Origin of the sequence: Stenotrophomonas chelatiphaga (assembly GCF_001431535.1) — a bacterium.
GTDB classification, from domain to species: Bacteria; Pseudomonadota; Gammaproteobacteria; order Xanthomonadales; family Xanthomonadaceae; genus Stenotrophomonas; species Stenotrophomonas chelatiphaga.
Map to the genome: position 1 here is coordinate 1 of NZ_LDJK01000096.1, position 41,429 is coordinate 41,429.

General features: G+C 64.5%; 43 protein-coding genes and 2 pseudogenes. 15 read left to right on the forward strand and 30 right to left on the reverse strand.

The window, feature by feature from the left end; genetic code table 11:
- A pseudogene (locus ABB28_RS17820) lies at nt 1–143 on the reverse strand (mechanosensitive ion channel domain-containing protein); the annotation flags it as partial.
- A gap of 7 nt (nt 144–150) precedes the next feature.
- Here ABB28_RS17820 and ABB28_RS16405 point away from each other — a divergent pair.
- A pseudogene (locus ABB28_RS16405) lies at nt 151–798 on the forward strand (mechanosensitive ion channel family protein); the annotation flags it as partial.
- Between the two features lie 74 nt (nt 799–872).
- On the opposite strand, the gene ABB28_RS16410 reads toward ABB28_RS16405, so the two are convergent.
- The 6 genes from ABB28_RS16410 to ABB28_RS16435 all read right to left on the reverse strand — a co-directional run bounded on the left by ABB28_RS16410 (nt 873) and on the right by ABB28_RS16435 (nt 6,090).
- Nucleotides 873–1,985: an alkene reductase gene (locus ABB28_RS16410; protein WP_057687440.1), complete on the reverse strand. Its 1,113-nt coding sequence runs from the start codon at nt 1,983–1,985 to the stop codon at nt 873–875.
- A gap of 132 nt (nt 1,986–2,117) precedes the next feature.
- Nucleotides 2,118–2,966, reverse strand: a complete 849-nt coding sequence (locus ABB28_RS16415) for an EcsC family protein (protein WP_057687441.1) — start codon at nt 2,964–2,966, stop codon at nt 2,118–2,120.
- A 163-nt stretch (nt 2,967–3,129) separates the two neighbouring features.
- Nucleotides 3,130–3,699 carry an oligoribonuclease gene (orn, locus tag ABB28_RS16420; RefSeq protein ID WP_057687442.1) on the reverse strand — a complete coding sequence of 190 codons (570 nt, stop codon included), beginning with the start codon at nt 3,697–3,699 and terminating at the stop codon, nt 3,130–3,132.
- 67 nt (nt 3,700–3,766) lie between these two features.
- Nucleotides 3,767–4,288, reverse strand: a complete 522-nt coding sequence (gene tadA / locus ABB28_RS16425) for a tRNA adenosine(34) deaminase TadA (RefSeq protein ID WP_057687443.1) — start codon at nt 4,286–4,288, stop codon at nt 3,767–3,769.
- Nucleotides 4,281–4,736, reverse strand: a complete 456-nt coding sequence (gene mntR / locus ABB28_RS16430) for a manganese-binding transcriptional regulator MntR (RefSeq protein ID WP_057687478.1) — start codon at nt 4,734–4,736, stop codon at nt 4,281–4,283. The genes tadA and mntR overlap by 8 nt, the downstream gene beginning before the upstream one ends.
- Before the next feature lie 226 nt (nt 4,737–4,962).
- Nucleotides 4,963–6,090 (reverse strand): DNA adenine methylase, encoded by a 1,128-nt coding sequence (locus ABB28_RS16435; protein WP_211260405.1) that lies wholly within the window; start codon nt 6,088–6,090, stop codon nt 4,963–4,965.
- Between the two features lie 394 nt (nt 6,091–6,484).
- Between ABB28_RS16435 and ABB28_RS16440 the strand changes: the two genes are divergently transcribed.
- The 4 genes from ABB28_RS16440 (at nt 6,485) to ABB28_RS16455 (ending at nt 10,500) form a co-directional block, all read left to right on the forward strand.
- Complete coding sequence (locus ABB28_RS16440) at nt 6,485–7,135, forward strand: hypothetical protein (protein ID WP_083492064.1); 651 nt, start codon at nt 6,485–6,487, stop codon at nt 7,133–7,135.
- Nucleotides 7,135–8,466 (forward strand): XVIPCD domain-containing protein, encoded by a 1,332-nt coding sequence (locus ABB28_RS16445; RefSeq protein WP_057687446.1) that lies wholly within the window; start codon nt 7,135–7,137, stop codon nt 8,464–8,466. The genes ABB28_RS16440 and ABB28_RS16445 overlap by 1 nt, the downstream gene beginning before the upstream one ends.
- Nucleotides 8,467–8,590: 124 nt before the next feature.
- Complete coding sequence (locus ABB28_RS16450; protein WP_057687447.1) at nt 8,591–9,175, forward strand: hypothetical protein; 585 nt, start codon at nt 8,591–8,593, stop codon at nt 9,173–9,175.
- The gene (locus tag ABB28_RS16455; protein WP_057687448.1) at nt 9,172–10,500 is read left to right on the forward strand and encodes an XVIPCD domain-containing protein; all 1,329 of its coding nucleotides are present in this window, start codon (nt 9,172–9,174) and stop codon (nt 10,498–10,500) included. The genes ABB28_RS16450 and ABB28_RS16455 overlap by 4 nt, the downstream gene beginning before the upstream one ends.
- 250 nt (nt 10,501–10,750) lie before the next feature.
- Here the strand turns inward: ABB28_RS16455 and ABB28_RS18400 are convergent, their stop codons facing one another.
- The 16 genes from ABB28_RS18400 to ABB28_RS16525 all read right to left on the reverse strand — a co-directional run bounded on the left by ABB28_RS18400 (nt 10,751) and on the right by ABB28_RS16525 (nt 26,273).
- The gene (locus tag ABB28_RS18400) at nt 10,751–11,065 is read right to left on the reverse strand and encodes a DUF4189 domain-containing protein (protein ID WP_245625363.1); all 315 of its coding nucleotides are present in this window, start codon (nt 11,063–11,065) and stop codon (nt 10,751–10,753) included.
- A gap of 326 nt (nt 11,066–11,391) precedes the next feature.
- The gene (locus tag ABB28_RS18545) at nt 11,392–11,940 is read right to left on the reverse strand and encodes a DUF4189 domain-containing protein (protein ID WP_083492067.1); all 549 of its coding nucleotides are present in this window, start codon (nt 11,938–11,940) and stop codon (nt 11,392–11,394) included.
- 20 nt (nt 11,941–11,960) lie between these two features.
- Complete coding sequence (locus tag ABB28_RS16465; RefSeq protein ID WP_338063078.1) at nt 11,961–12,542, reverse strand: type IV secretion system protein; 582 nt, start codon at nt 12,540–12,542, stop codon at nt 11,961–11,963.
- A gap of 149 nt (nt 12,543–12,691) precedes the next feature.
- The gene (locus ABB28_RS17835) at nt 12,692–13,222 is read right to left on the reverse strand and encodes a DUF4189 domain-containing protein (RefSeq protein ID WP_338063079.1); all 531 of its coding nucleotides are present in this window, start codon (nt 13,220–13,222) and stop codon (nt 12,692–12,694) included.
- 22 nt (nt 13,223–13,244) lie between these two features.
- Nucleotides 13,245–14,375 carry a TrbL/VirB6 family protein gene (locus ABB28_RS16470; protein ID WP_425479565.1) on the reverse strand — a complete coding sequence of 377 codons (1,131 nt, stop codon included), beginning with the start codon at nt 14,373–14,375 and terminating at the stop codon, nt 13,245–13,247.
- Between the two features lie 86 nt (nt 14,376–14,461).
- Nucleotides 14,462–15,235 carry a hypothetical protein gene (locus ABB28_RS16475; protein ID WP_083492073.1) on the reverse strand — a complete coding sequence of 258 codons (774 nt, stop codon included), beginning with the start codon at nt 15,233–15,235 and terminating at the stop codon, nt 14,462–14,464.
- Between the two features lie 31 nt (nt 15,236–15,266).
- On the reverse strand, nt 15,267–17,714 hold the full coding sequence (locus tag ABB28_RS16480) for a VirB4 family type IV secretion/conjugal transfer ATPase (RefSeq protein ID WP_057687452.1): 2,448 nt from the start codon (nt 17,712–17,714) through the stop codon (nt 15,267–15,269).
- A gap of 47 nt (nt 17,715–17,761) precedes the next feature.
- Entirely contained in the window at nt 17,762–18,094 is a 333-nt protein-coding gene (locus ABB28_RS16485) for a VirB3 family type IV secretion system protein (protein WP_057687453.1), read from the reverse strand.
- The gene (locus ABB28_RS16490) at nt 18,087–18,467 is read right to left on the reverse strand and encodes a TrbC/VirB2 family protein (RefSeq protein WP_057687454.1); all 381 of its coding nucleotides are present in this window, start codon (nt 18,465–18,467) and stop codon (nt 18,087–18,089) included. Before ABB28_RS16490 ends, ABB28_RS16485 begins: the two co-directional genes overlap by 8 nt.
- 69 nt (nt 18,468–18,536) lie before the next feature.
- On the reverse strand, nt 18,537–19,463 hold the full coding sequence (locus ABB28_RS16495; protein ID WP_057687455.1) for a lytic transglycosylase domain-containing protein: 927 nt from the start codon (nt 19,461–19,463) through the stop codon (nt 18,537–18,539).
- Nucleotides 19,464–19,518: 55 nt separating this feature from the next.
- Entirely contained in the window at nt 19,519–20,562 is a 1,044-nt protein-coding gene (gene virB11, locus ABB28_RS16500) for a P-type DNA transfer ATPase VirB11 (RefSeq protein WP_057687456.1), read from the reverse strand.
- A 15-nt stretch (nt 20,563–20,577) separates the two neighbouring features.
- Entirely contained in the window at nt 20,578–21,789 is a 1,212-nt protein-coding gene (locus tag ABB28_RS16505) for a TrbI/VirB10 family protein (RefSeq protein ID WP_057687457.1), read from the reverse strand.
- A complete protein-coding gene (locus ABB28_RS16510; protein ID WP_057687458.1) occupies nt 21,786–22,562 on the reverse strand; it encodes a TrbG/VirB9 family P-type conjugative transfer protein in 777 nt (258 codons plus the stop codon). Before ABB28_RS16510 ends, ABB28_RS16505 begins: the two co-directional genes overlap by 4 nt.
- The gene (locus tag ABB28_RS16515) at nt 22,559–23,638 is read right to left on the reverse strand and encodes a VirB8 family type IV secretion system protein (RefSeq protein WP_057687459.1); all 1,080 of its coding nucleotides are present in this window, start codon (nt 23,636–23,638) and stop codon (nt 22,559–22,561) included. Before ABB28_RS16515 ends, ABB28_RS16510 begins: the two co-directional genes overlap by 4 nt.
- A gap of 85 nt (nt 23,639–23,723) precedes the next feature.
- On the reverse strand, nt 23,724–24,203 hold the full coding sequence (locus tag ABB28_RS16520; protein WP_057687460.1) for a hypothetical protein: 480 nt from the start codon (nt 24,201–24,203) through the stop codon (nt 23,724–23,726).
- A 408-nt stretch (nt 24,204–24,611) separates the two neighbouring features.
- On the reverse strand, nt 24,612–26,273 hold the full coding sequence (locus tag ABB28_RS16525) for a type IV secretory system conjugative DNA transfer family protein (RefSeq protein ID WP_425479566.1): 1,662 nt from the start codon (nt 26,271–26,273) through the stop codon (nt 24,612–24,614).
- A gap of 203 nt (nt 26,274–26,476) precedes the next feature.
- Here ABB28_RS16525 and ABB28_RS16530 point away from each other — a divergent pair, with 203 nt between their 5' ends.
- The 3 genes from ABB28_RS16530 to ABB28_RS16540 all read left to right on the forward strand — a co-directional run bounded on the left by ABB28_RS16530 (nt 26,477) and on the right by ABB28_RS16540 (nt 28,714).
- Nucleotides 26,477–26,953 carry a DUF4189 domain-containing protein gene (locus tag ABB28_RS16530; protein ID WP_083492068.1) on the forward strand — a complete coding sequence of 159 codons (477 nt, stop codon included), beginning with the start codon at nt 26,477–26,479 and terminating at the stop codon, nt 26,951–26,953.
- Entirely contained in the window at nt 26,937–27,986 is a 1,050-nt protein-coding gene (locus tag ABB28_RS16535) for a DUF4189 domain-containing protein (protein ID WP_152983501.1), read from the forward strand. The genes ABB28_RS16530 and ABB28_RS16535 overlap by 17 nt, the downstream gene beginning before the upstream one ends.
- Before the next feature lie 62 nt (nt 27,987–28,048).
- Nucleotides 28,049–28,714 carry an NAD-dependent epimerase/dehydratase family protein gene (locus ABB28_RS16540; protein ID WP_057687464.1) on the forward strand — a complete coding sequence of 222 codons (666 nt, stop codon included), beginning with the start codon at nt 28,049–28,051 and terminating at the stop codon, nt 28,712–28,714.
- A gap of 8 nt (nt 28,715–28,722) precedes the next feature.
- Here ABB28_RS16540 and ABB28_RS16545 read toward each other — a convergent pair whose 3' ends face one another.
- A complete protein-coding gene (locus ABB28_RS16545; RefSeq protein ID WP_152983502.1) occupies nt 28,723–29,127 on the reverse strand; it encodes a DUF6180 family protein in 405 nt (134 codons plus the stop codon).
- Between the two features lie 23 nt (nt 29,128–29,150).
- Nucleotides 29,151–30,353: an OmpA family protein gene (locus ABB28_RS16550; RefSeq protein ID WP_057687466.1), complete on the reverse strand. Its 1,203-nt coding sequence runs from the start codon at nt 30,351–30,353 to the stop codon at nt 29,151–29,153.
- A gap of 379 nt (nt 30,354–30,732) precedes the next feature.
- Between ABB28_RS16550 and ABB28_RS16555 the strand changes: the two genes are divergently transcribed.
- Together ABB28_RS16555 and ABB28_RS16560 are read left to right on the forward strand one after the other, a co-directional pair.
- Complete coding sequence (locus ABB28_RS16555) at nt 30,733–30,990, forward strand: DUF3253 domain-containing protein (RefSeq protein WP_057687467.1); 258 nt, start codon at nt 30,733–30,735, stop codon at nt 30,988–30,990.
- Nucleotides 30,991–31,093: 103 nt separating this feature from the next.
- Nucleotides 31,094–32,116 (forward strand): DUF4034 domain-containing protein, encoded by a 1,023-nt coding sequence (locus ABB28_RS16560; RefSeq protein ID WP_057687468.1) that lies wholly within the window; start codon nt 31,094–31,096, stop codon nt 32,114–32,116.
- Between the two features lie 30 nt (nt 32,117–32,146).
- Here ABB28_RS16560 and ABB28_RS16565 read toward each other — a convergent pair whose 3' ends face one another.
- Nucleotides 32,147–32,443, reverse strand: coding sequence for a hypothetical protein (locus ABB28_RS16565; RefSeq protein WP_211260406.1), 297 nt, complete (start codon nt 32,441–32,443; stop codon nt 32,147–32,149).
- Nucleotides 32,444–32,492: 49 nt separating this feature from the next.
- A complete protein-coding gene (locus ABB28_RS16570; RefSeq protein ID WP_057687470.1) occupies nt 32,493–32,876 on the reverse strand; it encodes a winged helix-turn-helix transcriptional regulator in 384 nt (127 codons plus the stop codon).
- An 87-nt stretch (nt 32,877–32,963) separates the two neighbouring features.
- On the opposite strand from ABB28_RS16570, the gene ABB28_RS16575 reads away from it, so the two are divergent.
- Nucleotides 32,964–34,028, forward strand: a complete 1,065-nt coding sequence (locus ABB28_RS16575; protein WP_057687471.1) for an SDR family oxidoreductase — start codon at nt 32,964–32,966, stop codon at nt 34,026–34,028.
- A 60-nt stretch (nt 34,029–34,088) separates the two neighbouring features.
- Here the strand turns inward: ABB28_RS16575 and ABB28_RS16580 are convergent, their stop codons facing one another.
- Nucleotides 34,089–36,302 (reverse strand): TonB-dependent siderophore receptor, encoded by a 2,214-nt coding sequence (locus ABB28_RS16580; RefSeq protein WP_083492069.1) that lies wholly within the window; start codon nt 36,300–36,302, stop codon nt 34,089–34,091.
- Nucleotides 36,303–36,469: 167 nt separating this feature from the next.
- Entirely contained in the window at nt 36,470–37,894 is a 1,425-nt protein-coding gene (locus ABB28_RS16585; protein WP_057687472.1) for a DUF4832 domain-containing protein, read from the reverse strand.
- A gap of 283 nt (nt 37,895–38,177) precedes the next feature.
- Here ABB28_RS16585 and ABB28_RS16590 point away from each other — a divergent pair, with 283 nt between their 5' ends.
- From ABB28_RS16590 to ABB28_RS16605, 4 genes are all read left to right on the forward strand, one after another.
- A complete protein-coding gene (locus ABB28_RS16590; protein ID WP_057687473.1) occupies nt 38,178–38,564 on the forward strand; it encodes a DUF2628 domain-containing protein in 387 nt (128 codons plus the stop codon).
- A 188-nt stretch (nt 38,565–38,752) separates the two neighbouring features.
- Nucleotides 38,753–39,016, forward strand: a complete 264-nt coding sequence (locus ABB28_RS16595; protein ID WP_057687474.1) for a FitA-like ribbon-helix-helix domain-containing protein — start codon at nt 38,753–38,755, stop codon at nt 39,014–39,016.
- Complete coding sequence (locus ABB28_RS16600; RefSeq protein WP_057687475.1) at nt 39,003–39,419, forward strand: type II toxin-antitoxin system VapC family toxin; 417 nt, start codon at nt 39,003–39,005, stop codon at nt 39,417–39,419. The genes ABB28_RS16595 and ABB28_RS16600 overlap by 14 nt, the downstream gene beginning before the upstream one ends.
- 154 nt (nt 39,420–39,573) lie before the next feature.
- Nucleotides 39,574–40,050 carry a hypothetical protein gene (locus ABB28_RS16605; protein WP_057687476.1) on the forward strand — a complete coding sequence of 159 codons (477 nt, stop codon included), beginning with the start codon at nt 39,574–39,576 and terminating at the stop codon, nt 40,048–40,050.
- Between the two features lie 160 nt (nt 40,051–40,210).
- Here the strand turns inward: ABB28_RS16605 and ABB28_RS16610 are convergent, their stop codons facing one another.
- Nucleotides 40,211–41,290, reverse strand: coding sequence for a hypothetical protein (locus ABB28_RS16610; protein WP_057687477.1), 1,080 nt, complete (start codon nt 41,288–41,290; stop codon nt 40,211–40,213).
- Nucleotides 41,291–41,429 lie beyond the last annotated feature (139 nt).

Sequence of the window (41,429 nt, forward strand, 5' to 3'; positions counted from 1 at the left end):
CCGGTCTGCCCGGCCACCGTCACCACATCGCCCACGCGGAACGGTCGCAGCGTTACCAGCATCACCCCGGAGGCGATGTTGGACAGCGAATCCTTCAATGCCAGGCCGATCGCCAGGCCGGCGGTACCCAGCACCGCCAACAGCGGGGAGATCGCCACGCTGGGCGTGCCGATCTCCCCGCTGTTGGCGGTGCTGGGTACCGCCGGCCTGGCGATCGGCCTGGCATTGAAGGATTCGCTGTCCAACATCGCCTCCGGGGTGATGCTGGTAACGCTGCGACCGTTCCGCGTGGGCGATGTGGTGACGGTGGCCGGGCAGACCGGCACCGTGCGTGACGTGCGCATCTTCCAGACCGTGATCACCGGCGCCGACAACCAGCACACCACCATCCCCAATACACTGATCACCGCCGCGCCGATCATCAACCTCACCGCCGAGCCGACGCGCCGCGTGGAACTGGTCATCGGCATCGGCTACGAGGACGACATCCAGCTGGCGCGCGATACCGCGCTGGCCATCATGAAGGCCGACAAGCGCGTGCTGGCCACGCCGGCGCCGGACGTGGTGGTCTACGAACTGGGGGCGCATTCGATCAACCTGGGCATCCGCTGCTACGTCAACGCCGCCGACCACTTCGGCACCAAGGTGACCCTGCTGGAGCAGCTGAAGCTGGGCTACGACAAGGCGGGCATCAACATCCCGTACCCGCAGCAGGACATGCACCTGTACCTGCACGGCAAGGACGGCAGCGTCACCAGCGCCGACGCCCTGGTGCGCGACCCGCGCTGCCCCCGGTAGTGACGGCCGCTGGCCGTCATGCCCCTGCCCTTGCCGTTGGCGGGTGACGACCGTTGGTCGTCACGCTTCTGCTCCTATGCTTCTTCCGTTTCCAGCACCGGATAATCGATGAACCCTTCCGCCCCGCCACCAAAGTACGTGGCGCGGTCCGGCTCATTCAACGCAGCGCCGGCCTGCAGGCGCTGCGGCAGGTCAGGATTGGCGATGAACGGCCGGCCGAAGCCGATCAGGTCCGCCCAGCCCTTCTCCAACGCTTCTTCGGCGCGCGCCACGGTGTACTTCCCCGCATAGATCAACGTGCCGCGGTAGATGATCCGCAACGCCTCCTTGAAGGCCACCGGCATCACCGGCGCATCCTCCCAGTCGGCCTCGGCGATGTGCAGGTAGCCCACGCCCAGCTGGTCCAGTACGTGCGCGGCGGCAAGATAGGTGGCCTGCGGCGTGTCATCCACTGCGCCCTGCAGCGTGGTCAGCGGCGCCAGCCGCACCCCTACCCGCTCGCCGCCGGCCACCTCGACCACCGCCGCCACCACTTCGCGCAGGAAGCGCAGGCGGTTGGCCAGCGCGCCACCGTAACCATCGGTACGCTGGTTGGCCTGCGAATCGATGAACTGGTTGATCAGATACCCGTTGGCACCGTGCAGCTCCACCCCATCAAAGCCGGCGGCCAAAGCATTGCGGGTGGCCTGCGCATACTCGGCGACGATGCCCGGGATCTCTCCCTCCGAAAGCGCCCGCGGCATCGAATGCTGGATCATCTCGCCCACCCCGGACTGCGGACCCGCACCGGTGGGATCGACGAACACCTTCACTCCCTCGGCCTGCAGCGCGGACGACGAAACCGGTGCGGCATTATCCGGCTGCAGGGCCACGTGGGAGACCCGTCCCACGTGCCACAGCTGGGCGAAGATGCGCCCGCCCGCAGCATGCACCGCGTCCGTGACCGCGCGCCAGCCTTCGATCTGCGCGGGGCTGTGGATGCCCGGCGTCCACGCATACCCCTGGCCCTGCGGGCTGATCTGGGTGCCTTCGCTGACGATCAGCCCGGCCGAGGCCCGCTGTGCGTAATACGTGGCCATGGCCGCGGTGGCCACGTTGCCTTCGGCGGCCCGCGAGCGGGTCATCGGCGGCATCACGATACGGTTGGCCAGCCGCAGCGGACCCAGGGAATACGGGGAGAACAGCATGGAAATTCCTTGCGCGATGATCAGGCAACAAGGATGGGGGCCGGCCGCCACCGCTTACAGACCCGGCCGGGCAATACAGTTGTGCCTGTGGCGCAACGATCAGCGCGACGGCGACGCAGCAGCGCCGCTCCGTCAGCCCTGGGCGATGCGCTGGTAACAGGCCTGCACCACGTCCTCGCCGTATTTGCGCTCCAGCCGGCGCACGATGAAATGGCCGCGCGCCACGTCCTGGTAGTAGTCGGTGAACATGGTGTTCAACGCCGCACCGGTGGCCGCGCCGACGATCGGCACCGCCTGCGCGGCGAACTTCTCGGTGATCACCACGCCGAACCGCCCGGCCACTTTCTCCACCAGCTTGGCCAGCAGTTTGCCGGCCTCCTTCGGCGCCACGCCGAGGGTCAGGTTGCGGCCGGTCACCACCCGCCCGGCCAGCTCGGCCGACAGGTGCCGCACCACGTCGGCGGTGAAGCCGCGCGCGAGGTAATAGCCGGTTTCACTGGCATCATCGCTCTTGGCGTTGCCGCCCAGCGCGAACACTTCCAGGCAGGCCTGGCGGGTGGACATGTCGGCCAGGTCGAAGCCCTCGCTGCGGGCTACGTCGGCCACCGCGCGCATCATGATGGTGGTGGACACCGGCAGTTCGATCAGCAGCGCGGCGAAACCAAACGCCCCGCCGACCGCACCGGAGGTGGCCGCTGCCAGCTTGTGCCAGCGCGTGGAGGCGGACTTGCCCGGCGTGTTGTCCATGCTCATCAACGCGCCCTGCACCGCCTTGTACAGCGCGGCCTGCACGGCGCCATGGATGCGGCTGGACACCGCGGTGGGCAGCCGGCTCACCGCGAACTCCAGCGGTGTGCCGACCAGGTTGGCCATGCGCGCGGTGATGGTCGGCGCCTCCAGCAGGCTTACGGCGCGCTGCAGGTCAGCCCAGTCCTGGGGCTGATGGGCGATGTCACGGGGAAGCAGGATCGGCTCGTTCATCGCCTGATCTTAGCGCCGGGGAGTTGAACGGCCGGGTGACGACCCGTGCCCCGGGAGGTGACGGCCAACGGTCGTCACGCTCCTCAGCTCCATTGCACTATGAACAGTCACGGCCAACGGTCGTCACCCACCGCGGTTGACGGCCAGCGGCCGTCACTACCCTTCAGTCGGGCAGGCCAGCCAGGGTACCCATGAACTGCCGGTAGTGCTTCAGTTCGTTGATCGAATCATGCACATCGCTCAGCGCGGTGTGGTTGCTGTTCTTGCCCACCCCGGCAGCCACCGTCGGGGCCCAGCGCTTGGCCAGCTCCTTGATGGTGGACACGTCCAGGTTGCGGTAGTGGAAATACTTCTCCAGCCGCGGCATTTCACGATGCAGGAACCGGCGGTCCTGGCAGATCGAGTTGCCGCACATCGGCGAGGCTCCCGCGCCGATCCATTCGGCCAGGAAGTTCACCGTGGCCGCTTCGGCCTGGCCCAGACTGACCTGGCTGTCGACCACGCGCTGCCACAGGCCCGAGCGACGGTGCTGGTTGCGGTTCCACTCATCCATCGCCTCCAGCCGCTCCACCGCGTGGTGGATGGCGAACTCCGGGCCTTCGGCAAGCACGTTGAGCTGGGCATCGGTGACCACCGTGGCGATTTCGATGATGGAATCGTTGTCGGTGTCCAACCCGGTCATTTCCAGGTCGATCCAGATCAGTCGGTCATTGCCCGCGCCGGTGTCGGCCATCGTGTTTCCTCGCTGTGGGCGGGCCGCGGCCTCGCCATGAATGGATGCGGCCATGATACCGCGCCGTTCAGCCCTCGTCGGTGGCCGGCGCATCCAATGACAGCAGCGGGCGGCCGCGCTTGGCGCGGAAATAATTGGTCAGCCGGGTGCTCGCCTCGCGTGCCAGCACGCCGCCATGGATGTCCACCCGGTGGTTGTGGCGCGCGTCGCCGAGCAGGTCGAACACGCTGCCACAGGCGCCGGTCTTCGGGTCGGTGGCCGCATACACCAGCCGGGCCACGCGCGCGTGCACGATCGCCATCGCGCACATCGCACAGGGCTCCAGGGTGACGTACAGCGTGCTGCCCATCAGCCTGTGGTTCTGCAGTGCCCTGCCCGCCCGCCGCATCGCCACGATCTCAGCATGCGCGCTGGGGTCATGCTCGGCGATGTTGAGATTCCAGCCTTCGCCCAGCACCTCACCGTCCGCACTGACCAGTACCGCACCGACCGGGATCTCGTTGAACTCGCGCTGCGCGCGCTCGGCCAGCGCCAGTGCGTGGCGCATCCAGTGTTCGTCGGCATCGTGGACCGGCAGCGCGTCAGACATGCGGCGCCGCCTTGGCCAGGAAGGCCTCGAACGCGGCCAACGTCGCTTCGCTGACATGGTGCTCGATGCCCTCGGCATCGCGCCGCGCCGAATCGGCATCCACGCCGAGCGCCAGCAGGAACCGCTCCACGGTCTGGTGGCGGGCGCGTACATCGCGCGCCAGCTGTTCGCCGGCCGGGGTCAGGAACACGCCGCGGTACGGGCGCTGGATCGCCCAGCCTTCCTTGACCAGCCGCTTCAGCGCCTTGGCGACCGTCGGCTGCGCCACCCCGAGGCGGCTGGCGATGTCCACCTGACGCGCCTCGCGACCGTCGGCAATCAGGTCGGCGATCAGCTCCACGTAGTCCTCCACCAGCTCGGACCGGCGCGCTTCACGCACCTGCGCGAAGCCCTCCATGTGGACCTGGGTGGCGGGCAGGACGGACTTCGGGCGGGTGCTGTCTGGCATGCGGGTATTGTACGCGGGCGCCGGAAACCATCGGTAGCGCCGAAGGCAGCAGCAGGAGCCGCAGCCAACGTCGCTTGCAACGGCCCGCAGGGTGCCGGTCAGGACGACCGGCATCGCCATGCTCGGCGAGCGCAGCGGAGGGCATCCACCATGACGGCCAGCGGCCGTCACTACCGCGAACTGGCAGCCGTCGTTGCCTCGCCGCCCCCGCACGGCCGGATGTGGTTCACCGCTTGTCCAAAAGGTACAGGAACTCGGTTACATGGGTGTCCCGGGCACCCAGGTTCCGGCTGCCGCGGAAGGTGTTGTAGCGCGTGTCCATCACGCTCAGCGCGCCCATCGCCTCAAGCCCGGCAACGAAGCGTTCGTGGCTGATGAAGCCTTCGGAGTTGTACGAGATCAGCACGAAACGGGCGCGCACCTGCGCCACCGCATCGAACAGTGCGGCCTCGGCCAGCCGGGCCTTGTTGTAGTCCGAACGGTTCCAGTCGCTGGGAATGCCCGACACCCGGCTGACCTGCGACGGCCGCTGGTAATCGCACAGCAGGTTCAACATGAAGTAATTCGAACCATACGGATGCTCGTTGTAGGGCGGATCGAAGTACGCCACGTCCACCACGTCCAGTTCACGCACCAGTGCATTGGCATCGCGACGGTGCAGCTGCACATCACAGGCGAAGCGACTGAACACCGGCGCCTGCACCTCGATCGGGCGCAGGATGCGCGACAGCGCGTTGCGAGCGGTACCACCGAACTGGCCGACGCCTTCGCGGTTCTTGTGGAAGCCTTTGAATACGCCCGAAGTGTTGGTATACATCGACGCCTGCGCCAGCACCGGCGCGAGCAGGAACGGCCGCAGGTCGACCGGCGTATCCACCAGCACCTGGCAGAAGGTATCCAGGAACATCGCGTTGCGCCGCGTATAGAACACCCGCTCACCGGGCTGGATGTCATCGTCGTCCAGCGGCGCATACAGTTCACACAGGAAGCCCGGCGCCAGTTCGCGCTGCACCCGCCGTGCAACGTGGGCCAGCGCTTCCTCCAGCGCCCGCGTATCCACGTCCGCCACGTTGGCCTGGTAACAGCGGTTGCCGACCTCGCTGTAGCGCTCCAGGTCATTGCAGTGCAGACGCGCGGCATGCCGGCGGGCCAGCCGTGCGACCACGCCGGAGCCGGAAAACAGGTCCAAAAAATCGATCCGCGTCTTGCCCAGGCAGTCCTTGGCATGGGCGATGCCGGCCTCCACGAACGGCAGCAGGGCGCGCTTGTTGCCGATATAGGTGATCAGCTGGCTGCGCAGGTAAGCCGCGTGCTCGGCAGGCACGGAGTCAGTGGAATCTTCCTGCGAATTCAATCGGTTCCCCTGATCACATGATGGCATTCGAAATTCCCCGCCATGGTAGCGCCGAGCCGCGCTTGGCGGGTATGCAGTGCGGTCTATCACGCCTGGGATCAGGCGTTTCCGCCTAGCGTTGCGCGGCGCCACCGATGTGATCCCGTTACCCGCGCGCCAACGTTTTGACGCAAACGAAACGTCGAACTGGTAAAAAGGAGGTCTATTCGTCACGAATCGAGCACATGTCGCCAAGGAACGGAGACAACACCGCGGCCCACGCACACCGGTTCGAGCCCCAGGCTCCCGCACGCGTGCCCTGCCCTGCGCCCTTCGGCGGCATGCTCGATCGCTTGCGCGACCCGGCATGACTGCACCGACTTCCCCCTTTCCACCCGCAGCCAGGAGGCCCTCCGTGCGCCGAACGTTTCTGCCGTGCGCTGCCCTGCTCCTCCTCACCGCCTGCCATCCGGAGAACGCCATGAACCAGGAAATCACCACCGCCGAACAGGACGTCGAGAACGGCGGCCGCGGCCTGGCCAAGCTCAATCCCAGCCCGCGCCAGGCATTCGAGCTGGTGCTGAGCATCGCCGATGCCCCCGGTGCATTCGCCGTGGTGGAAGGGGTGGCGCAGTACGACGTGACCAATGAGCAGGAGTGCGGCCGCATCATTCCCGCCACCGGCATGGCCGCGCGCATCACCAGCCAGGAGCCGGTGCAGCTGAAGAAGGTGTCCGATACCGAGTATCGCGGCACGGTCTACCTGGACCGCATGCTGGATGAGGATTACTACGGCCGCGGTGTCTGCACGTGGTCCTTCAGTGGAGCCGGTGCGATGTTGAAAGCCACCGGGGCCGACGGCGAAACCCGCTTCACCTCGTTCATCCAGGCCGATCAGTTCATCGCCGGCAAGGCGCTCACCCGGCATTACCCGAATCGCGACTACCCGCGCGTGGAGTCGGTGCCGGACTTCGGCCAGGCCGGCCACGAAGACCCGACCCGGTTCCGCCCGGAACTGCAGGATGCGCTGTTCACCGCGACCCTGACCGCCTATGAGGTGCGCTGATGCCGCTCACCCACCGCGACTACGCTGCGCTTTCCGCCGATGCGTATGAAGACCACAGGGTCGGCCGCCGCGCGCCTGGCCAGGAAGAAGTGGTTCCACTCAACGGGCACAACTACAAGGTGCTGGAGCACGTAAACAACCGCGTCAACGGCTACCAGGGCACGATCTACCAGCGCGAGGATACCGGCGAGATCATCGTCTCCCACCGCGGCACCGAAGAGATCGCGCAGGATGCGGTGCTTGCCGATGGTGGGATGGTGCTGGCGCGCTACAACCTGCAGGCAGGCGACGCCATCGCGCTGACCCAGCGTGCGGTCGCCTTGTCCAAGCACATCGGCGAGAACGAAGGCCGGGCCCCGGAAGTCACTGTCACAGGGCATTCGCTGGGCGGCGCGCTGGCCCAGGTCACCGCTCACCACTTCGACCTGAAAGGCGAAACCTTCAACGCCTACGGCGCGGCCAGCCTTGGCCTGCGCATTCCCGAAGGTGGCAAGAGCGTTCTAAACCACGCCATGGCCTCGGATCCGGTCAGCGCAGCTTCTGGCCATTACGGCGAGGTCCGCCTGTACGCCAGGCCCGATGAGATACGCACGCTGGGCAACGCGGGTTTCAGCAACAAGTGGTACAACGGCGTGATTCCGGATTCGGCGCTGGTCGCCGCAGCCGGTTCGCTGGGCGCACACAAGCTCGGCAATTTCGCTGATGCCGGCTCGGTGCTGGACGACCCTGCCACGCAGGCGCTGGCCAAGCAGAACGCGCGAATGATCGACGAATACCGCGACAAGATGGAACTGCTGCGCGGGGCCGTCACCACCGGTGCGCGCGGCGTGCCGGGCGTGGCCGTGGATCTCTACGACCGCATCCGCGGCCCGCTGGATCCGGGTGAGCCGGCCCGCAAGGCTACAGACGACGCACACAAGCGCGATGGCGCCATGCGCATGGACAGCCCCGGCCACCCCGGCAACCTACTGTTCCAGGACGCACTGCGCGGCGTGGAAGCCCAGGACCTGCGAGTGGGCCGCACGCCGGACCAGCACAGCGGCCAGTTGGCCGGCAGTTTGGCTGCGGAAATGCATGCCAACGGCGGCACCCGCATCGACAGCGTGCTGATGAGCAGCGATGCCTCGCGCACCTTCGGCGTGCAGGGCCAGGCCAACGATCCGGCGCACCTGCGGGTTTCGGTGGCGACCACCGAGGCGATGAACATTCCGCTGGATCAGTCCAGCGAACGCGTGGCATCGCAGCAGGCCCTCCAGCAGTTGGCTGCACAGGACCGCGACCAGCAGATCGAACAGATCCAGTCCACAGCCGCGCGCAGCATGAATGCATGAGTACCGCGCGATGCGACTGCTGACCTCTTTATTCCATCCACCATCCAGGAGGCCCCCAGTGCGCCAAACCCTTCTACCGTGCGCTGTGTTGCTGCTTCTAACTGCTTGCCATTCGGAGACCGCCATGAATCAGGAAATCACTGCCGCAGAACAGGACGTCGAACAGGGCGGCCGCGGCCTGGCCAAGCTCAACCCGGCCCCGCGCCAGGCATACGAATTCGTATTGAAGATCGACGATGCTCCGGGCCCGTTCGCCATGGTCAAAGGCACCGCCCAGTACGACGTCATCAATGAACAGGAATGCGGGCGCATCGTGCCGGCCACCGGCCGCGCGGGCCGTATCACCAGCAAGGAAGAGGTGAAGCTGCAGAAAGTCAGCGACAACGAATACCGTGGCACGGTGTATCTGGACCTGATGCAGGACGAGGACTATTACGGACGCGGCGTCTGCCAGTGGAAGTTCAGCGGCGCCGGCGCGATGCTGAAGGCCACCGGTGCCGACGGCGAAACCCGCTTCCTTTCCTTCATCGAAGCGGACCGCTTCGTCAAGGGCGAGACCGAAACCCAGCACTACGCCGACATGGGCTACCCGCGCGAATCGATGGATGACTACGCCGATTACGGCGAGGATGCACCGGAGGGCTTCAAGCCGGAGCTGCGCGAGAAGCTGTTCTCGATCACCTTGGCCGCCAAAGAGGCGCAGCCATGAGCCTGCGCAGCCAGGACTACGCCGCACTGGCCGATGATGCGTACAAAGATCACGCAGTCGGTCGCTGGGCCCCCGATGAAGCGGAGGTGGTCCCGATCGGCGACCACAACTACCGCATCCTGGAGCACGTCAACAACAAGAACGGCTACCAGGGTTTCATCTACCAGCGGGTGGACACCAACGAGATCGTGGTGTCTCACCGCGGTACCGAACAACCGCTGCACGACGTGGTCACCGACCTGGGCATGGTGGTCGCACGCACCAACCTGCAGGCGGACGATGCAATCGCCCTTACTGGACGCGCCAACGCGTACGCACAGATCCAGCAGGAGCGTAAAGGCCAGCACATCGATGTCACCGTCACCGGCCATTCGCTGGGCGGCTCGCTCGCACAGATTTCCGCGCACCACCACGGCCTGAAGGGCGAAACCTTCAATGCCTACGGCGCAGCCAGTCTGGGCTACCGCATCCGCGAAGGCGGCGATGCGATGGTCAACCATGTGATGTCGGCCGATCCGGTCAGCGCGGCGTCCGGCCACTACGGCCAGGTGAAGGTCTATGCGAACGAAACCGAGATCAAGAACCTGTACGGATCCGGCTTCCGCAACGGCGCGGTAGCTGGCTTCCTGATGCCCGATTCGGCGTTGCTGGCTGCCGGTCGGTCGCTGGATTCGCACAAGATGCACAACTTCCTGGGCGAGGGCTCGGTACTGAACAATCCCGCCTCGCAGACGCTGGCCAAGCAGAACGACGGCATGATCAGCGAGTACCGCGACAAGCTGGAATTCCTGCGCGGCGGCCTGACCACTGCGACCCGCGGTGGGATCGGCAACGCGGAGGACATCATCAACCGCATCCGCGGCCCGCTGGAGCCGGGCGAGCCTGCGCGCAACGCGGCGGAAGAAGAAGCGCACAAGCGCGACGGCGCGATGCGCATGGATCAGCCTGGCCACCCCGGCAACCTGCTGTTCCAGGACGCGTTGCGCGGCGTGGAAGCACAGGACCTGCGCGTGGGCCGCACACCGGACCAGCACAGCGGCCAGCTCGCCGGCAGCTTGGCGGCGGAAATGCATGCCAACGGCGGCACCCGCATCGACAATGTGCTGATGAGCAGCGATGCGTCGCGCACGTTTGGCGTGCAGGGTGAAGTCAACGATCCGGCGCACCTGCGGGTGTCGGTGGCGACCACCGAGGCGATGAACACGTCACTGGATCAGTCCAGCGAGCGCGTGGCTTCACAGCAGGCCGCGCAGCAGGTGGCCTCGCAGGAGCGTGACATGCAGATCGAGCAGGGCCAGGTGGCTGCGCGCAGCATGAATGCCTGAGCCGTTCCCGGGCGCCTTGGTTGGGCAGGGCCCTCCGTACGCGTCCGTGCCTCGGTCAAACCGATCTCACGCGCTGGTTTCGGCGTGGGATCGGCTCAAGACCAGGCCAGATGGACGCTCTGAGCGTCCACTGGGGAAGAGGTTGTACGAACAGGCTCAGCGCTCAGGGAAACTGCAGGCCTCATAGCTCGCTGTACACCGGTCCCGGCAGCATCGATGCACAGCTGGCGGGTTGATGCGCAGCCAGCAGTCAGATCGGCTCAATCTCAGGCAGGCTGCATGCACTGTAGGCGACCTCGCAGCCATTACCTGCGCGGTTTTCGCAATAACTCTGTGCCTTCTTCATTGCCAGCTCTGGCGTAGCGCCTTCGCCCAGGCCGCCGAGCGCCGTGGCATCGCCGCCATCCGGCACGACCCACGCCACGCATTGGTTGCTGTACTCGGCCATCACCTTGCAGTCCGTGGCGCCATTGCGTCGACATTTCGCCATCGCTTCGCTGAGCGCGTCGCTTTTCGTCAGACGGCCCGTGGCGGCACCCGCATCAGACGTGGCTGCGGAGGCCACGATGGCCCCCCATCGCGTTCCCCAACGTGATGTCGGCGCAGTTGCCTGCGGAGCAGCGCGTTGCTGGCTCGCTGCAGCCCCCGGGATGGGGGCGCAGCCTCCTACGCCTTGGCCGCCCACAGGATATTGACCGGGCGGGCAGCGGCCCTCTGCGAATGCGGGAAAAGCAGGAAGCCAGGAGCAGACGATAACTGCTGACAGCAAGAGTAACGCGCATGAAGAGTTGTGCACGCGGTTGACCAAGGGTGGCGGTGCACTCAACAGATGCCGACCCGCATGCGTTGACTCGCGTGCCGGCGAGGATGGACTCGACGCCCAGCCGTTGCTTATCGCGTCCACTGGGGGAGACTGCACGCGCTGTAAGCGAGCACGCATGAACCACCGGGGGCGTGTTTGCACTTCGAAGTTGCATTGTCCACCGCAGCCTGCTCGGACAATCCAGCTGAAATGCCTGTTTTCGCCCCTGGCGCGTCTGCAGATGGAACGACCCACGCAGCGCACTGATTTCGGTAGGTAAGGAGTATCCGACAGTCTTTCAGACCGTTCCGGGAACATTTTTCGATGGCGACACGCTTGGCATCACCTTCAGTCAACTGGTCGACCACGACGCCGGCATCAGGAGTCGAGTCAGACAGCGCCATTGCGCCCCAGCGGTCCTCGTAACGACCCGGATCAATCGGCGGCGGCGCGGGCTGCGCCGCCTGGTTGCCACTGTAGCCTGGAATCGGTGCGCAGCCTCCTACGCCTTGGCCGCCTACAGGGTACTGGCCCGGAGGGCAGCGCCCTTCGGCGTCGGCACCCGCGCTGCCCAGTGAGAAGAAGAATGCGATGAAAAGCATCCAAGCGCCCCGCGGTCTCCTGTACGTCATTGCCATACCTCCATCCCTATACCGTCTCAACCAATGGGCGCATTACCGCGGCTACCTGCTGGTGCCACGTTACCGGCGCCCGCTTCTCCTCCCATATTAGGCATCACTACCCGACTCTGAGCTGTCTCACCGGTGGCTGCCGTGCTTGCTGGAGCGGCCTGCTGCGGCGCATAAGAACCCGGCGGCTGTCCCTGCGGACCCGGTGCAGCAGCGCCCGGCGAACCGCCGATCTGCGAGTACGCCATGAACGCACCCAGCGTGCCCTGGAAGAACATCGCCGCCATGGGCGGTGCGGTCAGGATCAAGGTAGTCAGGATCAACCCCATGCCGCCCTGCTGCAGCGCCATGCTGGTCATGCCATCGGCGAGTGCGCCATCAAGCAGGAATTTGTCGGCCAATGCCGCTATCCAGAAGGTACCTGCGACACGGATCACCATTCCAGCCAGGGCTACCATGGAGAACATCGTGCCGATTCCGTACAGCAACCGTCTCTGGAACAGCGCTCGGGTTGCTCGAAAAAACAGGCACAGGATGAAGATCGGGCCCCGGCCGATGAACAGCGCCATCGCCACCTGGTTACTCAGCAACAACTGAGCCTTCAAAATCACCGCAGTCTTGATACGCCTCGAAGATTGGTCTGCTGCAGTCACTGTAAACAGCCCTCAAGCTTTGGGCGTCGTGCGCTGCGCAGCTCCGTCCTACATGAGGCGTGCGCGCCGGTGCACGTAAGGCCGGCGCGCATTGATTCCCAAAACTTCTAGAACTTCTCAAAGATAGGCAGCGTGCAGTCGACATACTTGACCTCACAGATCGCACCACCTCTAGTGCAGCGCGCCAGTGCTCCCTGTCGAACAATATCCTCAGTCGCGCCCGTGAAATAGGCGCCCTCAGAGCCCGTAGTCGTAGGCCTGGCCACGGCTACACACTGATTCTTGTACGTGACCTGGCTCTCACAGTCCGGTGATCCGCCACCCCGGCAATTTGCCAACGCTTCGTCCACCGCGGCCGATTTGCTGGTCTTACCCGTCGCAACGCCGGTGTCTCCGGTGCTATCCGAGTACACCAACGCGCCCCACGTCTTTATCCACTTACCATTGGGCCTGCTCACGGGTGTTGATGCAGCGGGTATCGGTGCACATCCCTGCACACCTTGGCCGCCGATTGGATAATGTCCCGGAGGGCACCCACCTTCCGCATTAGCTTCATCGGGCAACAACCACAGGCCCGCCGCTCCCAGAAGCATACAAAGCATGATTTTAATGGAAGCAATTTTTACGTACACGGACATGGCTCCTCGTTACCCGAGATACTCATCGATTTGCATTGCCCATTTTGCCGTGATCAGGTGTACTCGACTGAGAACCAACGCCCGACCCCAGAAAACGACCGTCCTGAGAAGAATAGGAACCGTCCGACTGGGGCATCGTCGACGCAGGAGCACTCGGCGTATACGTCCCCGGCGGCCTTCCATCCGCACTCGGGGCAGCGCCGGCACCACCGCTTATCTGCGAATATGCCATGAAGTTGCCCAGCGTACCCTGGAAGAAGAACGCTGCCATTGGGGGCGCGGTCAGGATCAAGGTCGTTAGGATAAGCCCCATGCCGCCCTGCTGCATGGCCTGACTGGTCACGCCATCGGCGAGTGCGCCATCAAGCAGGAATTTGTCGGCCAATGCCGTTATCCAGAAGGTACCTGCGACACGGATCACCATGTCCAGCGCGATCGACACCATCGCCGCCAGAACCGCCATGGAGAACATCGTGCCGATTCCGTACAGCAGCCACTTCTGGAACAGCGCCTTGGTCTGGTCGAACAGCAGGCACAAAATGAAGATCGGACCGAGACCGATGAACAGCGCCATTGCCACCTGGTAAAGCAGCAGCATGGAACCGGCGGTAATGGCAGGCCCCCCCGTACCCAGGCCGATGAACCACAACGCGCGCGACTTCTCCTGCACCATGCTGGGATCACCCATCACGTTGATCGCATCGATGCTCGACAACGCCACCTGCATCCAAGCCAGTGCCTCGTCGATCTGTTCTTCCGGCGAGCCCTTTCCGGTCACCAGGAAGGAGATACGCTCCTTGAGATCGGTGGTCAGGAATTCATTCAACTCACGTCCGAACATGCCCATCGTCGTCGCCACACTGACGATCAGCGCCGCACGGGCCATGTTGGTGACCAGTTCCATCATCGAATCGCGACTGCGTCCGGTCGCGATGCGGAAACCCTGCACCAGCACCCAGATGGTCATGATCGTCAGTGCGATGCCACCCACCCAGGCCATCGTGTTGCCGAGCAGTTCGATGCCGAACTCGGTGATCCGCTCTTCCAGGAAATCCAGAATCAGCCGGAAGAAGACGAAGTCACCGATGGATTGGACACGACCGACCGAATGCAGCAACTGCTGCAGACCGTCGGAAAATTCAAAGTTGGACATGGACCTGAACATCATTCCTGCATTCCTTGGAGTTCCCACAGGGGAGTGGCTGGCGCGGCAATCAATCAAGCGCGCCAGCAGTTCCTTTACTTGATTTCCAACGCGGTCTTCAATGCGGCAGTCTTGACCAGGTCGCGGATCATCCCGGTGGTGGGATCACCCTTCAGCGCGGTCTTGGCCACGACCATCTGGTTGGCCTCCATCACCTGGATATACGCATCGTAAGCCGCCATGCGGCTTTCGAATTCCTGGGTCTTCACCGCAATATCGTTCGCCGTACGCAGCGAGTCACTGTCCACCGCACTGATGTTGCCCAGCAGTGCACTCGCCTGCCGCACCGTGGTGATCGCATCCAACGCGTCCTGCATCACCGGCAAGGTCTCGCCAATGAAGCGTACCGACTCGTTGTACTTGCGATTCTGCATCGTGCGGATGTTGACGCAGATCTGCTCCTGCTGCGCCTTCCAATCACCGGTAGGCTGGAACACGAATTTTTCAAACACCGTGCCCACGCTAAGCCCACCGCCGGTGCCGCAGGTTTCAGGCACCAGGTAATTGTCCGGCACGATGGTCAGCGTCGCGCCTGAGGGCAGTCCGAAACTGTTGATCTGCGCCATTGCCCTGACCCGCAGTTCATTCCAGCGCTGGGCGGTCTTGGCGTACTCGGCTGCCGCCGCGACGCGCGCGCCAGCGGTTTCGACACGGTTCCACAGGTTTTCGACGAAGTTGGTCGGATCCTTGACGATCCATTGCGCGGATGCCGGTGCGCAGACGCCCAGACCGATGGCGCCGGCCAACACGGAGCGCAGCAGTACCGCGCGCGACCTGGAACCGGGGGTCTCTCGGCTCGTCGGATTCATGGTGTCCTCCTGAGTGCGATTGTTCTTCATGTCAGGCTGCCTGTTCTCGGCTGGGAGAGGCCGGTTTGCCCGAACCTTTCCGACGCTTGTAGAAATCTTCCAGCCACTGTTCCGGAGTGAGATCCGCCTCGCTGACCTTCTCACGCAGGGCCGCGTCATGCAGCACATGGTGCATGACATCGATGTTGTCGGTGGATGCAGAGATGACCGAAAGGATGTCGTCCATCCCGCGCAGGTTCAGCTGGCACACATTTGACGCATGACCCTGCTTGACCAGGAAGCAGCGCGAGCGCTCATCCAAGGCGGTGACCACCTTGAACTCGGCTTCGGTCAGCTTGAGGCCTTCGATGTAGTCTTCGCGGCTGGCATTTGGGTTGGGTAGCAGGATCAGCGTGGCGGTCTGTTCGATCAACGCCGCGGCGATGTCACTATTCAGTGCATCTTCCGGGCTCTGGGTCGCGAAGATGCCCATGCCGTTCTGCTTACGGATGGTTTTCTGCTTGTTCTTGGCAAACTCTTTCAGGCCGCCGCTGCCATCGAGGATCTTCCAGAACTCGTCCATCACGTAGATCAGGCGGCGACCATCGATCAGCGATTCCAGACGGTGCAGCAGGTACTGGATCACCGGCACGCGCACTTCCGGGTTGTCGATCACTTCGGTGTAATCGAAGCCGATGATGTTGGCCCTCTGCAGGTCGATGGTATCGACCGGGTTGTCGAACACCCAGCCCAGCGAGTTGCCGGACGTCCAGCGCCGCATCCGTGCGTACAGACCGTCATCGCCCATGTTGGGCAGGCTCTTCTGGAAGTTGGTCATGCTGCGCAGGTGCATCGGCGTGTCCAGCATGCTTTCCACGGCGCGGAAGATGTCTTCCTCTTCGCGGGCGCTGTACTGCGTCTTGCCGGCCAGGATCTTGACCAGATCGGCCAGGAACTGCACGTTGGATTCATTGCGCTCGCATTGGAACGGATTGAAACCGGTCGGGCGGCCGTTCTCCAATGCCAGATAGTTGCCGCCGCAGGCACGCACAAAGATCTCCGCGCCACGGTCCTTGTCGAAGAAGAAGATGGTCGGCGCCGGATCGTACTTCTGGACCTGGCTGAGCAGGAAGTTGATCAGCGCGGTCTTGCCGGTACCGGACTTGCCGATGACCATGGTGTTGGCGATGGCCTTCTCACCCAGCGAATTCTCGGCGGGATGGGTGGCGTGGAAATTGAAGTAGTAGGGCTGCCCGTTGGTGGTCTGCAGCGTGGTCACGCAGTCGCCCCAGGGGTTGTTGTGCTGCTTGCCGGTGGCAAAGTTGTGCAGCGGCGAAAGTCCGAGGAAGTTCAACGAACTCAAATTAGCCAGCCGTGTGCGGTAGCGCCAGTTGGCCGGAATCTGCGAGTAGAACGAGGACGTCACAGCCAGGTCTTCCTTGGCCGAGACGAAGCCGGCATTGGACAGCTCCGCACGCGTGGCGGACACGTTGGCGGCCAGCTTGGCCTGGCTGTCGGCATACACCGCGATGATGTAGTGGTACTCGCCCAGCACGAAGTTGCCCGAGGACAACTGGTCCATCGCATAATCCAGCTCGACGATCTGGCTGACCGCCTTGTCACCGGAGGAGATCATCATGCCCTTGGTGCGATCAAGGATCTTCAACGCATCCTGGCGGCCCATGGGGCTGAAGGAATGGGTGATGACGTACTCGAAGTCCAGGTACTTCAGGCCGTTCAGCACGCCCGGCCACGTCCCTTCGGCGAACTCCTTGATGTTCAGGATGGCACCGAAGTGGTTGACGCCGTTCGGCGTATTGATCACGAAATCGCCGGATTTCGGCGAGAACATGTGCCGGCTGACCGGCAGGTAGTCGGCAACCGGGGCAGCGAGCACCGGCACCGGCTCGTCGATGCGATTGAGCAGGTAGCCGAAGAATTCCAGCGTCTCGGAGAACACCACGCCGTTGGCCGCCTCGTACATTCCCAAGCGATACGGAGCGTAATCGCGGATCACCGCCTCCACGTTGCCGGCCAGCTCCAGCAGCTTCTCGACCGCCTGCTCCTGTTCGGCCTGCAGCCGCTCCACATTGCCGGACTTTTCCACGAAGCGCTTACCGGCCACCACGGGCCGGTAAATCATGGTCAGGTAGAGCTCGTTCTGCATGATGCGCTGGCCCGACAGCATGTCCATGTAGACATCGGACACGTCCTGATTGAAGCGCTCCTTGAACGTGCTGCGCGATTTCAACGTACGCCGGCGGCGGATATCGTGTACCCAGAACGCCACGTTGACGAAGTCCGGCGCGCGCAGCGACTGCAGCAGGCGATTGAAGGTGTTGTGCTTGTGCTCGAGCTCCCACTCTTCACGGCCAACGAACGGCAGCCCTTCCAGATGCCAGGTCAGCAGATAGTCGCCGCCGGTGGTCTTCACCACTGCCGGTGCAACGTGCGAGGACAAGGGAATGAACTCGCTGATCGACGTATCGGGACTGAACATGCAACGCTCCTGGATCACTGTGCAAACCGTACTGCGGATGAGGCTCTTCAGCGCTTTTTCTTGGGACGACGGTAGTCATCCGGCGGTGGGGTCTTGCGGTAGGCATTGGGGCTGAACACCCACATTCCGTCATGGTCCTGCAGGTTCCGCGCACGGAACTTGAACTGCAAGCGCAATCCCATCAGACGGAAGATCATCTCGTCACGTTTTGCCATCTGCCGCATGATGAAAACCGCCACTGGAATCGCGAGCAGAACCCACAGATTCCAGTACATGGAAAGCAGCAACAGGCCGCCGGCGACCATGAAGAACGGCACATACGGCACGCCGAGGAACATCGCCGGCCGTGTGCATCCGCGGAAGACGACGTTCTTATGCATAGAACAGGCTGGAAGCCTGCACCAGCGCAGCGGTGCATTCGGTGGCGCCGTCACCCAGCAGCATCTTGGCGATCTGGCTGGCTGCACCGATCAGCAGGCCACCGATCAGGATCGGCGACACGTCGGAAATGCGCTTGTGGGCGAAGGCGATCTGGTAACCAGCGAAGATCACCGCGATGGTGACGACGGCGATCGAAGCCATGTTGAGCAGGCCGCTGATGCTGTCGAAGAAGCCACAGACCTTCTTGTCGGTCTCTGCGAAGCCTGCCTGGGCGAACACCTCAGGTACGAACAGGGCGCCAACGAAGGCGGTAGCCAGGGCGAGGGTCTTGGCGGTGCGCTTGGCGTTGGCGAGATCAATCTGGGTCTTCATCGGTTGCTTTCCTTTCCTGAGCTGGAGGGTCACTGCGTTGACGGGCCGCGGGGGCGCCCCGGTAAAACTTCAGAACACGAATGCGTCGTCCACAGGCGGCCCTTGGGGAACCTGGGGCTGATGTTGGGGCGGCACGTTACCCGACGCGGGCGCGCTGCGCTGGCCCCAAGGCTGCAGCAGCACCGGTGCCTGCTGTCCTTGCGGACCTGCTACTGCCGGCGCGGCCTGCTGCGGGGGTTCTGCATACTGGCCCACCGGCTGCTGCTGGGCGGGCGGAACGGCGCGGTCGACCAGGCCCATCACCGCGCGCGACAAGGCGTTGTCCGCCGTGTTCAACAGGCTCCCGCGGACCATTTCATTAGTATTGGGATACACCACGTAAGCACGGGCAGGATCATCGGGCTGTGCCACCACCACCGGCGCCTGGCCGCTGGAAATACGATTGTTCAGTCTCGTCACCCGCTCGGGCAGTGGCTGGCGCGTGGCCGCGGCAGGGCGCGGTCCTTGGCGGTCGATCACACGGATGGGCTGCACGCCACCGCCAACCGCAGCCACCATCTGGCTGCGCTTGATCGAATTGAACACCTTGTCCACGTAGCCATGCCGGAACCCGGTGGTGAAGTTGCCCGAGTAGTAGCAACTGAAGGACTTGCCCCAGTCGCCGCCCGAACGCGAATGGCATTCGGCCAGGATGCGCGAGGCCGCCTGCAGGTTCGGGCAGGTCTCGAATGCTTTTTCGTAGCTGTTGAGCCCGTATTTGGCCAGGTTGTATCGGTTCACCTGGCCCAGCCCCAACGAGAAGTTGTAGCCGTTCTGTTCCAGCATGCGGGCAGTAGCCACGGCCTCGTCCAGCCGCTGTGGCTGGCGCGCCAGTGCGCCGCCCACCACGCCGATGGCGTACGGATTGCGCGACGATTCCACCTGCACCACGTGCTTCATCACGTCCATGGAGACGGCCATTTCCGGGCAGGCCAGTGCCTCGAGTCCAGGCAGCATCAGCGCGCCCTCCCCTTGCCAGTGTTGATCCGTGCTTCGGTGTGCATGCCCATGGTCAATGCTCCTGTCCCTGGGTGCGGCCGGGATTGAAATCGATGCCGGTGATATAGCGCGACCCTGCATGCGCCTTCACGTGCACCACGATGTCGATGGTCATCTGCAGCAGGCGCTTGATCACCGCGAACTCCAGGCCGGAGCCCTCGGCGGATGCCTTCACCATCAGCGCCAGCTGGTCCCAGGTCTGCTCCGGGCTGCCGGCGTGGCAACTGGTGATCGAACCGGGATGGCCGGAGGCACAGTTGCGGATGAAGTAGAACGCTTCATCACCGCGCAGCTCGGCCAGGATGATGCGGTCCGGCTTCATGCGCAGGCACGCTTCCATGCAGGTCTTTGCGGTGACGTTGCTGCTGCTCTGCCCGCCCTTGGAGTACAGAAGGTGCACCACGTTGGGCTGGGTGATGAACAGCTCGCGCGCATCCTCGATGGTCACCAGGCGCTCGTCGGCCGGAATGTGGTTGACCAGCGACTTCATGAAGGTGGTCTTGCCGCTGCCTGTGGCACCGGACACCACGATATTCTTGCGGTACTGCACCGCGCGCTTGAAGAACTCGGCGTAGTCCCGCGAATGGCGCAGCGCGAGCAGCTCCTGGTCCTGCGTGTTGAGGCCGGCTTCCTGTTCCAGGATCTGGTCGAAGAAGCCGTCCTGCTGGTATTGCGCCAGCGTGCGCGTGTGCTTGGACGGCAGGCGGATCGTGATGGAAACCTTGCCGCCATCGCAGGCCGGCGGTATCACGAACTGCGCGCGCGGCCCGCTGGGGAAGGTCAACGAGACCATCGGGTCGGCATCGGTGATGCGCTGCCCGGTGTTGCTCTCGTTGACCACTGCCGTGCAGAACTGGCGCGCACGCTCGAAGGTCAAGGTCGGCACCTCGACGCGCTCCCAGCCACTGCGGGTTTCCAGGTACAGCTCGCCCGGACGGTTGATGCAGATTTCCGTCACGTCCTGCGACTCCATGAACCCGGCAATGCCCAGCACTTCGTACTGGTACTGCAGAAATTCACTGGAGACCAGTGCGATGGGGGAAGTTTCTGCGTCCACGGTCCGTTCTGCTCCTTACATCCGGCGGCCGAGCACGGCGCTGAAGTCGACGTCTTTGGCGACGTAGACGTTCATGACAGTGCCCTGGTTGACGGTGACGGTGGGCTGGCGCTGGTTCTCCAGCGCCTGGTTCGCCAGCCGCTCCATGGTGCGCGCTGTGGCGCTCTCATACGGATTCTGCATAGCGAAGCCCGAGTTGCTGATGGTGGTGGACTCCGGCCCATTCTCGGCGGCAGCGTATTTGAAGGCGTCGGCGATCAGGCTGATCATCAACGCGCTTGCGATACGCTGGCCCCAATGAGCCGTGTACTGGCCCGGGACGCCGGCCGAACCGAGGCCGTCAACACCCGGGCTGGACATCGCCACATCGATGCCATTGGGGGTGGTGATGCGATCCCAGATCACGTCCACGCGCTTGGCCACCGGGCCGCCGTTGTAGCTGCCATAGATCTTCGACCCCTTCGGCAGCAGCAGCGTGCGGCCGTTGATCGAATACACCGGCTCGGTCACCAGGCACGAGGTGTAACCCGGCACATCGGTGATGATGCGCGTTTCCAATACACAACGCAGGTAGGTGCCGCGGACCAGCAGCGCATCCGGGCTGCGGATGAAGGCAGCGTTGGAAACCGCTTCACGCTCTTCCTCACCCTCCGTCGCACCGGCGGCCTGCGGGTTCTGCGCGGCCATCGCGGCACGCATGTAGGCTTCTGTCGACGAATCCATCTGCTGCGGACCCTGCCCACCCTGCCCGTTGCCCATTGCTTCGCCAGCGGCGATGCGGCGTTCCAACAGTGTCATGGCACGCGGGCCACGCTCGCCACTGTCATCGCTGCTGAACATCGGCGCCTGCTGCTGCGCGGGCAGCGGCGGCGGAGGCAGCAGGGGAATCGGATCCGCCGGCGGCGGCTCGGCGGCGGCAGAGGGAATGGTCGGCAACACCGGCGTAGTCGTCCGCACCTCCGCACGCGGCGGCGGGGTCGGATCCGGTTCGCGGCTCTTGCGCACCAGCAGGAAGCCCATGGCCACCACCAGCACGAGGATGCCACCCAGGAACAGCAACGCCTTGCGGTCCAGCCGGCGTTCTTCCACCGTGCGCAGGCGCGGGGCGGCAGCGTCCAGGTCGGGCGCGGGCGCGGCGTCGGCACGATTGAAGTACGGATTGTTTTCCGGCTGGGTGCCGTCGCGCCTATCGTCGGGTCCGTTGCCCGGAGGAGTGTTCTGGCTCATTTCTTGACGTTCCTTCGCAGGCCAACGACGTTGTCACCGTGGCGGATCACCAGGTACGGATGGGTGCCGTGCACCACCAGGGTGTTGCCTTCGACCGTTGTGTTGACGACGAAGTCCTCGCCGTTCTCGGTCTCACGACCGAACACAGCCGGGAAGATGCCGGTCTTGTACTCCGGCGACGCAGGCAGGCGTACATAGGTGAAGCGGCCATCGTCATACGCATTGACCGGTATCAACCAGCCCATCTTCTTGACGCGCCGGGTGGAGTACGAGTAATCGAAGTTGTAACGACGATCCTTGGCCAGCGAAGTGCTGAGCAGCGGTTGCGCCTCTTCCTGCACGGCTTCCTGGGCGACCCCGAACTCGGTACCGCTGGGATAGCTGAAGGCGATGCGGTACTGCACGCCCGCCCGGCGCGCCTGGTCCAGTTGGCGCCAATCGGTGGCCACCACCTTCAATTCAAAAATGTAGTGATGGGTCTCGGTGCGGACCATCATGTTGGTGTCCACGTCGACGTTCTTCGGCTTCAGGTAGAAGACGTTTCCACGACGGGTCAGCTCCCAACCGGCGCTGAAACCGGTGCTGTAGTCCAGGATCTTTTCGTTGGGATCCAGCTCGATCTGGGTGGTGAGGCCCAAGCCCGTGCGAACCGGATAGATGCGGTCCTTCTCATATTCGTACTGATCGACGCCCTGCGCCGACGCGGTGGCCATGCACAGGGCAAGCGCCCCGGCGACCATCCATGCACACGTCCTGATCTTGCGACTACTCATCGGTTGCTTGCTCCATCAGCAGTTCCGGTGGAAACGTTGCGCGCCGGAAGCGGCGTGCCCTGGCCCGGCGCAGCCTGCGCCGGGGCGCCGGGAACCGGCGCACCTTGGGCAGGCACCGGTTGCGGCGGATACGTGGAAGGCACGGCCTGCGCCGGCGCCGATCCCGGCGGCAGCGGCTGCGCAGGCAGAACCTGACCCGGCGCAGACCCGGCCGGCGCTTCCAGCGGCTGGCCGGTGACTGGATCAAAGCGGGCAACCGGTTGTGCCGGTGCCAACTCAGCAGCTACTCCCGCCGGTGGCGCGGTGACCGGTGCGGCGGTGCTGCCGTCAGGAACGGGCACGCCTGCAGCGGCATAGTCACGATCCACCCGGTATTCGGTCACCTGGAAGGACAGCGGATTGAGCACGCGCTCCTGCTCGTTGAGCGCAAGCGCTGCCTTGTACTCGAATTGCAGAGTCACCAGTTGGTTGTCCAGGTAGCTGGAGCCGCCGGTGCGCTTGTCCAGAAGCGTCCGCTGTATGCGTACCGAGGCGCCGCGGAACCCTCCGTTCGGCAGTGCCCCGAGCGGGGTAATGCTGAGAATCTTCACCCGCAGCGCGCGATCGGTGCCATACAGCACCAGCGGACTCTGGGGATTGCTGCGGTTGTACTGCGCCTGCAGGGCCGCGCCGACATTCTGGTCCGACATCACGAAGACCTGCTCCCAGTCACGCAAGCCCATGATCGCGTAATCGTAGGACTCACGCGCCAGCACATACTGGGCGACGTTGCTGCGATTGATCGCCTCGTTGCTGGTGATCGAGTTCTCGCCCAGGTTGCCGGAAAGCCGCGCCACCGAAGCGGTGCCGGTGTAGGCATCGGCCATCACCAGGAACGGCACCTTCTCCTTCAGCGGCAGCACGTAGTAGTAACCGCCCGCCAACGCCAGCGACATCACCAGCGACGCACCGGCCACCCACCAGGCGCGGCGCTCGCTCTTGCGCGCCATATCGGCCACGGTGATCTCGTAGCTCACCGCCTTGGCGACGGCCTGCTCCACCTTCGGACTATTGCCTGGGTCTTTCTTACGGAACATGGGGTTTTCCGGACTGCATGATCGTCAATGAGCGCCATGCCCCTGCGACCAGCGCAGGAGCATCACGATGGGAAAACGGCAGCAGTCAGCTACCGCTCGGCGCGGTTTCGGCGGGTGCGGATGCGGGTGTGGCGTTGGGCGCACTGGCTGGCGTGGTGGCGGCCGTCGGCACGGCCGCGCTGCTGCCGGCGACGATCTTGTTGCCCACGATGCTCACGTAAACACCCTGCGCTGCGTATGCAGTGGTGACGTCGGCCACGGCCTGCTGTGCGCTGGTGGTGGAGATGCGGGACACGCCGCCATGCAGCGTGTAATCCGAACCCAGCCGGTAATCCAGCGACATGCCCGAATCGGCCGCCCAGCGCTCGAGCATGGCCTTCAACGTGCCATCCATCGGCGATGCCTGGAAGGCATAGCTGGTGTAGAGAGGAATTTCAGTGGGAGCAGCGTCAAAGCGATTGACCGGCTTCCAACGCCCGCCGAAATCCGGCGCAGGCTTGGTGGCACAACCCGACATCGCGACCGCCGCCACGGCGATGAAAATCTTCAGCAACGCTTGCTGCATACGAACATCCTTTGACGTACGAATAAGCAGCTTCGACATGGGTGGTCCGGCAGTCCAGCGTTGCATCTGCACGCTGGAACCGGTTACGCGCCGGCCTGTGCCGTTACGTGCAACCGTCTCCCCTGCGGCCGAAGCCGCCTGCCCAACTGACGGTGCGCCGCCCCTTGAGGCCTGCTACATCGCCTTGCACCACGTTCGAAGCCATCCCTGTTCCGGTGATGCGAATCACCACCTGATCGACTCCATCAATTCGATGAACTGAACTGATGGCGAAGAGTGGCATAGAACAAGGTCAACAGTGCGTCAAGAAAGCATGAAAGTTCTACCCACGCACGACAATTTGTTGACGTGCGTCACCACTTCACGCGGATGAACGCATTTATATGACGTTGCTCAACGCACAATGATTTATATCTGCAAGCTGGGTACGTCAACCTTTGCTAGCAGGCGCGAGGTGAAGTGACGATCCTTGTAGTAACGGATCTTGTCGCACATCACCGGGTGCGGAATGCCCTCGTACAGAAACACTTCCTTGTCCGTCCCCATCGCCTTCAGCTCCTGCGGCAGCATCAGCGCACGCCGCTCTTCACTGAAGCTGTGGCTCTTCTCACGGCCCTTGGTGATGTTCTTCTTGCGCAGGGTGGTATACCCCAGCATGTCCGAGTAGTCGTTGGCATCCTGCTGCTCGCGCGGGGCGAACAGGATCTGCAGGGCGTGGTTGGTGATGATGGTGCGCGACACATCGCGGCCGTAGGTGGCGTCCAGCTGGGCCATGCTCTGGATGATCGGCAGCAGCCGCACGTTGTAGCCGGCCATGTAGGACACCGCCGAGGCGATGATGTCCACCTTGCCGATGGAGGTGAATTCGTCCATCAGCAGCAGCACCTGGTGCTTCAGGTCCGGATTGGACTTGGGCAGCTCCTTGGTGTTGAGGTTGATGATCTGGCTGAAGAACAGGTTGATGATCATCCGGCTTTCGGCCAGCTTGTTGGGCTGGATGCCGATGTAGATGGTCATCTTCTTCTTGCGCAGGTCGGTCAGCAGGAAGTCGTTGCTGCTGGTGGCCGCGTCCAGCACCGGGTTGATCCAGGCGTTCAGCGGCTCCTTGAAGGTGCCCATGATCGAGGCGAAGGTCTCGTCCGCCTGCGACAGCAGGTTGGCGAAGGCCGACTTGGCATTGGCGCTCAGGAACGGACGGCTGGCCAGCGTCTGCAGGTACTTGCGCAGGTCGGTGCCATCACCGGAGGAGATGCGGTAGATCGCGCCCAGCGTCGGAACCCCCTGCCCGCCCGGGAAGCCGCTGCGGCGTTCGTCATCGTGGTTGTCGAACAGGTACAGCGTGAAGGCCATGAAGGCATTGCGGGCCTGGCTGACCCAGAACTTCTGGTCGTCCGAGCCATCCGGATACAGCATCGCGGCGATGCTCATCAGGTCGGACACGCGGAAAGCGGGGTCATCGGAGACGTAGCTGAGCGGATTCCAGCGATGGCTGCGGCGGTCTTCAGCGAAGGGGTTGAACAGGAACACTTCCTGGCCCTGCTTGGCGCGCCATCCGCTGGTCAGCTCGTAGTTTTCCTGCTTGATGTCCAGCACCACCACGGACTCTTCGTATTCCAGCAGGTTGGGAATCACCACGCCCACGCCCTTGCCCGAACGGGTCGGCGCGGCCAGGATCACGAACTGCTGGCCGGACAGGCGCACCAGCTTGCCCTTGTAGCTGCCCACCACGATGCTGTCGCCGGTCTTCTTGAACAACCCGTGTGACGACAGATCCGAGCCGGTGGCGAAGCGCGCATCGCCGTGCAGGCCTTTCTTCTTGCGCCGAAGCAGCAGGAAGCCGGCGACCACCACGAACAGGAACAGCGGGACGCCGAAGCCCACGTAACCGGCGGCCTTGATCTTGCCCACGAAGGGCGCGACCTCAGGCTGGTCCAGTGCGCTGACGTACGGGTAGTAGGTGTTCCAGCTGTAATGCGCCGTATCCAGGCCCAGGAACAGCAGGGTCAGGTAGCCCGAAAGCAGGTAACCGATGACAAGGGTCGCGACGATGGCGACCGAATAACGAACCAATTTCTGCGTGGACAAACCCGATCCTCCGTGAGCGCATGATGGGCCGGACTCTACACAACTGGCCGTGACACGGGTAGCTGCATGGCCCCGGTGGGTGACGACCGTTGGTCGTCACGCTTCTCGCCCCATACCACGGGCATCACACCACGCGGACCGCGATCCGGGTATGCTCCGCGCGCCAAAACCAAACCTGGAGCAAAGGAATGCAACGATCCTCGTCGTGGACGCGCTGTGCGCTGCTGGTCACTCTGGCTGTTGCCGGCCCTCTTTCCGCCGCCCCCCCTGCGAACGCGCCGTCGCCGCGCGCACCGGCACCCGGCGAAATCAGCAAGGCCATGCCCGAAGGCATGGACCTGTACACCAGCCTGGCGGTCAGCGACAGCAAGCAGATGGTGGGTAGCGGCAACGGTATGGGCGCCGCCGAAGCGAAGGTGCGCGCGCGCAAGGATTGCCAGGACAGCGGCGCCACCGACTGCGTGGAACTGATCACCTTCCCGGTCCGCAACCACTGCATGGCCTTGGCCGTGGACAAGGGTGCCAAGCCGGGTGTCCGCGCCATCTTCGCCAGCAGCGCGCAGGCCGGTACGCCGGAGGCGGCAGCGCTGGGCAAATCCGCGCTGGACAAATGCATTGCATCGGGCGCCAAGCAGTGCGGGGTGAACGTTGAACATTGCCTCTGATCGGATGATCCGCGCAGTGCTGGCGGCCGCCGCGCTGCTGGCCAGCGCCGGTGCGGCAAACGCGCAGAATGGCGCGCAGGCCCGACAACAGGCCCATGCCGCGCAGATGAACTTCCTTGGCTGGCAGCAGAGCCAGCAAGCCGCAACCTACATCAGCGCCGAAGAAGCCGCCGCGCAGCAGGCTGCAGCCGCCGCTGCCGCCGCTGCCGCGCGCCGCGTGCGCGACGACGCCAAGCGCGACTGGTGGGGCGCGCTGGTGGTCAACACCGCAGACGGCAGCTGGAATGTCATCCTCAACGAACACGATCCGCGCGTCGCCACCCGCAACGCCATGGGCAAATGCGATGGCACCTGCTGGCCGGTCGCGACCTTCGCCAATACCTGCGTCGCGCCGGCGTACAGCCAGCAGGGTGGCATGTACGTGAACACTGGCGAGAACAAGAAGAAGGCGGCCGAATCGGCGCTGGCCAGCTGCCAGGCCGGCGGCGGAGCACAGTGCCGCAGCGCGGAAGAACAGACCTTCTGCACCGGTTGGAAGTACGCGTATTCGGCGCTGGACCGCCTCAGCTACCGTATGGAGTTGATTGCAATCAACCGCGTGGCCAAGCCCAAGCTGGAATTCTTCCCCGGCGGCGCCGAGTTCGTGGCCAAGCCGCCGGAGGCCCGCGGCACCACCACGCGCATGGCCGCCGGGGAAGGCCAGGATCCGAAGATGAATATCGCCCAGCCCTGGAGTGCCATCGCGGTGGAGCGCGGCGGTGACGCCTTCGCGCTGCACCTGGGCGTGAACGAGAAGGACGCCAAGGACACCGCCATCAGCAAATGCGGCAAGCGCGGCTGCGAGACGGCCGTGGCGTGGACCATGGGCGAATGTGCCGCCATCGTGCGCAGCAAGGCGGCGGGAGGCGGCTGGTCCACCTACAGCGCGAAGGCCAGCACCAAGGCAGCGGCTGAAGAGGATGCGGTCACCCAATGCATCGAGAGTGGCGCAAGCGTCTGCCCGGTGATGCTCAACGAATGCATGACCCGGTAATCGTCACCCCCTGTTCCTTGTGCTGCTTGTAGCGTTCCAGCAATCGTCCAGGGGTTTCTACCATGCATATCCTCCTCACCGGCGCGACCGGCCTGCTCGGCCAGGGCGTGCTCAACGCCTGCTTGGCCTCGCCCGACGTCACCCGCATCACCGTGCTGGCCCGCCGGCCGCTGGACCGCGCCGAGGCAAAGGTCAATGAAGTGCTGCTTGAAGACTTCAGCCAGGCGGCCACCGTGCAGGCGCAGCTGTCCGGTATCGACGCAGCCCTCTACTGCGCTGGGGCACCGCCCATCGGCACCGCCGAAAAGGAATACCGCCGCGTCACCGTCGAGCTGACCCTGTCAGTGGCACGGGCCTATGCCGCCGCCAATCCGCAGGGGCGGTTCTTCTACATTTCCGGCGCCAATTCCGATCCCGAAAGCCGGCTGATGCCGCTGCGCATCAAGGGCGAAACCGAGGATGCGCTGCAACGGCTGCCGGTCACCACCGTGATGCTGCGACCGGGCGGCATCCTGCCCGAAGAAGGCACGCACAGCCCGCACGGGGTGATGCGCATGTTCCATGCGCTTGCCAGCCCGCTGCAGGGCATGATCGTCAAGAACGTGCCGGGGGCGGCCACCACCAACGGTGCCATCGGCCGGGCGATGATCGCCCTCGCCCGCTCCCCCAGCCCGCCTGCCATCGTCGAAAACCGCGAGATCAACCAGCTCGGCCAGCCGGCCGCGTAACGCGGCACTCAGCCGCCGCGCGCAACCTTGCGGACTTCCGCACCGACGCGCGCCTTGACGCGGTCCACGTCCGGATTGTTCGGCCCGGAATAGTCGAATGCCTGAATGACGAACACGGTCTGGTCCCCCGCGCTGATGCAGTACGAAATCAGCGACCGCCCGTCCTCGCGCGGGGCGGACACGTGCAGGACCAGCGTCTTCTGGTCCTGGTCCACGCGGGTGCTGTAGCCCACTGCTGCGGCCCCACGCGTTACTGCCGCGCGGCACGCCTGCATGCTCAGCTTGGCCGCCGGAAAGCGGTCCACATCGTAGCCGAGGCTGAAATCGTTCGCCTTCGCCGGCGAGGCCATTCCCACTGCGGCCACCGTGCCCAACACTGCGAGTATCGCTGCCTTCATTCCGTTCTCCTGCAAGTAGTGAACGTGCGTCGCCCAAATCACGAGCGCACGAAGATTTCCACGCGGCGATTCAACTGCCGGCCGCCGGGATTGTCCTTGCCGTCCAGCTCGTTGGGTGCCACCGGCTGCGTTTCGCCATAGCCCTTCGACGCCGCCTGCTGGCCCGCACCCCGCTCGCGCAATGCCGCCACCACCGATGCCGCGCGACGTTCGGACAGGCTCTGGTTGTAATCGTCCGCGCCCTTGGAATCGGTGTGGCCGCGTACCTCCATCCCGGTGGTTTTCACTTCCGCCAGCGCGCCGGCCAAGGTATCCAGCAGGTTGGCCGCGTCGGGGCGGATGTCGGACTTGTCGAAGTCGAACAGCACCCGGTCGTTCAGCGTGATCACATAACCGCAGGGGGCACCCGGGGGTGCGAATTTCTTCAGCGGCGGGAATTTTCCGGCCGGTGCAAGGCGCGCCAGCGGCGGCATCTTCACCGGTCGTGCCGGCGGTCCGATGGTGCCGGTGCCATCGCCGTTGTTGGTGATCAGGCCCTCATCGCCATTCCAGGTGCCCGAGCCATCCGCATTGACGCGCACCAGCCCCTTCGGACCGTTCCAGGTCCCGCTGCCATCGCCGTTGTTGGTGATCAGGCCGCTGTCACCATTCCACGTGCCCGCACCCCTGCCATCCAAGCGGATCAACCCGGCCACGCCGTTGTACGTACCGGACCCATCGGCCTCCACGCTGATGATGGCATCGTCGCCACCGCCACCGGGGTTGCCGTTGATCGTGCCGCTGCCATCGGCGTTCACCCGCACCAGTCCGCCCTCGAAATTGGCGGTGCCGCTGCCATCGGGGTTGATGACGAAGATGCCCTCGTCGCCGTTGCGGGTCAGCTTGCCCTGTGCGTCCACGCTGGTGATGCCGGCGTCGTTGATCAGGCTGCCATCGGTGCTGCAGCGGGCCGGTGAAACGGTAATGCCTTCCACCGGATCGAGGATCGACTGCAGTGAACTCTCCAACGCACGCTGCGCCGGGGTGACGCCGATGATCTCCGGCACGACGATCGACGGAATGACCGGGAATTCAGGGGCATCGCTGGCCTGCTCTACCACGGCGCCCTCATCGGAGGTCGTTGCGGCGGTGCCTGCCACCGGGTCCGGCGCTGCCGCATCGGGCGCTTTGGAGCAGCCTGCAAGGGCGATCAACAGCACTGAAACAGCAGACAGCGGCAAGACACGCGTGGATGAGCTCATGTACTGGATCGATCCGTGATGGCAGTGAGGCCAGCATCCTATCCGGCGCCCATTTGCACGGCGTGAATGGCCAGAATCGAACGCATGGCTCCTGCTCTGGTAGCGCCGAGCCACGCTCGGCGAGCGCACCGCGCGGCCTGCATCCGGCATCGTGCTGCCGGAACGCAATGGCGCCGAGCACGGCACGGCGCTACCCAGCCGCCTCCGCGCGCCCATCACGCGCGCCCACGCATCGGTAGCGCCGAGCCACGCTCGGCGAGCGCACCGCGCGGCCTGCATCCGGCATCGTGCTGCCGGAACGGAATGCCGCCGAGCACAGCTCGGCGCTACCCAGCCCGCCTCCGCGCGCCCATCACGCTCGCCCACGCATCGTGCAGCGATGGATATCGCGGCCGCCATCATCGACCTGCTGGGCCAGCGCGCGGCGTCGGCCTCCATCTGCCCGTCCGAGGTGGCCCGCGCGCTCAGCCCGGATCCCGCCGGATGGCGCCCGCTGATGCAGCCGGTACGCGACGCCGCCGCAGCATTGGCGCGGGCAGATCGGATCATCATCACCCGCAAAGATGAGCAACTGGACCCGGATGCCCTGGGGTCGGGCCCCATCCGTCTGCGGCGCGGGGCGGGATTCTCCGAATAGAGACCGCCTGCTGCGCTAATCCTCAGAATACGAGGCAGCCTCGCTTTCGACGCGCTACTATCTGGCGACCTCACTCAGCCATCACGCATCAAAGGATTGCTCCATGGATCGGAATATCCTGCTGGGCCCGCTGTTTGCCCTCGCCTGCCTGTTTGTCCTCATGGATGCCCGGGCCAACGAAATCGAGCAGCGCAACGCCATCGCCGCCGACGTTCGAGCCTTGGTTGAGTCACGCGACTTCGCCGCACTCGACGCCCTGGCCGTTCGCTACCGCAATCCTGCCGAGCGGACGGGAAGCGGGGTCTGGAAGCTGGAGTCGTACTACACCGGATTAGCCGACGCGATCACGAGCAGGCGACCTTCAGACGCGTTCCGGAAAAAGCAGGCCGCCTTTGTGGATGATTGGATTACCGCCCGTCCGAATTCTGCCTCCGCTCGCTTGGCGGCAGCGATACTGCTGGAAAACCACGCTTGGAATATCCGCGGCCGGGGCTATGCCCGCACTGTCCGCGAACAGGACTGGGCCCCCTTCCGGGACTACATCGAACGCGCGCGAATGTATCTTGAGCAGCACAAATCAATCGCTGATGTGGATCCCCATTGGTATGCCTCGATGCAACGGATCGCGAACAGCCAAGGATGGCCGGCAGAACGCTTCCAGCAACTCTTCGAAGAAGGGACAGGCAAGTACCCTGGCTATTACGCGCTCTACTTCACCGCTACCGTTTACTTGTTGCCGAAATGGAATGGCAGCGCGCAGAGCATCGACGACTTCGCACGCCGCGCCATGCGCGGCACTGCCGCTGAAGAGGGTGCCGGCATGTACACACGCATCTACTGGGTCGCCATCGACTCGCAGTTCCGTGATGGGTTTCCAGAAAACTCGAAGGTCGATTGGGCTCTGATGAAAAAGGGTATCGACGACGTGATGGCCAAGTACCCGGACGACTGGAACATCCAGAAATTCGCGTACTTCTCCTGCCTCGCGGGTGACAAAACGAAGGCGGCATCCTTGCTCGCCAGGATGGGCGAGCAGCCGGACATGGAAGTCTGGGACAGCATGGAGCGGTTCACGCAATGTCACAGTTGGGCGACCAGGACGCGACTCAAATCAGCAGCCCAGTGAATCCGGGGCCTGATGGGTTGGAGCAGTCACTCAAACCCGCCCCCGCCTCACCACCTGGTACACCGCCACATTCCGCTCAGCCAGCGCCCGCACCACTTCTGGAATCAGCTGCATCGGCAGATCCAGCGCATAACCATGGTCCACCCGCTGCACAGACGCAGGATCGAAGTGGAACGCCGGATGGTCCCGGCTGCGCTCCAGCAGGAATGCACTGATCGCACCAAGGGCGATCTGCTGCCACTCCCCCACCTCGAAATACACACGGTACAGCGCGTCGCTGTAATCGGCCGGGGTATCGCGTTGCGTATCCAACATGTCAGCGGTCACGACATTCTCCCGGGTGGTGGATGCGGAATCGGAAAGGGCCTGCCTGGGGCTATCCGCGCCGCCGTGACGTCGGCCGCGCTTTCAGCGCGTCCAGCGCATCGGCATTGCGTCGCGCCCAGTCGTAGATCAGCTCGATCGGCTCCACCAGCTGCCGGCCCAGCGCGGTCAGGCTGTACTCCACCGATGGCGGCACGGTGGGATGTTCGGTCCGCAGCACGATGCCCGCCAACTCCATCTCGCGCAGGGTCTGGATCAGCATCTTCCTGGAAATCGCAGGCAGGCTGCGATGCAGCGCGTTGCTGCGTGCCACGCCATCATGGCGCACGGCCAGGGTGTGCAGCACCATCGACGTCCACTTGGTGCTGAACAGCTCCAGCACCCGCCGGGGCGCGCAGTCTTCACGCCATTCCTGTTCCGGAGTGCCTGCTTTCATCGCGTGGTTACCATTTGGTGCCTTCTTTCGGGCCTGACCCCGATATCCTAAGGTGTCTGCCTGTTATTTGATGCAAAAGGCAATCCCATGACCCAGAAAGCGTTGGTAGTCGGTGCAACCGGCATTACCGGCAGCGCCCTTATCCAGCAGCTGCTCCAGGGAGGCTGGGAAGTTTACGGTCTGGCGCGCAATCCGGCGGCGCTGCCGGCGGGCGTTCACGGTGTCTCGGCCGATCTGCGTGACGCGCAGGCCACCCGGGCCGCACTGGCGGACCTGCAGCCGACCCATGTATTCATCACCACGTGGTCGCGGCAGGCCAACGAGGCCGAGAATATCCGCGTCAATGCGGCCATGGTGCGCCACCTGCTGGATGCCCTGCAGCCGGCCGCGTCGGTGCAGCACGTCGCGCTGGTGACCGGGCTGAAGCATTACCTCGGGCCATTCGAAGCCTACGCACAGGGCGCGCTGCCGCAGACCCCGTTCCGCGAGGAACAGCCGCGCCTGCCGATCGAGAACTTCTACTACGCGCAGGAAGACGAGGTCTTCACCGCGGCCGCGCGTGATGGCTTCAGCTGGAGCGTGCATCGCCCGCATACGGTGATCGGCGCAGCGGTGGGCAACGCCATGAACATGGGCACCACGCTGGCGGTGTATGCCTCGTTGTGCAAGCGCAGCGGCCGTCCGTTCTATTTCCCCGGCTCACTGGCGCAGTGGAACGGACTGACCGACATGACCGACGCGCGCCAGTTGGCACGCCAGTTGGTATGGGCCACCCAGACCCCGGCAGCCGCCAACCAGGCCTTCAACATCGTCAACGGCGATGTGTTCCGCTGGAGCTGGATGTGGGGCCGCATCGCTGACTGGTTCGGCATCGAAGCGGCGCCGTTCACCGGTGAGCTGCGCCCGTTGGAACGGCAGATGGCCGACGATGCGGCGCTGTGGGTGCAGCTGGCCATCGAACAGGGCTTGGCCGAGCCGGACATCCACCGACTGGTATCGCCGTGGCACACCGACGCCGACCTGGGCCGCCCGGTCGAAGTCATGACCGATATGTCCAAGAGCCGTCGGCTGGGCTTCCTGGACTACCAGCCCAGCGATGACGCTTTCTTCGACCTGTTCGCCACGCTGCGGGCGCAGCGGCTGATTCCGTAAGCGCCCCAAAGCGCAGCCAGGCGCCCCGGCATCCATCCCCGGGGCGCCTGACCAGCGCCATCAGAACCTGTAGTTCACCGTCAACCGCACGTTGCGCGGCTCGCCCCAGGTGTAGGTGCTGTACCAGTTGAAGATGGTGTAGTAATGCTTGTCCAGCAGGTTGTTGACGTTGAGCGTGGCCGACAGCCTGTCGTTGAACTCATAGCGCGCCATCGCATCCAGCAGCCAGTACGGATCGGTGCGATGCACCAGGCTGCCGCCGTCCAACGGGTTGGTGATGGTGCCGAAGGTGCTGCCCTGCCAGCGCGCGCCGCCGCCGATGCTCACCCCACGCAGTGCGCCGTCCTGCACGCGGTAAGTGGTGTGCAGGCTGAACTGGTCTTCCGGCTCCAGCGTTGACACCTTGGTGGACTGCTGCCGCGCGATCTTGTGCGCGTAGCCGCCCTGCACCTGCCAGCCCGGTGCGACCTGGCCGGACACGTCGAACTCATAGCCCTTGGTGCGCACGCCCATCAGCCCGCGGTAGGCGATGCCGCCGCTCGGGGTCAGCCCGCCACTGGGCTCGGCATAGTTGTCCTGCTCCAGCTGGAACACCGCCGCGCTGGCGTTGAAGCGTCCTTCCAGGAACTCGGCCTTGACGCCGGCTTCGTAGCTGCGGCCTTCCAGCGGATCCAGCACCCTGCCCTGCTCGTCCTGGTTGCTCTGCGGCTTGAAGATGGAGCTGTAGCTGGCGAACACCGAGTAGTTCTGGTTGAGGTCGTACACCAGCCCGGCGTACGGCACGATCACCCCGCTCTCGTCGATATCCATGGCCTTGTAGTTGGCCACGCGGCTGCCCAGGATCAGCTTCAGCGGATCGGCCAGGTCGAAGCGGCCCACCACGTAGGCGCCGCTTTCGCGGGTTACTTCATTGTTGCCGTAGCCCCACTGCCAGTCCGGCTCCGGCACATCGCCGGTCCAGCCGCGGTAATCGGCCACGCCGGTGACATAGCCTTCCTGCGGCGAGTAACCGTCGTTGATCCAGCGCTTGCGCGACACGCTGCCGCCGACCACCAGTTCGTGCTGGCGACCGAACCACTCGAACGTGCCGCTGACATACAGATCAGCGGCGTTGCTGGTGGTCTCGCCTACGTACTTGCCAACCCACATGCTCACGCCTTCGCCGCTCACCGGATCCGGGTTGCCGCCGGCCGCCGCACCCAGCGGGGCGTCATAACCGTTGACCTGGTGGTTGAGCTGCAGCTTGGCCACCCAGTCATTGCCGAAGGTGTGTTCCAGCGTGGCGAACGCGGTGCGGCTGTACTGCGCCCAGCTGCTCCAGCGCGCACCGTTGTTGAACGAACGCGGCATCTTGTTGAAGTTGCCGGTGCTGTCCAGCAGCGGAATGCCACCCCAGCTGGAACCCTGCGGATCGCTGTCCTGGTAATCGGCGCCGACGGTCAGCAGCGTGCTGTCGTCGATGTCCGCTTCCAGGATGCCGTAGAACACCTTGTTGGTGCGCTGGTAATGGTCGACGTTGGAATGCTTGTCCTGCTGTGCGGCCACCGCGCGGCCACGCACGCGACCGCTTTCGGTCAGCGGGCCGCTGACATCCACTTCGGCGCGGTAGCTGTCCCACGAGCCGACACCCAGACCCACGCTACCGGCGAACGCGCGCGTCGGCTTCTTGCGGATCAGGTTGATGGTCGCACCCGGATCGCCCATGCCGGTCAGCAGACCGGTGGCGCCCTTGAGCACTTCCACGCGATCGTAGATGGCCATGTCGCTGAGCGTATTGCCAGCCGAATAGGCCGAATCGCGCGCCATCGGAATGCCATCGTACTGGAAGTTCTGCACCGCAAAGCCGCGTGCGTAGTATTCGGTACGCTCGCTGTCGTAGGTCACGATGCTGATGCCCGGGGTGACCTTCATGACGTCGTCGATGCCGTTGAGGCCGAAGTCGTTCATCTGCTGCCGGGTGATCACGCTGATCGACTGCGGGGTCTGCCGCGGACTGAGCACCAGCCGGGTGGCGGTGGCGATGGTGCCCGGCGTGTAGGAGCCGCTGTTTTCGGTCACCGTGCCCAGCTGGTTGGCGGTCACCTGCACGGTCTGCAGGGTCCGCGCGGCGTCATCGTCGGCCTGCGTGGTGGCGGCCTGCTGGGCCTGCGCGCTGGTGCTGAGCAGGCCCAGTGTGAGCACGGCGGAGACCGCCTGGGTCAGCGGTGAACGGACAAGGGCGCGATGCAGGCGACCGCTACGGGCCAGGGTGACAGGGGACGGAACGACGGACACGGCAGTGCCTCCAGGCAGGAAGTGATCCTCTGGCGGCGGCTGGAGGTAACAGATTGGGCGGCATGATGACGCAAATGTGACGGCGGGGAAAGCCGGGCCCTGCCCCGCTGCCGAGGTGGCGATGCAGCCCTATGCCGCATCGCCACGTATCAGGGAACCGCGATACCTCAGTTCACCTGTACCTGCCCCAGCGGCAGCCGACGCTGCGTGTCCTGCCCGTCGTTCTGCGGGGCGATGTTGCGCCGGCCCGGGGCGTCGTCGGCCAGCGCCAGCCGCAGCGAGTAACTACCCGCCGCCAAGGTGGCGGGCACGGTGAAGGTGGTACTGCGGCTCTGCACCGTGCCCGGCATGATCTCGCTCAGGGTCACCGCAGGAATCGAGGTGCGCGCCTTGGTGCTGCCATCGGCCGCCACCCAGTGCAGTTCCACGTGGTAAGCGTTGTACAGCGGGGCCGAGCCGTGATTCTTGATATCCAGCCGCAGTGCCGCCTGCTGGCCACGCACCTGGGTGTTGGGCCAGGTCACCGTGCTGATGCCGAGCCGGTAACCCAGGTCACTCTTCAGGGTCTTCAGCTTGGCCGCATTGCCGCTGGTTTCGTGCGCACCGGCCGGGCCAAGGAAGCTGAAGTGGTAATCGCGCAGCAGCTTGCGTACATCGGCGGTGCGGTTGGTCCAGGTGCTCTTCTGGTTGCTGTTCGGGCTCTCGCCGCTGACCGGGTTGACCATCCAGTTCTGCCGCGCCGCCGGCACCTCGTTGGCCAGCCCGTATTCCAGGTTCCACCAGCCATCGTCGCTGCAGCTGGGCATCTGCGGATTGAACGCATTGCACTTGCCGGTGAACGAGGGGAAGTAATCCTCGTGGAAACCAAACAGCGCCGATCCCACGTCCGACGCCCGCGCATAGCGTGTCTGCAGCGGCGTCTTCAGGAAGGCGGCGGTGTAGGCATCGCGGATCAGCGAACGGGTCTGCGCATTGGGCTGCAGGTCTTCGCAGCCGCTGGTATGCCATTCGCCCCAGAAGCCGAGCAGGCCCACCTGGATGGCCGTGATGCGCGGGTCGCCATCGAAGCGCGCAGCCAGCGCCTGCACGAACTGCTGCATCTGCTGGCGCGCCGCCGGGTTGTTGTAGTCCAGGCTGCGGATCGGGCCATCCGAATCACACTTGGCGCGCACCGCATACGGAATGTTGAGCGGCGCCTGTTCGAGGAACTTCGGATAGTCGCGTTCGTTCTCGCCGCCGGTGTAATGCGCGTCGATCTGGCTGGCGGCACTTTCCGGATAATCGGCGACGGGGCGCAGCACGAAGGTGGCCAGCGGATCGTCGTTGAGGATCGGCTGCAGGTACAAGGTTTCCACCGCGTTCCAGTCAAATACCTGGTCGGCGGTTTCGATGATCCGCCACGGCAGGTACACGTGATAGATGTGCGCCCCGTGGAAATTGTCCACCCCGCCATCCACGGCATACGAGCTGCCCCACAACATGAAACCGCGATGCGGATTGTCGAACTCCTGGGTGGATACCGCCGGGGTCAGGGTGCCGGCGTGGGCACAGGCGGCGGACAGGGCGCTGGCGAGGACTGCGACAGCCAGCATTCCGGAAAACGGACGTGACGACGACATGGACGTACCTCTTCGGTTGCACGAGGGAAGACGAGACAGGGAGGCGCTGAACCTCCCCCAGGGTTGTCGCCGACGACCTTATGTCATGTTTCGTTATGTATCAATATCGAAACATAGCGAAATTTCTCGACCGGATCACAGTTTCGCTCCGTGCAGCACACGTCGGTAGCGCCGAGCCGTGCTCAGCTGCTTTCCCATGGTGAATGCGATTCGTTCTAGCTATCATGTAACCGATTACATGGAGCTTTGATCAACAATGGAAACACCGAACACCGGGCCGCATAGTCCCAAGTGGCAATACCGGTTCGACTTCTTCGCACGGCATGGCGCACCGAAGACCAAGGAATACCGTCAGGCACTCAAGGAACTGCCCTTCGCCGGCAAGTTCAAAGTGAACATCAACCTGTTCGCCCTGTTCTTCAGCTGGATCTACCTTTTCATCCTGGGCATGTGGCGCAAGGGCCTGGTGGTTTTTGGCCTGTACGTGGCGCTCATCGTCGTCTCCTTCTTCGTGCCGGACCTGCTGGTACGGGCACTGGCGGCAGCGCTTGGCCTCTCAGTGGCCATGAGCACCAACTACAGCTATTACGCCGAACGCGTGCAGGGCAAGGTCAGCTGGAACCCGTTCGAAGGCCTGTTCTAAGCGGGAAATCGGTAGCGCCGGCCCGTGCTCGGCGGTGCTCGGGGTCAGGCCGCAGTCCGTATGACTGCGGCCGCGCCTGCGCTGGCTGAGCGTGGCGCGTCGCTGCCGGGACGCGATACCCGCGCTTGACTGATATCACAATGGACATAGTGATATCATCGACGTCACGCGCTAATGGATGCCCTCATATGCCCGCCGTGACCATTCGAAACCTTTCCGAGGAAGCCCACAGGGCGCTCAAAGTGCGCGCGGCACAGCATGGTCGCAGCACCGAGGCCGAGATCCGCGACATTCTGGAATCCGCCGTGCGACCGGCCAGCCGGGTGCGGCTGGGGTCGGCCCTGGCGGCGCTGAGCGCCGATCACGGCCTCACCGACGCCGATGTCGATGCGCTGACGGCCACGCGCGATAAAACGCCGGCCAAGCCGTTGGGGTTGAATGATCGTCCTTGACACCAAGGTCGTTTCAGCAGCGATGAGGCCTACGCCCTCCCCCGCTGTACTCGACTGGATGGACAGGCAGGCGGCGGAGACGCTCTATCTCTCCAGCGTGACGATCGCGGAGTTGCTGTACGGCGTCGGCGCGTTGCCGGCCGGGCGCAGAAAGCAGGCGCTGCGGAGCGCGGTCGATGGCCTGATCGAGCTGTTCCACGACCGGGTATTGCCCTTCAATCTGGAGGCCGCGCGCTGCTACGCCGATCTCGCAGTGACTGCGCGGATGGGCGGCAAGGGGTTCCCAACGCCGGATGGCTACATTGCCGCGATTGCGGTAGCGAATGGCTTCACCGTCGCCACCCGCGATGCCGGGCCGTTCCAGGCAGCCGGAATCGACATCATCGACCCCTGGACCTGCTGAGGCATCGCCCTGGCCCGGTAGAGCCGACTGGCTGGCCGTGGCTGACTGGCTGCTATCTACGCCTGGCGGGTACCGCTACGCATGCATTGCAACGCCCGCTCGCCAACTCCATAACGGAGATGCGCCCGCGGTTGGGCGCTCTCAGGAGAAATACATGCCGCACCACGAAAAGGTCGCCCTCGCCGGCGTCATCGAACACGTCTTTGCCCACCGTTTCACCTTCATCGCCGACGATGCCGCCTACCTGGCCGATCTCGGACCGAAGGGCGCTGACGCGTTCCCGCTCACTGAAGGTCTCGCCATCCGCCTGGAAGGCGAGCAACGGCCGTCGGAAATCAAGGTCAGCCGCATCGCCAAGAAGGGCGGCCGGTTTGTCGAGGTGGAACACAAGAAGCCGCACCACGGCCCCAAGCACCACCACCCGGACGTGCCCGCCGATCCACGCGCGGTGCTGGCTGCGGTGAAGAAGGCCGGCTGGACGGTCGAGGGCACGCCGGAGCGCAAGCCCAAGCACTTCGAAGTGCTGGCCCACCGCGATGGCGGCGACTGGACCGAACTGCACGTCGATTTCGCCGGTGCCATCTATAAAGAAAAGCACGCCGACGCCGGCAAGTGGGGCCTGCAGGACTGACCCAAAAAAGAACGCCAGGCCGCATCATTGCGGCCTGGCGTTTTTACTTACTGGGCGATGCTTAGAAGAAGATCGCGTACAGGATCAGGAGCGGAATCGGAACGCCCAGGAACCAGAGCAGTAGGGTTTTCATGTCGGTTCTCCTTGGTGGATACGAAAGTTACAGGTCGCGGCGACGGCCGCCCCAGGTGGCACTCAGGCTGGCGAAGAACGCGCCGATCAGCAGCGTGATGAACAGCCACAGTGCAGCGTAGGCAGTTGCCTTGCGGGCATCATCGGCGGCGGTCTTGGCGGTGTTCTTGGCATCTTCCAGCGCGGCCCGCATGCGGGTCTGCACGTCGGTCACGCGGGCCTCTGCCTCGGCCTGGGTCATGCCGGTTTCGCGGGCGATCAGCTGGGCCAGGTACTGCTTGTCGGCCGGATCCAGGCCCTCGCTCTGCAGGCTGGACACCACGATGCGATTTACCTCGGCACGCACTTCACGGCGATCCCCAGCGCGCTCGTTGCCCGGCATCGGACGCGGCGGCGGCGGCATGGCAGCGTCACGCGGGCCGGCAGCCGGAGCCATCGGTGCACCGACCGCGGCAGCCGGCGGCGCGCCTGCATCGGCACCCATCGGCGGGGCCGGCGGTGTCGGCGGCGGATTGGTGGAGGCGTTACGGAACAGGGAGTCGACCCAATAATTCATGTCGCCTTCCTGCGGGCCCATCGCGGCCGCACCAGCGCCCGCACCTGCCGCAGCGGCGGTGGTCGCAGCGGCGCCAGCGGTGGCACCGGCCACTTTCGCGCCGGCACCCAGCACGCCGCCGATGGCGGAGGTGAGCAGGCCAGCGGTCAGCAGGGTGGCAACCGCCCACGACACGAAACCGTGCGCGGTATCGCGGAAGTAGGTCTCATCACCGTGCAGGTTGGTCCACTTGGTACGCAGACGACCGGCCAGGTAACCGCCCAGGCCGGAAGCGGCCAGCGCAGTGAAGGTCAGCCAGGCGACGCTGGTCCAGCCGAAGGTTTCCTTGGATACGCCGTCGAACGACCACGGCGACACCGAAGACAGGCCCAGGCCGACGCCCAGGATCAGCAGCACCAGCGACAGCGCAGCGGCGGCTACGGCGCCGGCGATGATCGCGCCCCAGGACACCGCGCTTTCCGGTGTGGGGGTGATGACGGGGGTAGAGGTGACGACGGTGTCGTACTCGGTGCCGAGTGGGCGGCGGTCCGGGAATCCACTGGGTGTACTCATGGTGATGCTCCATCTGAATAGCTGCGGGCGCAGCAAGCGAGGTGAGGCTGCGCGCTTTGCTGTGAACACGGGGAAATGGGGAAATCACGCGCAATTGATCCACCCCGCCGCGCCGACCCTCTCACGCCCCTCACCCACC

Bases quoted from the DNA above. Each gene is read 5' to 3' on its own strand.
- ABB28_RS18545 (WP_083492067.1), bottom strand. From the start codon at position 11,940: ATGGCAATGACGTACAGGAGACCGCGGGGCGCTTGGATGCTTTTCATC.
- ABB28_RS16575 (WP_057687471.1), top strand. From the start codon at position 32,964: ATGACCCAGAAAGCGTTGGTAGTCGGTGCAACCGGCATTACCGGCAGC.
- ABB28_RS16595 (WP_057687474.1), top strand. From the start codon at position 38,753: ATGCCCGCCGTGACCATTCGAAACCTTTCCGAGGAAGCCCACAGGGCG.
- orn (WP_057687442.1), bottom strand. From the start codon at position 3,699: ATGGCCGACACCGGCGCGGGCAATGACCGACTGATCTGGATCGACCTG.
- ABB28_RS16455 (WP_057687448.1), top strand. From the start codon at position 9,172: ATGAGCCTGCGCAGCCAGGACTACGCCGCACTGGCCGATGATGCGTAC.
- ABB28_RS16485 (WP_057687453.1), bottom strand. From the start codon at position 18,094: ATGCATAAGAACGTCGTCTTCCGCGGATGCACACGGCCGGCGATGTTC.
- ABB28_RS16450 (WP_057687447.1), top strand. From the start codon at position 8,591: ATGAATCAGGAAATCACTGCCGCAGAACAGGACGTCGAACAGGGCGGC.
- ABB28_RS16480 (WP_057687452.1), bottom strand. From the start codon at position 17,714: ATGTTCAGTCCCGATACGTCGATCAGCGAGTTCATTCCCTTGTCCTCG.
- ABB28_RS16560 (WP_057687468.1), top strand. From the start codon at position 31,094: ATGGATCGGAATATCCTGCTGGGCCCGCTGTTTGCCCTCGCCTGCCTG.
- ABB28_RS16610 (WP_057687477.1), bottom strand. From the start codon at position 41,290: ATGAGTACACCCAGTGGATTCCCGGACCGCCGCCCACTCGGCACCGAG.
- ABB28_RS16475 (WP_083492073.1), bottom strand. From the start codon at position 15,235: ATGAATCCGACGAGCCGAGAGACCCCCGGTTCCAGGTCGCGCGCGGTA.
- ABB28_RS16445 (WP_057687446.1), top strand. From the start codon at position 7,135: ATGCCGCTCACCCACCGCGACTACGCTGCGCTTTCCGCCGATGCGTAT.
- ABB28_RS16550 (WP_057687466.1), bottom strand. From the start codon at position 30,353: ATGAGCTCATCCACGCGTGTCTTGCCGCTGTCTGCTGTTTCAGTGCTG.
- ABB28_RS16515 (WP_057687459.1), bottom strand. From the start codon at position 23,638: ATGTTCCGTAAGAAAGACCCAGGCAATAGTCCGAAGGTGGAGCAGGCC.
- ABB28_RS16540 (WP_057687464.1), top strand. From the start codon at position 28,049: ATGCATATCCTCCTCACCGGCGCGACCGGCCTGCTCGGCCAGGGCGTG.
- tadA (WP_057687443.1), bottom strand. From the start codon at position 4,288: ATGTCTGACGCGCTGCCGGTCCACGATGCCGACGAACACTGGATGCGC.
- ABB28_RS16410 (WP_057687440.1), bottom strand. From the start codon at position 1,985: ATGCTGTTCTCCCCGTATTCCCTGGGTCCGCTGCGGCTGGCCAACCGT.
- ABB28_RS16605 (WP_057687476.1), top strand. From the start codon at position 39,574: ATGCCGCACCACGAAAAGGTCGCCCTCGCCGGCGTCATCGAACACGTC.
- ABB28_RS16590 (WP_057687473.1), top strand. From the start codon at position 38,178: ATGGAAACACCGAACACCGGGCCGCATAGTCCCAAGTGGCAATACCGG.
- ABB28_RS16415 (WP_057687441.1), bottom strand. From the start codon at position 2,966: ATGAACGAGCCGATCCTGCTTCCCCGTGACATCGCCCATCAGCCCCAG.
- mntR (WP_057687478.1), bottom strand. From the start codon at position 4,736: ATGCCAGACAGCACCCGCCCGAAGTCCGTCCTGCCCGCCACCCAGGTC.
- ABB28_RS16510 (WP_057687458.1), bottom strand. From the start codon at position 22,562: ATGAGTAGTCGCAAGATCAGGACGTGTGCATGGATGGTCGCCGGGGCG.
- ABB28_RS16490 (WP_057687454.1), bottom strand. From the start codon at position 18,467: ATGAAGACCCAGATTGATCTCGCCAACGCCAAGCGCACCGCCAAGACC.
- ABB28_RS16495 (WP_057687455.1), bottom strand. From the start codon at position 19,463: ATGCTGCCTGGACTCGAGGCACTGGCCTGCCCGGAAATGGCCGTCTCC.
- ABB28_RS16585 (WP_057687472.1), bottom strand. From the start codon at position 37,894: ATGCTGGCTGTCGCAGTCCTCGCCAGCGCCCTGTCCGCCGCCTGTGCC.
- ABB28_RS16520 (WP_057687460.1), bottom strand. From the start codon at position 24,203: ATGCAGCAAGCGTTGCTGAAGATTTTCATCGCCGTGGCGGCGGTCGCG.
- ABB28_RS16555 (WP_057687467.1), top strand. From the start codon at position 30,733: ATGGATATCGCGGCCGCCATCATCGACCTGCTGGGCCAGCGCGCGGCG.
- ABB28_RS16570 (WP_057687470.1), bottom strand. From the start codon at position 32,876: ATGAAAGCAGGCACTCCGGAACAGGAATGGCGTGAAGACTGCGCGCCC.
- ABB28_RS17835 (WP_338063079.1), bottom strand. From the start codon at position 13,222: ATGTCCGTGTACGTAAAAATTGCTTCCATTAAAATCATGCTTTGTATG.
- ABB28_RS16505 (WP_057687457.1), bottom strand. From the start codon at position 21,789: ATGAGCCAGAACACTCCTCCGGGCAACGGACCCGACGATAGGCGCGAC.
- ABB28_RS16600 (WP_057687475.1), top strand. From the start codon at position 39,003: ATGATCGTCCTTGACACCAAGGTCGTTTCAGCAGCGATGAGGCCTACG.
- ABB28_RS16470 (WP_425479565.1), bottom strand. From the start codon at position 14,375: ATGTCCAACTTTGAATTTTCCGACGGTCTGCAGCAGTTGCTGCATTCG.
- ABB28_RS16530 (WP_083492068.1), top strand. From the start codon at position 26,477: ATGCAACGATCCTCGTCGTGGACGCGCTGTGCGCTGCTGGTCACTCTG.